53 protein-coding genes and 2 pseudogenes (2 of these 55 running past the window's edge) are annotated in these 54957 nt (G+C 74.5%); 34 read left to right on the top strand and 21 right to left on the bottom strand.

Translation table 11 applies throughout. From position 1 onward, the window contains the following. On the top strand, window positions 1-474 hold the 3' portion of the coding sequence (locus tag ACFWIS_RS02730; protein WP_380461203.1) for a transcriptional regulator. The gene continues 183 nt to the left of window position 1, outside the view; the window shows 474 of its 657 coding nt (coding positions 184-657); its start codon lies off the left edge, out of view; it ends in the stop codon at window positions 472-474. An 8-nt stretch (window positions 475-482) separates the two neighbouring features. After that, window positions 483-1613, top strand: coding sequence for an aminotransferase class I/II-fold pyridoxal phosphate-dependent enzyme (locus ACFWIS_RS02725; RefSeq protein ID WP_380461202.1), 1131 nt, complete (start codon window positions 483-485; stop codon window positions 1611-1613). A 60-nt stretch (window positions 1614-1673) separates the two neighbouring features. On the opposite strand, the gene nagB is transcribed toward ACFWIS_RS02725, so the two are convergent. Further along, a complete protein-coding gene (nagB, locus tag ACFWIS_RS02720; protein ID WP_380461201.1) occupies window positions 1674-2456 on the bottom strand; it encodes a glucosamine-6-phosphate deaminase in 783 nt (260 codons plus the stop codon). 302 nt (window positions 2457-2758) lie between these two features. Beyond that, the gene (locus ACFWIS_RS02715) at window positions 2759-3166 is read right to left on the bottom strand and encodes a hypothetical protein (protein WP_380461200.1); all 408 of its coding nucleotides are present in this window, start codon (window positions 3164-3166) and stop codon (window positions 2759-2761) included. 329 nt (window positions 3167-3495) lie between these two features. Here ACFWIS_RS02715 and ACFWIS_RS02710 point away from each other — a divergent pair, with 329 nt between their 5' ends. From ACFWIS_RS02710 to ACFWIS_RS02700, 3 genes are all read left to right on the top strand, one after another. Beyond that, window positions 3496-4281, top strand: a complete 786-nt coding sequence (locus ACFWIS_RS02710; RefSeq protein WP_380461199.1) for a serine/threonine protein kinase — start codon at window positions 3496-3498, stop codon at window positions 4279-4281. Beyond that, window positions 4278-5813, top strand: coding sequence for a protein kinase (locus ACFWIS_RS02705; protein ID WP_380461198.1), 1536 nt, complete (start codon window positions 4278-4280; stop codon window positions 5811-5813). The genes ACFWIS_RS02710 and ACFWIS_RS02705 overlap by 4 nt, the downstream gene beginning before the upstream one ends. 91 nt (window positions 5814-5904) lie before the next feature. Next, complete coding sequence (locus ACFWIS_RS02700) at window positions 5905-7014, top strand: calcium:proton antiporter (protein WP_380461197.1); 1110 nt, start codon at window positions 5905-5907, stop codon at window positions 7012-7014. 280 nt (window positions 7015-7294) lie between these two features. On the opposite strand, the gene ACFWIS_RS02695 is transcribed toward ACFWIS_RS02700, so the two are convergent. After that, complete coding sequence (locus tag ACFWIS_RS02695) at window positions 7295-8320, bottom strand: LPXTG cell wall anchor domain-containing protein (protein WP_380461544.1); 1026 nt, start codon at window positions 8318-8320, stop codon at window positions 7295-7297. Between the two features lie 471 nt (window positions 8321-8791). Between ACFWIS_RS02695 and ACFWIS_RS02690 the strand changes: the two genes are divergently transcribed. The 3 genes from ACFWIS_RS02690 (at window position 8792) to ACFWIS_RS02680 (ending at window position 11789) form a co-directional block, all read left to right on the top strand. Continuing rightward, the gene (locus tag ACFWIS_RS02690; RefSeq protein ID WP_380461545.1) at window positions 8792-10105 is read left to right on the top strand and encodes a geranylgeranyl reductase family protein; all 1314 of its coding nucleotides are present in this window, start codon (window positions 8792-8794) and stop codon (window positions 10103-10105) included. A gap of 292 nt (window positions 10106-10397) precedes the next feature. Beyond that, window positions 10398-11057, top strand: a complete 660-nt coding sequence (locus ACFWIS_RS02685; RefSeq protein WP_380461546.1) for a TNT domain-containing protein — start codon at window positions 10398-10400, stop codon at window positions 11055-11057. 99 nt (window positions 11058-11156) lie between these two features. Beyond that, entirely contained in the window at window positions 11157-11789 is a 633-nt protein-coding gene (locus ACFWIS_RS02680; protein WP_380461547.1) for a GNAT family N-acetyltransferase, read from the top strand. Between the two features lie 19 nt (window positions 11790-11808). On the opposite strand, the gene ACFWIS_RS02675 is transcribed toward ACFWIS_RS02680, so the two are convergent. Both ACFWIS_RS02675 and ACFWIS_RS02670 read right to left on the bottom strand, forming a co-directional pair. Beyond that, complete coding sequence (locus tag ACFWIS_RS02675) at window positions 11809-12198, bottom strand: VOC family protein (protein ID WP_380461548.1); 390 nt, start codon at window positions 12196-12198, stop codon at window positions 11809-11811. Continuing rightward, window positions 12195-13196, bottom strand: a complete 1002-nt coding sequence (locus tag ACFWIS_RS02670) for a hypothetical protein (RefSeq protein WP_380461549.1) — start codon at window positions 13194-13196, stop codon at window positions 12195-12197. The genes ACFWIS_RS02675 and ACFWIS_RS02670 overlap by 4 nt, the downstream gene beginning before the upstream one ends. 260 nt (window positions 13197-13456) lie before the next feature. Between ACFWIS_RS02670 and ACFWIS_RS02665 the strand changes: the two genes are divergently transcribed. From ACFWIS_RS02665 to ACFWIS_RS02655, 3 genes are all read left to right on the top strand, one after another. Continuing rightward, window positions 13457-13900 carry an HAD family hydrolase gene (locus ACFWIS_RS02665; RefSeq protein ID WP_380461550.1) on the top strand — a complete coding sequence of 148 codons (444 nt, stop codon included), beginning with the start codon at window positions 13457-13459 and terminating at the stop codon, window positions 13898-13900. 65 nt (window positions 13901-13965) lie between these two features. Continuing rightward, window positions 13966-14454, top strand: coding sequence for a DUF3040 domain-containing protein (locus tag ACFWIS_RS02660; RefSeq protein WP_380461551.1), 489 nt, complete (start codon window positions 13966-13968; stop codon window positions 14452-14454). A gap of 33 nt (window positions 14455-14487) precedes the next feature. Then, on the top strand, window positions 14488-14784 hold the full coding sequence (locus ACFWIS_RS02655; protein WP_380461552.1) for a PRC-barrel domain containing protein: 297 nt from the start codon (window positions 14488-14490) through the stop codon (window positions 14782-14784). Window positions 14785-15031: 247 nt separating this feature from the next. Here ACFWIS_RS02655 and ACFWIS_RS02650 read toward each other — a convergent pair whose 3' ends face one another. The 4 genes and pseudogenes from ACFWIS_RS02650 to ACFWIS_RS02635 form a co-directional block, all read right to left on the bottom strand. Further along, window positions 15032-15886 carry a DNA ligase gene (locus ACFWIS_RS02650; protein ID WP_380461571.1) on the bottom strand — a complete coding sequence of 285 codons (855 nt, stop codon included), beginning with the start codon at window positions 15884-15886 and terminating at the stop codon, window positions 15032-15034. Window positions 15887-15982: 96 nt separating this feature from the next. Beyond that, window positions 15983-16852, bottom strand: a pseudogene (gene ligD, locus ACFWIS_RS02645) (non-homologous end-joining DNA ligase); the annotation flags it as partial. Window positions 16853-16972: 120 nt separating this feature from the next. Then, window positions 16973-17392 (bottom strand): VOC family protein, encoded by a 420-nt coding sequence (locus ACFWIS_RS02640; RefSeq protein ID WP_380461553.1) that lies wholly within the window; start codon window positions 17390-17392, stop codon window positions 16973-16975. Between the two features lie 25 nt (window positions 17393-17417). Further along, window positions 17418-18302 (bottom strand): helix-turn-helix domain-containing protein, encoded by an 885-nt coding sequence (locus ACFWIS_RS02635; protein WP_380461554.1) that lies wholly within the window; start codon window positions 18300-18302, stop codon window positions 17418-17420. 134 nt (window positions 18303-18436) lie between these two features. On the opposite strand from ACFWIS_RS02635, the gene ACFWIS_RS02630 reads away from it, so the two are divergent. After that, window positions 18437-18871, top strand: coding sequence for a CBS domain-containing protein (locus ACFWIS_RS02630; protein ID WP_380461555.1), 435 nt, complete (start codon window positions 18437-18439; stop codon window positions 18869-18871). A 236-nt stretch (window positions 18872-19107) separates the two neighbouring features. Here ACFWIS_RS02630 and ACFWIS_RS02625 read toward each other — a convergent pair whose 3' ends face one another. Continuing rightward, window positions 19108-19995, bottom strand: coding sequence for a helix-turn-helix domain-containing protein (locus tag ACFWIS_RS02625; RefSeq protein WP_380461556.1), 888 nt, complete (start codon window positions 19993-19995; stop codon window positions 19108-19110). 143 nt (window positions 19996-20138) lie between these two features. On the opposite strand from ACFWIS_RS02625, the gene ACFWIS_RS02620 reads away from it, so the two are divergent. Then, on the top strand, window positions 20139-20768 hold the full coding sequence (locus ACFWIS_RS02620; protein WP_380461557.1) for a pyridoxamine 5'-phosphate oxidase family protein: 630 nt from the start codon (window positions 20139-20141) through the stop codon (window positions 20766-20768). 199 nt (window positions 20769-20967) lie between these two features. Here the strand turns inward: ACFWIS_RS02620 and ACFWIS_RS02615 are convergent. Then, window positions 20968-21354 (bottom strand): annotated as a pseudogene (locus tag ACFWIS_RS02615) (transglycosylase family protein); the annotation flags it as partial. A 477-nt stretch (window positions 21355-21831) separates the two neighbouring features. Here ACFWIS_RS02615 and ACFWIS_RS02610 point away from each other — a divergent pair. From ACFWIS_RS02610 to ACFWIS_RS02585, 6 genes are all read left to right on the top strand, one after another. Further along, window positions 21832-22377, top strand: coding sequence for a universal stress protein (locus ACFWIS_RS02610; protein WP_380461558.1), 546 nt, complete (start codon window positions 21832-21834; stop codon window positions 22375-22377). Window positions 22378-22508: 131 nt separating this feature from the next. After that, entirely contained in the window at window positions 22509-23963 is a 1455-nt protein-coding gene (locus tag ACFWIS_RS02605) for a PLP-dependent aminotransferase family protein (protein ID WP_380461559.1), read from the top strand. Between the two features lie 195 nt (window positions 23964-24158). Next, on the top strand, window positions 24159-24668 hold the full coding sequence (locus tag ACFWIS_RS02600) for a hypothetical protein (RefSeq protein ID WP_380461560.1): 510 nt from the start codon (window positions 24159-24161) through the stop codon (window positions 24666-24668). A 514-nt stretch (window positions 24669-25182) separates the two neighbouring features. Continuing rightward, window positions 25183-26589, top strand: coding sequence for a family 2B encapsulin nanocompartment shell protein (locus ACFWIS_RS02595; RefSeq protein WP_380461561.1), 1407 nt, complete (start codon window positions 25183-25185; stop codon window positions 26587-26589). 856 nt (window positions 26590-27445) lie between these two features. Beyond that, window positions 27446-27733: a hypothetical protein gene (locus tag ACFWIS_RS02590; RefSeq protein WP_380461562.1), complete on the top strand. Its 288-nt coding sequence runs from the start codon at window positions 27446-27448 to the stop codon at window positions 27731-27733. 156 nt (window positions 27734-27889) lie between these two features. Then, window positions 27890-28660: a hypothetical protein gene (locus ACFWIS_RS02585; RefSeq protein ID WP_380461563.1), complete on the top strand. Its 771-nt coding sequence runs from the start codon at window positions 27890-27892 to the stop codon at window positions 28658-28660. 64 nt (window positions 28661-28724) lie between these two features. Here the strand turns inward: ACFWIS_RS02585 and ACFWIS_RS02580 are convergent, their stop codons facing one another. Next, window positions 28725-31082, bottom strand: a complete 2358-nt coding sequence (locus ACFWIS_RS02580) for a glycosyl hydrolase family 18 protein (RefSeq protein ID WP_380461564.1) — start codon at window positions 31080-31082, stop codon at window positions 28725-28727. 299 nt (window positions 31083-31381) lie between these two features. Between ACFWIS_RS02580 and ACFWIS_RS02575 the strand changes: the two genes are divergently transcribed. The 3 genes from ACFWIS_RS02575 (at window position 31382) to ACFWIS_RS02565 (ending at window position 33601) form a co-directional block, all read left to right on the top strand. Next, window positions 31382-32017, top strand: a complete 636-nt coding sequence (locus tag ACFWIS_RS02575; RefSeq protein ID WP_380461565.1) for a class I SAM-dependent methyltransferase — start codon at window positions 31382-31384, stop codon at window positions 32015-32017. Next, window positions 32014-32670, top strand: a complete 657-nt coding sequence (locus tag ACFWIS_RS02570; protein ID WP_380461566.1) for a hypothetical protein — start codon at window positions 32014-32016, stop codon at window positions 32668-32670. The genes ACFWIS_RS02575 and ACFWIS_RS02570 overlap by 4 nt, the downstream gene beginning before the upstream one ends. Window positions 32671-33013: 343 nt before the next feature. After that, the gene (locus ACFWIS_RS02565) at window positions 33014-33601 is read left to right on the top strand and encodes a TerD family protein (RefSeq protein WP_380461567.1); all 588 of its coding nucleotides are present in this window, start codon (window positions 33014-33016) and stop codon (window positions 33599-33601) included. A gap of 59 nt (window positions 33602-33660) precedes the next feature. Here ACFWIS_RS02565 and ACFWIS_RS02560 read toward each other — a convergent pair whose 3' ends face one another. Together ACFWIS_RS02560 and ACFWIS_RS02555 are read right to left on the bottom strand one after the other, a co-directional pair. After that, window positions 33661-35331: an ABC transporter permease gene (locus ACFWIS_RS02560; RefSeq protein WP_380461568.1), complete on the bottom strand. Its 1671-nt coding sequence runs from the start codon at window positions 35329-35331 to the stop codon at window positions 33661-33663. Further along, the gene (locus ACFWIS_RS02555; RefSeq protein ID WP_380461569.1) at window positions 35328-36254 is read right to left on the bottom strand and encodes an ABC transporter ATP-binding protein; all 927 of its coding nucleotides are present in this window, start codon (window positions 36252-36254) and stop codon (window positions 35328-35330) included. Before ACFWIS_RS02555 ends, ACFWIS_RS02560 begins: the two co-directional genes overlap by 4 nt. Before the next feature lie 94 nt (window positions 36255-36348). Here ACFWIS_RS02555 and ACFWIS_RS02550 point away from each other — a divergent pair, with 94 nt between their 5' ends. Beyond that, a complete protein-coding gene (locus ACFWIS_RS02550; protein WP_380461570.1) occupies window positions 36349-36876 on the top strand; it encodes a GbsR/MarR family transcriptional regulator in 528 nt (175 codons plus the stop codon). A 146-nt stretch (window positions 36877-37022) separates the two neighbouring features. Here the strand turns inward: ACFWIS_RS02550 and ACFWIS_RS02545 are convergent, their stop codons facing one another. Continuing rightward, a complete protein-coding gene (locus tag ACFWIS_RS02545; protein ID WP_380452191.1) occupies window positions 37023-38459 on the bottom strand; it encodes a lytic murein transglycosylase in 1437 nt (478 codons plus the stop codon). Window positions 38460-39010: 551 nt separating this feature from the next. Between ACFWIS_RS02545 and ACFWIS_RS02540 the strand changes: the two genes are divergently transcribed. Beyond that, the gene (locus tag ACFWIS_RS02540; RefSeq protein ID WP_380452193.1) at window positions 39011-39397 is read left to right on the top strand and encodes a hypothetical protein; all 387 of its coding nucleotides are present in this window, start codon (window positions 39011-39013) and stop codon (window positions 39395-39397) included. Window positions 39398-39415: 18 nt separating this feature from the next. Continuing rightward, window positions 39416-39751: a hypothetical protein gene (locus tag ACFWIS_RS02535; RefSeq protein WP_380452196.1), complete on the top strand. Its 336-nt coding sequence runs from the start codon at window positions 39416-39418 to the stop codon at window positions 39749-39751. Between the two features lie 12 nt (window positions 39752-39763). On the opposite strand, the gene ACFWIS_RS02530 is transcribed toward ACFWIS_RS02535, so the two are convergent. From ACFWIS_RS02530 to ACFWIS_RS02520, 3 genes are all read right to left on the bottom strand, one after another. After that, complete coding sequence (locus ACFWIS_RS02530; RefSeq protein WP_380452198.1) at window positions 39764-41302, bottom strand: alpha/beta hydrolase; 1539 nt, start codon at window positions 41300-41302, stop codon at window positions 39764-39766. Between the two features lie 118 nt (window positions 41303-41420). Next, complete coding sequence (locus ACFWIS_RS02525; protein WP_380452200.1) at window positions 41421-42059, bottom strand: NAD(P)-dependent oxidoreductase; 639 nt, start codon at window positions 42057-42059, stop codon at window positions 41421-41423. Between the two features lie 100 nt (window positions 42060-42159). Beyond that, window positions 42160-43134 (bottom strand): EamA family transporter, encoded by a 975-nt coding sequence (locus ACFWIS_RS02520; protein ID WP_380452202.1) that lies wholly within the window; start codon window positions 43132-43134, stop codon window positions 42160-42162. Window positions 43135-43244: 110 nt separating this feature from the next. Here ACFWIS_RS02520 and ACFWIS_RS02515 point away from each other — a divergent pair, with 110 nt between their 5' ends. Further along, the gene (locus tag ACFWIS_RS02515; RefSeq protein WP_380452204.1) at window positions 43245-43745 is read left to right on the top strand and encodes a MarR family winged helix-turn-helix transcriptional regulator; all 501 of its coding nucleotides are present in this window, start codon (window positions 43245-43247) and stop codon (window positions 43743-43745) included. A gap of 55 nt (window positions 43746-43800) precedes the next feature. Beyond that, window positions 43801-44040: a hypothetical protein gene (locus ACFWIS_RS02510; RefSeq protein ID WP_380452206.1), complete on the top strand. Its 240-nt coding sequence runs from the start codon at window positions 43801-43803 to the stop codon at window positions 44038-44040. Between the two features lie 84 nt (window positions 44041-44124). Here ACFWIS_RS02510 and ACFWIS_RS02505 read toward each other — a convergent pair whose 3' ends face one another. Continuing rightward, entirely contained in the window at window positions 44125-44958 is an 834-nt protein-coding gene (locus ACFWIS_RS02505; protein ID WP_380452207.1) for a methyltransferase domain-containing protein, read from the bottom strand. A 205-nt stretch (window positions 44959-45163) separates the two neighbouring features. Between ACFWIS_RS02505 and ACFWIS_RS02500 the strand changes: the two genes are divergently transcribed. Next, window positions 45164-46651: a PLP-dependent aminotransferase family protein gene (locus tag ACFWIS_RS02500; RefSeq protein ID WP_380452441.1), complete on the top strand. Its 1488-nt coding sequence runs from the start codon at window positions 45164-45166 to the stop codon at window positions 46649-46651. Window positions 46652-46759: 108 nt separating this feature from the next. Here the strand turns inward: ACFWIS_RS02500 and ACFWIS_RS02495 are convergent, their stop codons facing one another. Continuing rightward, entirely contained in the window at window positions 46760-47152 is a 393-nt protein-coding gene (locus ACFWIS_RS02495; RefSeq protein ID WP_380452208.1) for a hypothetical protein, read from the bottom strand. A gap of 114 nt (window positions 47153-47266) precedes the next feature. On the opposite strand from ACFWIS_RS02495, the gene ACFWIS_RS02490 reads away from it, so the two are divergent. From ACFWIS_RS02490 to ACFWIS_RS02475, 4 genes are all read left to right on the top strand, one after another. Beyond that, window positions 47267-48457, top strand: coding sequence for a glycoside hydrolase family 3 N-terminal domain-containing protein (locus tag ACFWIS_RS02490; protein ID WP_380452211.1), 1191 nt, complete (start codon window positions 47267-47269; stop codon window positions 48455-48457). 289 nt (window positions 48458-48746) lie between these two features. After that, the gene (locus tag ACFWIS_RS02485; RefSeq protein ID WP_380452212.1) at window positions 48747-49202 is read left to right on the top strand and encodes a hypothetical protein; all 456 of its coding nucleotides are present in this window, start codon (window positions 48747-48749) and stop codon (window positions 49200-49202) included. Between the two features lie 213 nt (window positions 49203-49415). Further along, entirely contained in the window at window positions 49416-49760 is a 345-nt protein-coding gene (locus ACFWIS_RS02480; protein WP_380452215.1) for an ArsR/SmtB family transcription factor, read from the top strand. A 43-nt stretch (window positions 49761-49803) separates the two neighbouring features. Then, entirely contained in the window at window positions 49804-50013 is a 210-nt protein-coding gene (locus ACFWIS_RS02475) for a DUF6126 family protein (RefSeq protein WP_380452218.1), read from the top strand. Window positions 50014-50038: 25 nt separating this feature from the next. Here the strand turns inward: ACFWIS_RS02475 and ACFWIS_RS02470 are convergent, their stop codons facing one another. Then, window positions 50039-52627 (bottom strand): cytochrome P450, encoded by a 2589-nt coding sequence (locus ACFWIS_RS02470; protein ID WP_380452221.1) that lies wholly within the window; start codon window positions 52625-52627, stop codon window positions 50039-50041. A gap of 547 nt (window positions 52628-53174) precedes the next feature. Between ACFWIS_RS02470 and ACFWIS_RS02465 the strand changes: the two genes are divergently transcribed. Beyond that, a complete protein-coding gene (locus ACFWIS_RS02465) occupies window positions 53175-53945 on the top strand; it encodes a hypothetical protein (RefSeq protein ID WP_380523455.1) in 771 nt (256 codons plus the stop codon). A 273-nt stretch (window positions 53946-54218) separates the two neighbouring features. Then, on the top strand, window positions 54219-54957 hold the 5' portion of the coding sequence (locus ACFWIS_RS02460; RefSeq protein WP_380452226.1) for an RICIN domain-containing protein. The gene runs 1454 nt beyond the window's last position; the window shows 739 of its 2193 coding nt (coding positions 1-739); its start codon is at window positions 54219-54221; the stop codon falls past the right edge of the window.

The raw sequence follows: 54957 nt of genomic DNA, 5'->3' as shown, positions 1-54957 counted from the left end.
GACGGCCTGGACCCGTCCGCGCCGGACGTCTACGGTCCGTACGAGAAGCTGCTGCCGGACGGGCGGCGGCTCTCCTCGGTCAGTGCGGTGCTGCGTGACGCCACCGGCCGGCCGTCGGCGGTGCTCTGCGTCAACCTGGACCGCGGCCCGCTGGACCAGGCCGCCGCCCTGCTGGCGAACTTCGCAGCGCCCACCGCGCCCCGCCCCGAGCCGCTGTTCGAGCGGGACTGGACGGAGCGGATCAACGACGTGGTCGGCGGCCACGTCCGTGCCCGGGGCCGTCCGCTGGAACGCTTCACCCGGGAGGACCGGCTCACCGTGCTGCGCGAGCTGGACGCCGCCGGGGTGTTCGCCGTCCGCCGCGCCGTGCCCGCCGTCGCCGTCGCGCTGCGGATCTCCCGCTCCACCGCCTACGCCCTGCTCGCCGAGCTCAAGCACCCGGCCGGCCCGGGCGTCGACCCCAGGAAGGACTGAGGAAACAGATGACCCAGCTGCCCGACTTCCGGCTGGAGGCCTACTTCACCCGCTGGGAGTTCAGCGCCCGCCACCACCTGACCGCCTCCGACGCCCAGACCATGACGATGGCCGAACTGCTCGCCCTGGCCGGCCCGGAGGACCGCGAGGCCTGGGACACCCTGTCGCTCGGCTACACCGAGACCTTCGGCGACCCGGGCCTGCGGCAGGCGATCGCCGGGATGTACGAGCGGGTCGGGGCGGACGACGTGATCTGCTTCGGCGGCGCCCAGGAGGGAATCAACCTCGCCATGCAGGTGCTGCTCGGGCCGGGCGACCACGCGGTGGTGCTGACCCCCAACTACCAGTCCGCGGAGACCATTCCGCTCTCGCTCTGCGAGGTCACCGGCGTCGCGCTGGACGAGCGGCAGGACTGGGCGCTCGACCTGGACGCGGTGGAGGCGGCGCTTCGGCCGAACACCAGGGTCCTCTCGGTCAACTTCCCGAACAACCCGACCGGCACCCTGATCGACGCCGCCGACCTCGCCCGGCTGGCCGAGCTGTGCGAGGAGCGCGGCATCCGGCTGTTCTCCGACGAGGTCTACCGCGGCCTGGAGCGCGAGCCGGAGCGCATCCTGCCGCAGGCCGCCGACCTCTCGCCCACCGCGCTCTCGCTCAACGTGACCTCCAAGTCGCTGGGCCTGCCCGGGCTGCGGATCGGCTGGATCGCCTGCCGGGACCGCGAGCTGCGCGGCCGGCTGGAGCGGGCCAAGCACTACACCACGATCTGCAACTCGGCGCCCAGCGAGGTGCTGGCCCGGATCGCGATCACCGCCCGGGAGCGGATCCTGGCCCGGAACCGGGGCATCATCGCCGAGAACCTGCCGCTCTTCGACGCCTTCTTCGCCGAGTTCCCCGAACTCTTCGAGTGGCGGGCCCCGGACGGCGGCTGCGTCTCCTACCCGCGCTACCTCGGGGCGGACGGCGTCGAGGACTTCTGCACCGCGCTGGTCGAGCAGGCGGGCGTGCTGCTGATGCCGGCGAGCATGTTCCGCTCCGAGCTCACCGCGACCCCGGCCGACCGCTTCCGGATCGGCGTCGGCCGCCGCGATCCGGGCCCGGCGCTGGAGGCCTTCGCCGAGTGGCTGCGCAAGCGCTGAAACGCGTCCGGGGCCGGGGCACCCGCGCCGGGTGTCCCGGCCCCGGGCTGCGGGCAGACCCTAGAGCTTCTGCCAGGCCGGCTTGGCCGCGTAGGTGTCGCGGAAGTAGTCGGCGAGCTTGAGGCGGGAGGCGGCGGCCTCGTCCACCACCACGGTGGCGTGCGGGTGCAGCTGCAGCGCCGAGGCGGGGACGGCGGCGGCCAGCGGGCCCTCGACGGCCAGGGCGACGGCCTCGGCCTTGGCCTCGCCGGTGGCCAGCAGGACCAGGTGGCGGGCCTCCAGGATGGTGCCGATGCCCTGGGTGATGACGTGGTGCGGGACCTCGTCGATGCTGTCGAAGAAGCGGGCGTTGTCCACCCGGGTCTGCCGGGTCAGGGTCTTGATCCTGGTCCGGGAGGCGAGCGAGGAGCAGGGCTCGTTGAAGCCGATGTGGCCGTCCGTGCCGATGCCCAGCAGCTGGAGGTCCACCCCGCCGGCCTCGGCCAGCGCGCGGTCGTAGGCGGTGGCGGCCGCGGCGATGTCGGCGGCGTTGCCGTCCGGGCCCAGGAAGGACTCCTCGGTCAGGCCGAGCGGCTCGACGACCTCGCGCAGCACCACCGAGCGGTACGACTCCGGGTGGCCGGCCGGCAGGCCGACGTACTCGTCCAGCTGGCAGATCCGCGCCCGGGAGGCGTCCAGTCGGCCGTCCCGGACCCGGGCGGCGAGGGCCTGGTAGATCGGCAGCGGGGTCGAGCCGGTCGCGACGCCGAGCAGGGCCTCGGGCTTGTCGGTCAGCAGATCGGTGATCGCCGCGGCGATGAGTTCGCCGGCCGCTGGAGCGTCAGGGACGATCACGATTTCCATACTGGGTCCACCGTTCTGGGGCGAGGCTGAGGTCTAGACCTGCGCGGTCTAGACCAGTTTGCCGTGAACGTGGCCCCCAGGTCCACCCGGGGCCGGTGCCGGAGCCCGGGAGTTCTGCCTGGTCCGGGCTCCCGGTGCCGGACGGACGGGGAGCCGGGGCCCGAAAAGAGGCCCCGGCTCCCTGCGCCCTGTCGTACGGGCTGCCTGTCCTACTGCCTGTCCTGCTGCCCTGTCCTACGGATGGCGTTCCACCGGTGGACGGTCGGGATGTTCCGAGCTCCCCGACCGAACAGGGGGCCGGATCAGAACGGGTTGGTGCAGGTGGTCACCTGCTTGCTGACGTCCAGTGCCGGGCCGGCGGTGGCGCAGATGATGCGGGGGGCGGTCGCGGTGACCTTCGGGGTGACGGCCTGGGCGGAGCCGAGTCGGACGGTCGTCGCGCTGGCGACCGTCTCCCACGGGCTGCCCCAGGCCTGCTGGGTGCGCACCTCTACCTGAACCATCGTCAACTGGGTGGGGTCCGCGTTGACCTGGGCGATGCCGACGATGCCCTCATCGTCGGCCTGGTGCGTGATGCAGGGGCGGTTGAGCACCGTGGCGCAGGCGACGGTGCCGGCCTCGGACGTCGCCGTGGCGGCCATGGCGGGCGCAGCCGACAGCCCTGCTATCCCTGCCACCGTCATCATCACGGCTGCAATCCGAGTGCGCATGATACGAACCTCCTTGGAAATTAAGGGAATCTCACTCCTTGAGATGAGTGTTGCACACATCCTGGAATCGGCGGGTGTGCGTTGCGTCACACTCATGGTGACGGTTCAACTACTGGCTGCAATCGTTCGTCGGATGTTCAGCGCACGGACAAGTCCCGGCCTGACGGGCGATCAGTTCGTGGGCGGTGCGAAGCCCTCCTCCCCGCGGCGGAGCCAACTCCCCGCCGACCGCCCGGCATTGGACCTGGCCCGTCACTCGTCCGGGTGGCGCATTGCCACCGGGGCGAATCGGACGGATACCATCGAGCCGATCCCACGGAGGTGGCTGCGTGGACACGGTCATCGTGCAACTGCCCGGCCCGGGGCCGGACCTGGCGCCCGGCGCGGCAACCGGTACGCCCTCCGGCGCCGCGCCCGGACTGCTGCGGATGGGCCCCGGCGAGACCGCGGTGTTCGGACGCGGCGAGCCCGCCCGCCCGGTCGCCATCCCGCTGCCCGACCAGGGCGTCTCCCGCCGCGCGGGCGAGGTGGTCGCCGCCGAGGACTACTGGCGGCTGTCCAACTTCAGCGCCACCGCCACCTATGTGGTGGAGAACCTCGAAGGTGCCGGGGAACACATCAAGGTCGCCCCCGGACGCCTCGGCGCACCCGTCCCCTTCGAGCTCTCCCGCGTCCTGCTGCCCGCCCTCGGCGAACCCGCCGCCTTCAAGGTCTTCGCCCCGCAACACGCCTACCTGGACGGCCAATCCGGCGGCGCCGACGGCGAACGCACCGTCAGCCCCTTCGCCCTGGACCCGACCGCCAAGTACTTCCTGGTGCTGCTCGCGCTCTGCGAGCCCCGGCTGCGCTCGCCCTCCACCGCCGCCGTCCCCGGGGTGACCGAGGTACTGGCCCGGCTGCGCGCCCTGCCCTCCTGTCGCGGACTGACCCGCTCGGCGGTGAACTACCACATCGACTACCTGGTCGGCGCCAAACTGCGGCTGCGCGAGCCGTACGAGGAGGGCCCGGCCGGCGGCAAGCGCGAGGAACTGGTGGCCCTGGCCCTGCGGTTCGACCTCGTCCGGGAGGAACACCTCCCGCTGCTCCCGCCCCGGCGCCCGGTCACCCGGCCGTGAGCCCCGCCGACCAGCGGGGCACCGAACAGCCGGGCGCCGACCGACCGGACGCCTCTCCATCCGGCGCCATGCGGCCGCCCTTCGAGGTCCCCGACGGCTACCCGCTGGCCGGCTACCGCACCGGTGCCTTCCTCGGCGCCGGCGCCTGGGGCAGCGTCTACGCCGCCGAGGGGCCGGACGGCACCCCGGTCGCGGTCAAGATCCTCGGCCCGACCCGCTCCAGCCCCGGCCAACGCCGCACCATGGGTCAGATGGCCGCCGGCGAGCTCCGCTTCAGCCGCCGCGCCGACCACCCCCACCTGATCCGCACCCTCGCCGTGGTCACCGTCGAGGACCCCGGCCATCCCGAACTGGACGGCGCCGTCGCCCTGGTGATGGAGCGCGCCGCCCGCAGCCTCCAGGACCTCCTCGCCGCCGCCCGCCCCGGCACCCCGCTGCCCGGCGCCGAGCGGATCCTCACCGAGGTCTGCGCCGGGCTGACCCACATGCACCGGGCCGGCTGGGTGCACGGGGACCTCAAACCGGCCAACATCCTGCTGATGCCCGACGGCACCGCCAAGATCGCCGACTTCGGACTGACCGCCGAACTCGAGGGCACCCACGCCTACGCCCCGCCGCTCGGCTCGCCCGACCACGTCCCGCCCGAGTGGTGGTCCCAGCGCACCGGCGCGCGCGGAGTCGCCGTACGCCCCAGCGCCGACGTCTGGGCCTTCGGGGTGATCGCCCACCAGCTGCTCACCGGCGGGCTGCACCCCTTCCTCGGCGCCACCGCCCGGGCCCGCTCGCTGGCCGCCCAGGCGTACGCGCGCGGCGCCGCCCCGCTGCGGCTGGACCAGACGCTGACGACCCGCTGGCGGCCGGTGGTCGTGGCCTGCCTGGCGCCCGGCCGGGAGGAGCGCGCCCGCACCGACCTCGCCGCGCTGGTCGCCCGCGCCACCGCCCGCCCGGCGGGCCGCCGCCCGATGCTGCGGGCCGGCGTCGGCCTGCTGGCCTGCACGGCCGTGCTGCTCGCGGTGACCGGCGGCCCCGAGCCCGTCCGGCCGGGTGCCCACCGGGCCGCACCGCCGCTGCCCGGGGCGATCCCGGCCGGCTCCGACGTCCCGACCGCCTACCGGAGCATGATCGAGGACGCCGCCCGGCGCTGCCCGGAGCCTGAGGTCACCCCGGTCCTGCTGGCCGCGATGCTCAAGGCGGAGAGCGGGTTCGACCCGAACGCGGCCCGCCCGGAGACCGGAGAGTACGGCATCGCGATGTGGACGCCCGCCGTCTTCGAGGCCTGGGCCAAGGCCGCCAACCACGCGGGCCCCAAGTCGTACCTGGACCCGGGCGACGCGATCGCGGCGATGGGCAACTACGTCTGCTGGCTCGACCAGCAGCTCAAGCGGCACGGCTTCACCCGGGACCTGCCCGCCCTGGTCACCGCCGCCTACCGGACCAGCGACAAGACCGTGGCGGCCGCGGGCGGCGTCCCGGAACGGGTCCGGCCGCACGTCGACAAGGTGCTCCGCTATCTGGCCGACTACGGCGGGTGACGGTGCGAATCGGGATGGGTCGTGCCACATCCCCCCGTATCCCGGCGCGGGCACCCGGAGGACCGGCCTCCGGTCTGGGATCCTCGGGCGCATGATCACGAAGCTCCGCGCGGCCACCGCGCAATGGACCGTCGTCGTCCCGGTGGCGGCGTTCGTCGTCCTCGCCCTGACCTGGCACGAGGACCTGCCCGGCTGGGTGGTGGGCGTGGTCGCCGTGTTCCTGATCGGGGCCGTGCTGGCGGCCGTGCACCACGCCGAGGTGATCGCGCACTGGACCGGGGAGCCGTTCGGATCGCTGGTGCTCGCGGTGGCGGTCACGGTGATCGAGGTCGCGCTGATCGTCACGCTGATGGCCGACGGCGGGGACAAGTCCGCCACCCTCGCCCGGGACACCGTGTTCGCCGCCGTGATGATCACCTGCAACGGGATCATGGGCCTGTCGATCATCGTGGCCGCGGTCAAGTACCGCACCGCCGTCTTCAACGCCGAGGGCACCGGCACGGCGCTCGCCTGCATCGCCACCCTCGCCACCCTCAGCATGGTGCTGCCGACCTTCACCACCAGCACCCCCGGCCCGCAGTTCTCCACCACCCAGCTGACCTACGCGGCCATCGCCTCGCTGGTGGTGTACGGGCTGTTCGTGACCACCCAGACCCTGCGGCACCGGGACTACTTCCTGCCCGTCACCCCGGAGGGCGAGGTCCGGCGGGTGGAGGACGAGGAGGACCACGCGGCGCCCCCCACCGTCCGGGCCGCCGGGGTGAGCCTGCTGCTGCTCGCCGTCGCGCTGGTCGCGGTGGTCGGTCTGGCCAAGGGCGTCTCGCCGACCATCGAGTCCGCGGTGGACAGCGCCGGGCTGCCGCACGCCGTGGTCGGCGTGGTGATCGCGATGATGGTGCTGCTGCCGGAGACCATCGCGGCGCTGCGCTCGGCCGTCCGCAACCGGGTGCAGACCAGCCTCAACCTGGCCCTCGGCTCGGCGCTCGCCAGCATCGGCCTGACCATCCCGGCGGTCGCGATCGCCTCGGTCTGGCTCTCCGGCCCGCTCGTGCTCGGCCTCGAACCCTCGCACCTGGTGCTGCTGACCCTGACGGTCGTGCTCGGCACCCTGACCGTCATCCCGCGCCGGGCGACCCTGCTGCAGGGCGCGCTGCACCTGGGGGTGCTGGCGGAGTTCGTGGTGCTGGCGGTCAATCCGTGACGACGGTGAACCGCTGAGGCCCTCCGGGCCGTCGTACTGGACGGAAGCCCCTGGCACGTCCCCCCGTGCGGTCAGGGGCTTCCGTCGTCTTCGGCCGTGACCTGCTTGGGAGCGGGCGGGTCACGGCCCGGAGACCCCGGCCCGCCGGTGGTACGGCGGGCCGGGACTCCGTGACGGCCGCGGCTCAGACGCGGCCATGGCGGCCTCCGGGGGGCTCAGACCCCCGGAGACGGCGTCGGGGTACCTCGGGAGGCGGGGTGCCTCGGGAGGTGGGGCTGCCTCAGGCGGAGGTGCGGCGACGGCGGGTGTAGGCCACCGCGCCGGCGCCGGCCACCAGCAGGGCGGTGCCCGCGCCCGCGTACAGCAGGGTGCCGTCGCTACCGGTGGTGGCCAGCTTCTTGCCGTCCGAGGCGGCGCCCGGGATCGGGGTCGGGACGCTGACCTTGGCCGGGATGACCAGCGGCTGGTCCGGGGTGACCTTGGTGCCGGTCCCGGGGTGCACCGGGACGGTGGCGGTGGGCGGGGTGGTCGGGCCGGCGCTCGGCACGGTGCTGGGGGCGTCGGTCGGGACCTCGGTGGCCGGGGTGGTGGGCGCCGGGGTCTTGGCCGGCTCGGTGGCCGGGGCGGTCGCGGGGGTGGTCGGCGGGGTGGTCGGCGGGGTGGTCGGGGGCACCACCGGCGGCGTGCTCGGCGTGGCCGAGTGGGAGGGCGCGGGGGTGTGCGACGGCGACGGGGTGTGGCTCGGCGACGGGGTGTGCGAGGGGGTGGTGCTCGGCACGGCGGTCGGGCTCGCCGACGGGGCCTTGGTCGGGCTCGCGGAGGGCTTGCCGGTCGGAGCCGGGGTCTGGCCGCCGCAGTCGACCTTGAAGACCTTGTGCTTGGGGTTGCTGACGTCCGGGTGCTCCGGCAGCTCGCCGTCGACCAGCGGGACGGCCTTCCAGAACAGCTTGTAGTGGCCGTCCGCCAGGTTGATGTCCTCGGTGCGGATGTGACCGTGGTCGTCGACCGGGAGGTCACCGAACACGACCGGCTCGGTCATGTCGCTGTTCATGTCGAAGATCGCCCAGAGCACGTCCTGGTTCGGGTCGAAGCCGAAGGAGTCCAGGTAGAAGGTGCAGACCTTGGGCTCGTTGCGCACGTCCTCCTGGCCGGTGGCGGCGTCGTGGATCTTCACGGTGCCGTTGTTGCCCGGGGCGCCCTTGCCGTTGCCGCCCGCGACGGCGTGCGCGGCGGGGGCGAGCAGGAGCAGGGCGGCGGCGGTCGGGACGGCCACCAGGGAGCGTGCGGCGGTGGAGCGGATGTGCATGTGTGTTCCATCGGGTGGGGCAGGCCGGGACGAGCCTGTGGGGTGGGAGGGAGTCTCCGGTCGGCCGCTGGACCGGGGGCGGGCCGCGTACGACGTGAGGGGCACAAAAGTTCCCCTAGTGGGAAACGTGACGCAAGGGAGGTTTGGCCGGAATGCCTCGCCGAGGGCGATTGGTCCGGCTAGTCCCTCGCAACGATCCGATCACCCGGTTGTGGGGAAAACGTGCGTCCCGCAGGTATCCGTGGCTGTCACGGGCGGCCGGCCCCGCCCGGCGGCCGGAACGACGGCCCCGCGGGTGGCCGGTATTGGCCGGTCCGGGGCACAGGTCCGCGTGTCGGGGCGGCGGGCGGAAGCCGGGGTTCTCTATCGTCCGTCTGGAACCGCCCAGCCCGCCGATTCCGTGGTGCGCGCGGCCGATCGCGCGAGCAGCCGGTCGAGCCGGCCGCCCATCCGACCCAGGGGGAGTGCTCGATGCCCGGCCCAGAGCAGCAGGTGCGACCGGAGCGGCAGCGGCCCGCCCGGACCGAGGACAGCGCCGACGTCATCGTGGTCGGCGCCGGACCGGCCGGCGCCACCGCCGCCTACCACCTCGCCCGCACCGGCCTGGACGTCCTCCTGCTGGAGAAGTCGGCCTTCCCGCGTGAGAAGGTCTGCGGCGACGGCCTCACCCCGCGCACCGTCAAACAGCTGGTGGACATGGGCATCGACGTCTCCGAGGAGGCCGGCTGGCTGCACAACAAGGGCCTGCGGCTGATCTCCGGGCACCGCTCGCTGGAGTTCGACTGGCCCGAGCTGTCCGCCTACCCCGGTCACGGACTCGTGCGCCGCCGCGCCGACTTCGACGAACTGCTCGCCCGCAAGGCCGCGGCGGCCGGCGCCAGGCTCGTCGAACGGGCCAACGTGGCAGGGCCGTTGACGGACGAGCGGTCCGGCCGGATCACCGGTGTCAGCGCCAAGCTGGGAGAGGCCCGCGAGCCCGTCGAGTACCGCGCCCCGATCGTGGTGGCCGCGGACGGCAACTCCACCCGGCTGTCCGTCGCGATGAAGCGCTACCGGCGCACCGACCGAGCGATGGGCGTGGCCTACCGCACCTACTTCACCACCCCGCGCCACCAGGACCGCTACCTGGAGGCCTGGCTCGACCTGCGCGACCCCACCGACCCCGCCCACCGCCTGCTGCCCGGCTACGCCTGGGTGTTCGGCATGGGCGACGGCACCGCCAACGTCGGCCTCGGCGTCCTCGACACGGCCGGGACCGACCTCGACTGGCGGGATCTGCTGCGCCGCTGGTGCGCCGACCTCCCGCCCGGCTACGCGTACCACCCCGACGCCGTCACCGAGCCGATCCGCGGCTCCGCGCTCCCGATGGGCCTCAACCGCCAGCCCCACTACGCCGATGGCCTGTTGCTGATCGGCGACGCGGGCGGCACGGTCAGCCCCGGCACCGGCGAGGGCATCGCCTACGCGATGGAGTCCGGCCGCTACGCCGCCGAGACCATCGTCCAGGCGCACGCCCGCCGCACCGACCGCGGTCGCGAACTCGCCCTGCGCGCCTACCCGCAGCGGCTGCGCTCCGCCTACGCGGGCTACTTCGCGCTCGGTCGGCTGGCCGCCGACCTGCTCGGCCGCCCCCGGCTGCTGGGCGCCGCCGGGGCCGCCGGGCTGGGCCACCCGGCACTGCTGAAGGTGGCGTTCCGGCTGATGGTCAACCTGACCGAGCCCAACTCCAAGGACGCCCTGGACCGACTGCTCCACCTGGTGGGGAGGGTCGCCCCGGGGCGGTGAGCCCGGACATCCTGCCGGGCGGGGGAGGCCGGTGTCCCGGGTTCGGCCGGAATCGGGGAGCATGACAAGCCGTCAGCTGAATCTATTGACGGATGATCAGCCGATCGGATTGCCTGGTGGCGAACCGGCCACGGAGGGTGAGCGAACGCCCCTCCGCGGCCGGTTCCCTGACAGCCCCGACGGTCCGGGCGGTCCGGCAGTCCGGGCAGTCCGGGCGGTCGGGGCGGTCCGGACAGTCCCGACCACCCCGACCACCCCGACCACCCCGACCGCCCCGATCGACGGAGACACCGTGCGCCTTCGCCTTCGCCTGCTCGTCGCGCCCCTCGCGGCCACCGCCGCCCTGACCGCCGTGACCGTCCCCGCCGCGGCCGCCACCCAGGGCACCGCCACCCCGGCCGACCAGTGCTCGGCCGCCTACCGGCACGACGACGCGCGCCTGGGCCCCCAGGACCTCCCGAGCAGCGGCCCGGTCGGCCGCCAACTCCTCGGCTACCAGCGCACCGGCGGCGCCGCCGAGCAGGACTTCCTGGCCGACTACTACGACCCGGGCGCGAACGGCGGCAAGGGCGGTTGGAAGTACCCGCCGTCCGACGGCTACGTCACCCTCCCCGACGGCAGCCCGGTCGAGTTCGACCTCACCCTCTACCCCAACCAGAACATCGACCGCTACGGCAGCGAGTACGGCGCCTTCCTCGCCCCCGAGGGTCTGCCCTACGCCAACCGCGCGATACCCCCGCAGAGCCTCGACGGCACCCCGGCGGCCGGCTGCAACTACCACGACTACAAGGTGGTCAAGCCGTTCAAGGTGCATGCCGGGCCCATCGCCCCCTGGTTCAACCAGCCCGGCTGGGGCCTGCAGTACCAGCTCGACGCCACCCTCCTCCCCGGCGGCCCCGCCAGGCTCAACGTGCTCTGGCTGGTGGAGAACGGCTACCTCGCCCGGATCTGACCGGGCGGCCGTCCGGTGGCCGCCGCGCCACCGGACGGGCCAGCCGCCCACCCGGATATTCGCTGGCGGCGGCGGAGCGGCCGACGGTAGGAAGACGGGGTGACCACCAGCGACCCGGCGACCGACCGGCGCCTCTTCCAGCCCGCCGTCCTCGACCTCGGCGACGCCCTGCTCCGCCCCTGGGGCCGCGCCCTCGACCTGCCCGGCGGCACCCTCGCCGCGGTCTCGGCGGCCGCCGCGGACCAGGAGATCGCGCGCTGGAACCCGCTGCGCCATGCCATCGACCCGGCCGGCGCCGCCGCCTACCTCGACCGCGCCGACGAGCAGTGGTCCGACGGCGGCACCGCCTGCTTCGCCGTCACCGACGCCGCCGACGGCAGGCTGTGCGGCAACGTCGCCCTGAGCTGGACCGACCGGGCGGAGGGCATCGCCATGGTCGGCTACTGGCTGCTCGCCGCCGCCCGCGGCCGCGGCCTCGCCACCCGGGCCACCACCGCCGTCACCCGCTGGGGCGTCCACACCGCCGGCGTCCGCCGCATCGAGCTCTACCACGCCGTCGGTAACACGTCGTCCTGCCAGGTCGCGCTCCGGGCCGGCTTCCCGTACGAGGGCACCCTGCGCGAGTCCTACCGCCACGCCGACGGCCCCTACCACGACGAACACCTGCACGCCCGCCTGGCCACCGACCCCGAGCCGGCCACCGGCGGCCCGACGGCGCCCGACGGAACGTGAGGAGCGGTCGTGCCGTCGACTACCGGTGGGACTGGGCGAGTTGGACGAGGTTGCCGCAGGTGTCGTCCAGCACCGCGACGGTGACCGGGCCCAGCGCCGTCGGCTCCTGGGTGAACCGCACCCCGAGCCGGTGCAGGCGGTCGTACTCGGCGTGCACGTTGTCCACCGCGAACTGGGCGGCCGGGATGCCGTCCTCGACCAGGGCGGTCTTGAACGGGCCGACGGCGCGGTGGTTGTCGGGCTCCAGCAGCAGCTCGGTGCCGTCCGGCTGTTCGGGGGAGACCACGGTGAGCCAGCGGTACTCGCCGAGCGGGACCTCCTCCTTCTTCACGAAGCCCAGCACCTCGGTGTAGAAGCGCAGTGCCTTGTCCTGGTCGTCGACGAACACGGTGGTCAGGTTGATCCTCATGGGGAGCCCTCCGAAGTGCCCGGGTGGTGGCGGCGGTTGCCGAGCCGATCGTAGATCGCCCGTAGCCAGGGCTGCCGGACGGCGGGCAGCCGGGCGAGGCGGTGGCACAGCAGGTACCGGTCGGGCTCGAACAGCCGGTGCGGGCGCAGCGGCAGCGGGTCGTCGCGCTCCTCGCCGACGGGCAGCCTGGTGGTGAGCCGGGCGGGCGGGAAGGCCAGGTACCTCCACACCCCGGCGTCCAGCGGGACGGGCAGCGCGCCGAAGCCGGCGGGCGGCTGCCAGGCGGCGCCCGTCCACGGGTGGCGGGGGACGAGGGCGATGGCCGGGGCCGGGGTGGGGGCGAGGCCCGGCCCGGCCAGGCCCAGGGTGCGGGCCGGGGGGCCCGCCGGGAGCAGCCGCTGGAGGGTGCGGCCGAAGGTCTCGGTGAGCAGGCCCGGGGGCACGGCCACCGGCTCTCCGCCGGAGGCCGCCAGCACCTCGGCCAGGGCCGTCCCGACGGCGGCGGTCCAGCGTCCGTTCCACCAGCCGGCCGGCTCGACCGGCGGCAGCGGGGGCACCGTCCAGCCGTCCCCGGCCGGGTGGGGCGGGCCCTCGACCGGCAGCCGGCGCACGGCCCGCGGGTGGAGCCACACCGCCTGCCAGCGGTAGCAGTCGTCGATCCGGGCGCCGACCGTGCGTCCGCACCCCGCGCAGGCCAGGTTCGAGTCCCCGGCCGCCGCGCAGCAGCCCTCGCACTCCTCGGGGATCAGCACGGTGGCGCGGGTGTCGCCCGGGGCCAGCAGCACCGCGCCGCCGGGCCCGCACCGCAGGCCGTGGACCGGCGCGTACACCCCCCGTGCGGCGGCCTCCGACGCCGTGACCTCGGCCCAGGGCCGCCAGGGCGGTTCGGACGGCTCCGGGTCGACGGCGAAGGTGCCCGGCTCCAGCAGCGGCGGCAGGTACCGGTCGCCGCCCTCCTGGTGGGCGTGCGGCGGCAGTGCCACCTCCGTGACCGGCACGGACAGCTCCGTGCCGCACCCCGCGCACGCGAACACCGCCACGCGCTCTCCCCCCGTTCGCCCGTGAACACCGGGTATCCCGTGAACACTGGCAGTCCCGTGAACACCGGGAGTATCGCGGCCCGGGCACCGCGCGCCAAGCGGTTTTCGCCCGGCGCGGGACCGGTTCCCGGCAGGCTGCGCGCGGGGCCGGGGAGCGTCCTAACCTGGAAGGGCGCGCACGGTGCGTGGCCTGCGACGGAGGCACGGGAGAGGTGGCCATGACGGTGATCTCGGCGGCCCTCATCGGTACCGACTGGCGGCCCCGGCTGCCCGGCGGCGCCGAGCTGCTGCGCGAGTGCGCCGCGCGGGGCTGGACGGTGGTGCTGACCGGCCCCGGGCCGGCCGGTGCGCCCGCCCTGACCGTGACCGCCCCCGGCGGCGATCCGGTGCGGGCCGCGCTGGCGCTGGTGGACGGCGCGCCCTCGCACGCCGTGGCGGTGGCCGGGAGCGTGCGCGAGGTGCGGGCGGCGCGGCGGGCCGGGGTGCCCTGCGTCGCCCTGGAGGCCGGCGGGGACGCCGGCCCCGAGCTGCGGGCGGCCGGCGCGGCCGAGGTGCACCGGGACGCCGCCGCCCTGCTGCGTGTCCTGGACGACAGCCTGCTCGCCCGTCCCCGGGCCTTCGGGCGCGTGGCCGCCGCAACAGGCGGTCCCCGGAACGGTTAACGCCGGCCCGTACCGGGCAACCGCCGGGTGCGAGCACGTCACCGGAAGTGTCGGAGGTGACCGAGATGGACGGACCCGCGTTGAGCGGATGGGAACGGCGGCTCCTCGAGGAGATCGAGTCCGATCTGCGCCAGGACGCGCGCCTCGACCGGAAGTTGAGCACGATGGGGGCGAAGCGGCCGAACCGGGTGCAGGCCGCGCTGCGCGGCGTCGGGCGCCGGATCTCGGCCGGGGTGCTGCTGACGGCGCTGGTGATGACGGCGATCTGCGCCGGCATCGCCGTGCGCACCCCGACGACGGCGGTGCTGGTCGCCCTCGGGGTGGTCTGGGTGGCCTCGGTGGCGGCGGCGGTGGCCGCCACGGCACTGCTGCGGCGGCGCCGGGGAGCGGGCCGGGCCGACAGCGCCGACCCCTTCCGTTCGGACCGCTCGGACCGCTCGGACCGTTCGGACCGCTCGGACCGTACGGACCGGAGGGAACGGCGCGAGCGCCGTGAGCGCGGTGACGGCGGGGAAGGACATGAACGCCGGCCCTGGGACCGCCCGGAGGCGTGACGTGACGAGGGACCGAACCACCGAGAGGTGCGCATGAGTACCGACCTGTGGGAGTACCGCCCGGGCTCCCACCCCGCCGCCGACCCCACCCTGGTCGGGTACGAGGTCCAGGCCACCGACGGCCCGCTCGGCCGAGTCGAACAGGACGCCGGAGACCACCTGACGGTCGACGCCGGCCCCTGGGTGCCGGGCACCCGGGTGCTCGTCCCGGTCGGCCTGGTCGCCCGGATCGACCACCTGGACCGCGCCGTCCACCTCGACTGCCCGCGGGCCCGGCTCGCCGCCGTCCCGCCGCCGGCCGAGAACCTCACCGCCCGCCGCCGACACTGAGCCACGGGCTGGCCGTCCACCACCCTGACCGGCCGGGCGATCGCCTTCCTGGTCGCCCCCCGACGGCGCCGAACAGCAGGAACTGGCCTCGCCCTGGCAGGCAGTGGTCGAATCCGGCGGCCTCCTCCGGCTGCTCTCCACCCGCGCGGCGGCCGCGCGGCGCAAGTGAGCCGTCCGCTGCCGTTGAGGCCCGGTGCGGAGTCGGCAGCCGGGCGGGCCGCCGCCGGAGCCGGAGGCCCCGCGCGGGTCAGTCCCCGCGCAGCCGGACGAAGGTGGCGGTGGGCGGGCGGCCGGTGAGGGTGAGTTCGGCGCGCAGCGGGGCGGTGAGCGGGTGCACCTCCCCGTGGTCGGGGTCGGTGGCGGGCGGGCCGAGCAGCGGGCCGGCCGCCCGGGCGACCTCGCGGGCCTGGACGGGGGTCAGCCGGGGGCTGGTCAGCACCACCCGGCCGTCGTCCAGTCGCAGCACCAGCGCGTGCGGCCGGGCCGCCGGGCCGGTGAGGGCGCTGACGGTGGCGTCCAGGGTGTCGGAGCGCCGGTACTTGACCCAGGCGTGGCCCGCGCCGCGCGCGCGGTACGGGGCGGCCGCGGCCTTGCAGACCAGGCCTTCCACGCCGGTGTCGGCCAGCTGCGCCATCCACTCCAGGGCCTCCGCCCGGTCGGTGGTGGCCAGGACCGGCTGGATCGGCGGCGGGACGTCGGCCAGGGCGGCGAGCAGCAGCCGGCGCCGGTCGGTGAGCGGGAGGCGTCGGACGTCGCGGCCGGGCAGGGCGAGCAGGTCGAAGACGATCAGTCCGAGTGCGACGTCCGGGGCCGCGGCCCGGGCCCGGCGGGTGTGCAGCAGTTCCTCGAAGGCGAACCGGCCGCCCCGCCAGGCGACCAGCTCGGCGTCCAGCACCAGCCCCTCCGGCAGTCGGGCGACGGCGGCGGCGATCGGCGGGAACTCGGGGGCGAGGTCGCGGCCGCTGCGGGACTGCAGGAACGCCGGGCGGTCGCCGCGGGCGAAGGCGACGCAGCGGAAGCCGTCCAGTTTCAGCTCGTACTGGACGCCGCCGCCGCCCAGCCCGTCGGCGGGCGGTACTGCGCCGACGGCGACGGGGCGCATCACCTCGACGGGCGGGTGCAGCACCTGCCGGGGCTGGGCGGCGGCGGGGGGTGCGGTGGGTGCGGGCGGCGAGGTCGCGCCGGTCGAGGGGGCGGCCGGCAGCGGCCGGGCCTGCTCCGGGTCCAGCAGCGGCGCGAACAGGTCGCCGTGCGCGGCCAGCCGTCCCGGCAGCTCGGCCAGGGTGAACACCAGCTCCGCCGCCCCGCGGGCCCGCTCCAGCTCGGCCCAGCTGAGCGGGGTGGAGACGGTCGGCAGTGGCCGGGCGCGCAGGGTGTACGGGGCGGCGGTGGTCTTCTTGGCGTTGTTCTGCGACCAGTCGACCAGCACCCGGCCGCGGCGCCGGGCCTTGGCCATGGTGTGCACCGCCAGCTCCGGGTGCTCCGCCTCCAGCGCGGCGGCCAGCGCCTTCGCGTACCCGGAGACCTCGCTGCTGGGGGTGGGCTCGATCGGCACCAACAGGTGCAGGCCCTTGGAGCCGGAGGTCTTCACCCAGGCGGAGAGGCCGTCCGCGGCCAGCCGTTCGCGCAGCAGCAGCGCGACCGCCCGGCAGGTGAGCACGTCGGCGCCCTCGCCCGGGTCGAGGTCCAGGACCAGCCGGTCGGCCAGGCCGGGCGCGGCGGCGTGCCACTGCGGGACGTGCAGCTCCAGGCAGCCCAGGTTGGCCACCGCCAGCAGGGCCGCGCCGTTCTCCAGCACCACCTGGCGCAGCCGCTCGCCGCTGGTCGGCACGTCCACCGTGCGCACCCAGTCCGGGGTGCCGGGCGGCGGGTTCTTGGCGACGAACACCTCCGCCTCGACGCCGTCCGGGCAGCGCAGGAAGGACACCGGGCGGTCGCGCAGGTGGGGGAGCAGGGCGGTGTGCACGGCGGCGTAGTAGCGCAGCACGTCACCCTTGGGGGTGCCGATGCTCGGGTAGTACACCTTGTCGAGGTGGGACAGTGCGAGGGTGTGCCCGTCCACCGTCATCTGCGGCACGGTCGGTCTCCGAAGGCTCCTGCGGGTGGCCCCCGCAGCCAGTCTGCCCCGGCGCGGCCGATGCCGCCCGGGGCAGGCGGTCACCGCCCGGGGCCGACCAGGGCGTGGGCGTCACGAGGACGGGACGGGCCGGGGAGCGCCCGGGTAGGTGCCGAAGAACCAGTGGTTGCCCTCCGGGTCGGCGGCGGCGAAGTCGCGCGAGCCGTAGTCCGTCTCGGTCAGCCCGGTGGTGATCCTGGCCCCGGCGGCGACGGCCCGGGCGTGCACGCCGTCCGGGTCGGCGGTGACCACGTAGGCGCTGAAGGTGCCCGGCTCGCCCTTCCAGTCGCCCGGGGCCGTCTCGCGCGCCGAGCCGAGCATCACGCCGCCGCCCTCCGGCCAGGACAGCTCGGCGTGGGAGACGAAGTCGCCCTCCCCGTAACTGACCACCTCCAGGAAGCCGAAGGCGTCCGACAGGAAGCGGATCAGGGCCCGGGCGTCGTTCGCGCGCAGGGTGGGCCAGACCTGCGGGGCGGGGTTCTCGGTGTCCATGGTGGTCACTCCTCGGGTGGGGTGGTTACGCCTCCCACTCTGCGACCGCCCCGCCCGCCCCGCCTTGGACGTTTCGGAACTTCCCCGCCTCCGGCCCCTCCGCCGCCAGCCAGGCGCTCGGCGCGGCCCCGGCCAGCGCGCGGAACTCCCGGGCCAGGTGCGCCTGGTCGAAGTAGCCGCAGCGGACGGCCAGTTCCGCCAGCCGGGGCGGCGGCGAGCCGGCCGCGAGCAGGTGCCGGGCCCGGTCGAAGCGGATCACCCGGGCGGCGGACTTCGGGGTCAGTCCGGTCTCCCGGCGGAACCGGTCCTGGAGGTACCGGGCGCTCCAGCCGGTCTCCCGGGCCAGTTCGGCCACCGGCAGCGCGCCGCCGCTGCGCCGCAGGGCCCGCCACGCCCAGCTCACCTCCGGCGGCACCAGCCCGGACGGCCGGGCGGCCCGCAGCAGCGCCCCGTCCAGTACCGCGAACCGCTCCGCCCAGCCGTCGGCCGCCCGCAGCCGCTCCCGCAACTGCGCGCCGAGCCGCCCCAGCACCTCCTCCGCCGGGAGGTCGATCCCGGCCAACTCCCCGGCGGGCAGCCCGAACAGCGCCCTGGCGGCGAGCGGGTGCACGGCGATCTGCACCCCGGACTGGGCGCCCTCGTGGGTGATCAGCGCGGGGGAGGTGTGCAGGCCGCCGAGCAGCGTCGGGTAGCGGCCGGGCGGTTGCGCCGGATCCGGGTGGCCGGCGATCACCAGGGGCTCGTCCAGGGTGAGGATGAAGGTCAGGTACGGGGAGGGCAGACCGCGGTGCACGGCCGGGGCCAGGCCGCGCTGGCGGTAGCCGGAGTACCAGGCCACGTACGGTCGCAGGGCCGTCGCGGGCCGGGCGCGGACGGCCTCGTCGACCGCCCCGGTGGCTTGCGTCGTCACGGGCCCAGTATCGGCGTCCGCGGTCGCGGGCGGGAGCGGGGTTGCCTATGGTGAGGTCACGGTCACTCCGCGAGGCGCGCGGTGCGCCGCGCGGGGGAGGACCGTCGGGGGGTAACAGCGACGAAGGAGTCCCCGTGACCACTGCCCGAGACATCATGCACACCGGCGCCCAGTGCATCGGCGCCCACCAGACCCTGGACGAAGCCGCGCGGATGATGCGCGAGAAGAACGTGGGCGCGTTGCCGATCTGCGGCGACGACCAGAAGCTGCACGGCATCATCACCGACCGTGACATCGTGGTGCGCTGTCTCGCCGAGGGCAAGGACCCGGCCACCATGACGGCCATCGAACTGGCCGGTCACCTGCACTGCGTGCGGGCCGACGACAGCATGGACGCGGTGCTGAAGAAGATGGAGCAGCACCAGATCCGGCGCATCCCGGTGATCGACGGCGAGCGGCTGGTCGGCATGATCAGCGAGGCCGACCTGGCGATGGGCCACCGCGACGGCCACCGGCTGACGGACCAGCAGATCATCGAGTTCATGGACGGCGTCTACATGAAGCGGTGACCGCCGCGCGGGGCCGCACTGCGGCCCCGCTTCGGCGGCGGCCCCGCCCGTGCGCCCCGTGACCGGCCGGTCCCCCCGTACCGGCCGGGCCTTCCGAGGGTGGCGGACGGGGTTGGCGCGCGTCTTGTAAAAATGCGCACTTCCAGCACTTCCAGCACTTCCAGCGGTGCCAGCAGTTGCAGCGGGCGCGCGGCGCCGACCGCGGCGGCCTGGTCGGCCTGGCCGGGCCGGCTCGGTCAACCGGCGTCGAGCACGGCGCTGGTGACCCGCCCGACGACCCGGTCGGCCGGCTCCGGCGCGGCGGTGGAGCGGCGGGAGGCCAGGAACTCGCGCGGCGAACAGCCCACCGCGGCGCGGAAGGTGCGGTCCAGGTGGGACTGGTCGTAGTAGCCGCAGAGCGTGGCCAGGTCGGCGCGGGCGAAGCGGCCGTCCGGGGCGGTCAGTAGCCGGAGCGTGCGCTGCAGCCGCAGGATGCCGGCGGCCTGCTTGGGGGCCAGCCCCAGCTGTTCGCGGAACCGCAGCTCCAGTCGGCGGCGGCTCCAGCCCGTGCCGTCGACCAGCGTCCGCACCGGCACCCGCCCGTGCGAGCGCCGCAGTTGCTGCCAGGCCCAGGTGACGTCCGGCTCCCAGGCCGGGCCGTCGGCGAGCAGTGCGGTGAAGTAGCCGTCCAGCAGGGCGAACCGGGCGCGCCAGCTCGGGGCGTCGGCCAGCCGGGCGGCCAGTCGGCCCAGTCGGGGGCCCAGCACCTCGCCGGCCTCGGTCCACTGGCCGCCGAGCTCCCCGGCCACCGGGCCGAACGCCCGGAACGCGCCCTGTGGGGTGAGCGAGACGGCCAACCCGTGCAGGGCGCCGGTGTGTTCGGCGATCGTCGCGGTGCGGCGCAGCCCGGCCGCGATCGAGCAGAGGGAGACGGCGGGGGCGGGCGACACGGCGTCGGTGAGGCGCATCCGGCCCTCGAAGGCCAGCGCCACCGTGACCACGTCGGTGGGTACCTCCAGGCGCCGGCGCGGGCGGCCCAGGAGCATCCGGTAGCCGTGGTAGTCGAGGACGTACCGGCGTAGCGGTGCGGCGGGCCGGCCGAGCACGGTCGCCGGCCCGGCGGTCGGGAGGGTGTCCTGGACCATCGCAACTCCCCTTCTCACAGCGGTCAACGGCGGTGTACGGATCTTCCCGGCCGGATCGTTCCAGGCCGGCCGGGCCGACGCCTCGCGTCTCATACTCCGGAATTATGGTTCTCACTTGTCGAGATGGGGGCAGACTGACGGACATGGGAAAGCAGTACGCAAGCATCGACGGCCGGCTGCGGCAGTTCATCGAACGCCAGCCCGTCTACTTCGTCGCGACGGCGCCGCTGGCCGCCGACGGACACGTCAACCTCTCACCCAAGGGTCGCTCCGGCACCCTCACGATCATCGACGAACTCACCCTCGCCTACCTGGACTTCGGCGGCTCACAGGCCGAAACCATCGCCCATCTGCGGGAGAACGGCCGGATCACCCTGATGTGGTGCGCCTTCGACGGCCCGCCCACCGTCGTGCGGGTGCACGGCCACGGCGAACCGGTCTTCCGCGACGACCCGCGCTTCGCCGGACTGCTCGGCTGCTTCGGACCCGGCGCGGACGGCTCCGGGCTGAGGGCGATCGTGCTGGTCCGGGCCGAGCGGGTCTCCGACTCCTGCGGGTACGCGGTGCCGTTCATGGACTACCGGGCCGACCGGGACCTGCACGCCCAGTTCTTCGACCGCAATGGCGAGGAGGAGTTCGGCGACTACTGCGCGCGCAAGCCGCACGTCGGCACCAGCATCGACGGTCTGCCCGCCCTGCCGCTGCCGCTGCCGGCCCGGCCGGTCCGAAAGGGCCCGGGCGGCCGCTCCCTCGGTCGGGCTCGCGGCCGCTGAGGAGCATCGGCCGCTCCCGGGCCGGGTGCGGCACGAACCCCGCCTTCGGGTACACCTCGTGGGCGTCCAGGGCGGAGAGCGGCAGCCGCTTCAGCGCGTACGGCCGGCGAAGTCGGCGCACGACGAAGCCGCCGCATCCCAGGGGAGGGGTGCGGCGGCTTCGTCGTACGGGTGGGGCTCGCCTGCGGGCTTACTTGCCCAGGCCGGCCTTGACGGAGCAGATCGGCCAGGCGCCGGGGCCCTGGGCGGCGAGGACCTTCTCGCCGATCGCGATCTGCTGGTCCTTGGTGGCCTGGTGAGCCTGGGGGGCGTAGGCGGTGCCGCCGAAGGCCGCCCAGGTGCTGGAGGTGAACTGGAGGCCGCCGTAGAAGCCGTTGCCGGAGTTGACGGCCCAGTTGCCGGTGGCCTCGCACTGGGCGACCTTGTCCCAGACGGTCGCCGGGGCGGCGGAGGCGCTGTTGGCCGTGACGAGTCCGGCCACCGGCAGGGCGGTGAGCGCCCCGGCCATCAGAGCCATCCGGACGCGGTTGCGGCGCTTCGGGGTGGCGGTGGTGGTGGCAGCGGCAGTCTCGTTACGGAAGGTCATGCGGTTCCTTTCGGAGGGGGTCTGCGAGCGTGCGGAACCAGGCCTTCGGGAGGCCGTCGGTTCGGGGTCGCGTCACTCGCGTGGTCCGGCACCGTTCCTGCTCGGGGGCGGTGAGGCCCGGCCGGAGCGGAATCGCTCGGTGCAACGAGTTCGAAGGTACGGGGCCGGTTGTGGCGGTTTCAAGGATTCGCAGGTTCGGGCACGTCAGAGGCCTGTTACCGCAGGTAGCGATCACGAAAATCAGATGATTTCGCCTGATTTTCACCTATTTCCAAGATCAAATCGCCATCGGAAGTGGCCCCCGTCACCCCGGAGGCGCTGTGAGGCCGCGCACACCGTCGACAGCCCGTGACGGTCCACCCCGCCCCCCGTGCCGGAACCGCTGCCCCGCCGGCCCGCCCGGGTGGCCCGCGCCACAGCCCTCACCCGGAGTGCCCCCGCCATCCACTCCCGGTGGCGGGGCATAGCCTTCCGCCCATGAGCAATGACAGCGATGCGGCGGACGCAGGGGCCGTCGACGACGCGGGCCGCCCGGCCGGCGACGGGTACGGGGAGCACGAGGCGGCCGCCGCCCCCAGCGGCTTCGAGCTGGGCACCGACGGACCCAAGGTGATCCTCGCGGGCCTGGACGGCTCCGACTCCTCCTGGCGGGCCACCGCCTACGCCGCGGGACTGGCCCGCCGGCAGGGCGCCGCCCTGGCCGTCGCCTACATCCAGCCGATACTCGGCGCCGCGACCGCCCTGGCCGGGGCCGCGGTGGAGGAGACCACCCAGGAGATCGCCGACGAACTCCTCGCCGCGCTGCGGGAGGCCGAGCAGCGGATGCGCGCGGTCTGGCGGGTCGACTGGCGTTTCCTCACCATGCGTGGCGACCCGTACACCGGACTGGCCAAGCTCGCCGACGAACTGCGCGCCGACGCCGTGGTGGTCGGGGTGTCCGAACAGGCGGGGCACAAGGTGATCGGCTCGGTCGCGGTCCGGCTGGTCAAGGCGGGCCGCTGGCCGGTCACCGTCGTCCCCTGATCGCAGCCCATGGCTGGCGTCCGTCCGGCGGATGACAGAGGTCCTGGCCACGACCCGGCCCCGAGGCCGGACGAGCGCCGGGGCCGACCGCCCGCCGGGCGGCTCCGGCGCGGCCGGTAGGGTGCGTTTCCATGACGGAACCGCCGGGCGCGCACCCCACCGAGCCGGCCCACCTGACCGGCAACGACCTCCACCTGGACCTCCCCGCCACCGGCGGCCGCCGCTCCGCGCTGATGGCCGCCCTGCGCGAGGCGATCCGTAGCGGCCGGCTGGCCCCCGGCACCCGGCTGCCGCCCTACCGGGCCCTCGCCACCGACCTCGGCCTGGCCCGCAACACCGCCGCCGAGGCCTACACCGAACTGGTCGCCGAGGGCTGGCTCATCGCCCGCCAGGGCTCCGGCACCACCGTCGCCGAACGCGCCGCGCCCGTACCCTCCCGCCATGCCCGCCGCCCCGTGCGCCGGCCCGGGCCCGTGCACGACCTGCGCCAGGGCCAGCCCGACGCCGCCTCCTTCCCCCGCACCGCCTGGCTGGCCGCCGGCCGCCGGGCCCTCACCGCCGCACCCAACGAGGCCTTCGGGCCCGGCGACCCGCACGGCCGCCGCGAACTGCGCACCGTCCTCGCCGACTACCTCGCCCGCGCCCGCGGGGTGCGCACCGACCCCGACCGGATCGTGGTCTGCGCCGGCTTCGCCCACGCGCTGCGGCTGCTCTTCGACGGCGCCGCGCCCGTCCTGCCGTCCGACGAACAGGGGCCGCTGGCCGTGGAGGCCTACGGACTGGGCTTCCACCGCGGACTGCTGGGCGCCGCCGGGGTCACCACCGTGCCGCTGCCGATCGACGAGCAGGGCGCCCGGGTCGGGAAGTTGGCCACCCGACCGGAGATCCGCACCGCCCTGCTCACCCCCGCCCACCAGTTCCCGACCGGCGGCCCGCTGCACGCCGGGCGCCGCGCCGCCGTCATCGACTGGGCGCGCGGGCACGGCGGGCTCGTCCTGGAGGACGACTACGACGGGGAGTTCCGCTACGACCGCCAGCCGGTCGGCGCCCTCCAGGGGCTCGACCCCGACCGGGTCCTGTACCTGGGCAGCACCAGCAAGAGCCTCAGCCCCGCGCTGCGCCTCGGCTGGATGGTCCTGCCGGACCACCTGGTGGACCGGGCGCTCGCCGCGAAGGGCGAACGCGAGGCCTGGGTCAGCGCGTTGGACCAGCTGACCCTCGCCGAGTTCATCGACTCCGGCGGCTACGACCGGCACCTGCGCCGGATGCGGCGCCGCTACCGGGACCGCCGGGACCAGCTGGTGGCCGCACTGGCCGCGCACGCCCCGCACATCGAGGTGTCCGGCATCGCGGCCGGCCTGCACGCCGTCCTGCGGCTGGCCCCCGGCACCGAGCGGTCCGTCCTCAAGGCCGCCGCCTACCGGGGCCTGGCCGTCGAGGGGCTCGCCGACTACCGCCACCCGGGGGCCGGCCTGGAGGCGGTGCCCGCCGTCGACGGCCTGGTGGTGGGCTACGCCACGCCGCCCGACCACGCCTACGCGGCGGCGCTCCAGGCACTGTGCGACATCCTGCCGCCACCGCCCTGACCGGTCCGGAAGCGGGGGTGCCGGGGCCGGGGGCAGGCCCTGGCGGGGTGGCCGGCGAAGGATAGGCCACCGGGGGATCCGCCGGGCCGGAACGCGTTCGGTCGGTCCGGGGCGTCCGCCCGCCGCTCGTGCGTCGGTACGGCTTCGGGCCGAGGGAGGTGGCCTCGGCGGCGTCGCCCCCTACGCTCCATGGACATGCGCAGAACACATCTGAGCCGTGCCGCGCTCGCCGTGGGCCCGGCCGTCGCCGCCGGTCTGCTGTTGTCCGCGGCACCCGCCCAGGCGGACAGTCCGCTGCCGCTCACGGCCGTCTCCGACCGCCAGACGACCGCCCGGGGAGGTGAGTTCACGCTGACCCTGACGCTCACCAACCCGTACGACACCCCGATCCAGTTCGTCTACCAGAGCGTCCAGCAGACCTACGACACCAGTCTGCAGAAGGGGCTCAGGTTCACCGCCACGGCCTGCGGCTCCCAGACCAACGGCTGCAGCGACAACGTGCACGGCGGCATCGCCCGCTACGACGTCCCGCTCGCGCCCGGCGCCAGCAGCACCTTCACGGTCACCTACGCCGTGGCCCCCGACTCGGTGTGCGGAGACGGCGTCCGGATCGACTTCTACTCGTACCTCTACTACGAGTACCAGGGCGGCCTGGCCAACAACTCCGGCATCCTCGGCATCCCCGGCACCCAGGTCACCTGCTGATCCGACCCCTCCTCTCCCCTCCTCTCCCTGGCGCGGGCCGTGCGGCCGCACCCCCTTGCACCCGTCAGGTGCCGGCCACCCCCGTACCGGCACCTGACGGGCCTTTCGCGTTCTCCGGCAGCTTCTCCGGCAGCTTCTCCGGCCGCAGAGTCGGAGCGGGCCGGGACGGTGTGCCGGGTTGACGGCCGGGGACGGCGCGGCGGAGGTGGGAGCGAGGCCAGGGGGAGCCGGGGGCCGGGCGCGAACGGGTGTTCCGGTGACGGCTGGGGCGCGGGGGCGGATCGCGCGAGATTCACCCTATCGGGGGGTAGTCGGCCGCCGTACGGGCTCGGTCGGGTTCTGGTGATCTAGGGTTCCGGATGGGCCGCCGGGCGATGGCGGCCCCGCTCCCGAAACTCGCCAACTTCCCCACCAGTCAGCGGATCTGATGATCCGTTGCGGACGCGTGCGCCCAGGTCGGCGCGGTACGGCCCTGGTCGCGTGGTCCGACCCACACGAATGGAGACCCCTGCCGATGCCCGTGGACACGAGCCCGGAGACACAGCAGGACCGGCAGCAGAGCCTTGCGACGGCAGCTGCCCGCAACCTTGCCACCACCACCAAGTCCGCCCCGCAGATGCAGGAGATCACCTCCCGCTGGCTGCTCAAGGTGCTCCCGTGGGTCGAGGCCCACGGTGGCGCGTACCGGGTGAACCGACGGCTCACCTACACCGTCGGCAACGGCGTGGTGGAGTTCATCAAGACCGGCTCCCAGGTCCGCGTGATCCCGCAGGAGCTGGGCGAACTCGCCCTGCTGCGCGGCTACGAGGACGAGGAGGTGCTCACCGCCCTCGCCGACCGCTGCCAGCAGCGCGACTTCGGCCCCGGTGAAGTGCTCACCACCGTGGGCGAGGCCGCCGACCGGATCTTCCTGATCGCCCATGGCAAGATCAACAAGATCGGCACCGGCAAGTACGGCGACGAGACCGTGGTGGGCGTGGCCGGTGACGGCGACCGCTTCGGCGACGACTCGTTGCTGAACCCGGACGCCGTCTGGGACTACACCGCGAAGACCGCCACCTCCGGCGTCGCCCTCACCCTGAGCCGGGAGGACTTCGCTCGCATCCGGGACAACGCGCCCTCCCTCCAGGAGCACCTGGAGTCGTTCCTGTCCCTGCCGCTGCAGGCCCAGAACGAGCGCGGCGAGGCCGAGATCGCGATGTCGGCCGGCCACCACGGCGAGTACGAACTCCCCGGCGCCTTCGTGGACTACGAGCTCAAGCCGCGCGAGTACGAGCTGAGCGTCGCGCAGACCATCCTCAAGGTCCACACCCGGGTCGCGGACCTGTACAACCAGCCGATGAACCAGATCGAGCACCAGCTCCGGCTGACCATCGAGGCCCTGCGCGAGCGCCAGGAGCACGAGATGATCAACAACCCGGAGTTCGGCCTGCTCAACAACGCCGACTTCGACCAGCGCATCCAGACCCACTCCGGCCCGCCCACCCCGGACGACCTGGACGAGCTGCTCAACCGCCGCCGCGACCCCGACTACCTGCTGGCCCACCCCAAGGCCATCGCCGCGATCGGTCGGGAGTTCAACGCCCGGGGCATCTACCCGCACCACGTCGACCTCGGCGGGCAGCAGGTGCCGGCCTGGCGCGGGGTGCCGATCCTGCCGTGCAGCAAGATCCCGATCACCAAGGAGAACACCAGCTCGATCCTGGTGATCCGTACCGGTGAGGACAACCAGGGCGTCATCGGCCTGCACCAGACCGGCCTGCCGGACGAGTACCAGCCCTCGCTGTCGGTCCGCTTCATGGGGATCGACGAGAAGGCGATCATCTCGTACCTGGTCAGCGCCTACTACTCCTGCGCGATCCTGGTGCCGGACGCGGTCGGTGTGCTGGAGAACGTCGAGATCGCGCACCGCCGCCACTGAGCACCCGGAACCCGGAACAGCGAGCGCGGGCCGTAACCGGTCGGCGCGAAGATCGTTTCACCTGATGGCGGACGGCCCGCTCCGTAGGCGGGCCGTCCGCCTGATCGCGTCTGAATGCACTTGGTCGTGCCCGATCGGTTCTGACCGGTCCAGCCCGTTGCCGCCCGTTGCCGCCCGTTCCCGTCGGCTGATCAGACCGAGTCCTTCCGTCCTCCCCAGACGACCCGAGAGGTGTGTGGAGCCCATGGCGCAGCGCCGACAGTTCCGACGGATACCGCGGCACGGCGGCGGGGCCGCGGGCCCCGGGCGACGGATGCGGCTGATCGGTGCGGCGGTCGGCGCGGTGGCGGTGTGCGCGCTGGTCGGCGGGGCCAGCGCCTCGGGGGCCGAACATTCCGCCGGGCACCCGGACGGTCCGGCCGTTGACACCCGGGTGTGCACCGAAACGGACCTGTCGACGTCGGTCGGTCCGGGCGGCAGCGTGGACGTCGGGGTGGACGTGGACGTCCAGGTCGATGTCAGCGTCGCCCCGGACGTCGGCCGGCACCACGGGCCGCGCCCGCCGCACGACCACGATCACGGCGGGGGCGGCGATCACGGCGGGGGCGGCGACCACGACGGGGGCCGGTGGCACCACCGTCACCACCATCCGCACCCGTGCCCGAGCCCCACCCCGACGCCTACGCCGACTCCCACCCCCAGTCCGACGCACACGCCGACACCGACGCCTACGCACGCCCCCAGCCCGACACCGACGCCGACCCGCGCGCCGACACCGACGCCGTCCCCGACCGTGGCGCCCCCCGCCCCGACCCCGGTGCCCACCCCGCCGCCGTCGCCCCTGGCGGTGCTCGCCGTGCCTGCGGCCCCGGCCCCCGCCGCACCCGCCCCGCAGGCGCCGCCGCCCGCCGTGGTGCCCAGCCCCGTGCTGCCGAGTCCGGACCGACCCGGTCCGCTGTGGCCGACCCCGTCGGCGCACCCGGCGTTCAAGGTGTGGCCCTCCAGGCCGGTGCCCGTCGCGCAGCACCACCACGGTGCCTCGACGACCACCACGATGCTGCTGATCACCGTCCCCGCGGTCCTGGCGGCGGCGGCGCTGCGCCCGGGTGGCCGTGGCCGGGGCGGCGGTCGCTCCGGGTCCTGACGGCCCCGGCGTCCCTCATGATCCCGGAGCCCGACGGCTTCCGGTCCGCCCGGAAGAGCTCCGGGCCCCGCCGGGCGGTTTCCCGGGCTCGGCCGGCCGGTCGGGCCCCGGACTTTCCCGTTCACGTCACAAGCCAAGCCAGAGAAGGGAGTTCCCATGTCCGAGTGGGTGGCGCTGATCATCGCCTTGGCAGCGGCCTGTGCCGTTGTCTTGGCGGTGGTGGTGCTGAGGCGCCGTCAGCAGGGTGTCATCGAGAACGCCGACGAGACGCCCGACGTCATCGAGTACATCACGATGATGATCGGCGTGGTCTACGCGATCGTCCTCGGTCTCGCCATCGCGGGAGTCTGGGAGGCGCGCGGCGCCGCCCAGGACGACGTGTTCCGCGAGGCGCAGTCGCTGCGGGAGGTGAGCGACCGGGCCGTGGTCTACCCGGTCGAGTTCCGTGACCAGGTCCGGGCCGATGTCGACGCCTACGTCACGTACGTGGTGACCGTCGAGTGGGACTACATGGGCAAGAACGGCGAGATCACCGACAAGGGCACCCAGTTGCTGGACAAGCTCCAGAGCGAGGTGGTCAGTCGGCCGCCGGCCTCCGACCTGGAGTCCCAGGCCTACCAGCCGATGACGGACCGGATCAGCCAGGCCTTGGACGCCCGCAACCAGCGCGGCCAGAACGCCGGGCCGACCATGCCGGGCGTGGTCTGGTTCGGGCTGATCGGCGGGGCGGTGGTGACCGTCGGGATGCTGTTCGCGCTCCAGATCAGGCGCACACCGAGGGAGTTGATCCTGGCGGCGTGCTTCAGCGTGCTGATCGCCTTCCTGCTGTTCATGATCTGGGACTTCGACGATCCGTTCGCCCGGAGCGTCTCGGTCACCACCCAGCCGTTCACGGACCTGTTCCCCTCGCTCAACCTCACGAGCTGAGCGGCCCGGGAGCGTGCGCCGGTGGTCCCTGGCGGGGCCGCCGGCGCACACATCTGAGGTGACGTCAGCGCAGGCTGTCGTCCATCGAGTTGAGCATGGTGCCGGAGGCGTCGTCGTTCTCCAGGGAGAAGGCGAACAGGCCGCCCAGGCCCTTGGCCTTGGCGTAGGCCCCGCGCGCCTGGACGGCCTGGGGGGTGTCGCCGGTCCAGAAGTCGGTGCCGTCGTAGACCCAGCTGCTCTCCGTCACCGGATCCCAATGGGTCTGCGCGGCAGTCGGGTCGAGCTCCTTCCAGGCAGCCAGTCCGGCCTCCTGGCTGAGCGGCTTGGCGGCCGTCGGCCCGGTCGCGCTCTGGTACAGGCCGTAGTCGGAGCCGGCCGGGACGCCCGTCCAGCCGCGCCAGTAGAACGGGATGCCGAGCACGATCTTGTTCGCCGGGAAGCCGCCGGGGATGCCGTACTCGGCCAGGCCGGTGGTGTACGCGGCGAGCGTGGTGTCCACGTTGTACTTGCGGGTGCCGGGGGTGATCGGCGTGGTCGGGTCGGCCGGGCTGTCGTGCAGCGGGTCCTGGTGGTTGGTCGGGCCCTTGGCGTCCCAGGAGCCGTGCATGTCGTAGGACATCACGTCGGCGTAGTCCAGGTAGGCGCCGATCTTGTCGGTCTCCAGCTGGGCGATCTTGTCCTGGCCGCTGGGGAGCGCGGCGCTCAGCAGGTACCGCTTGCCCTGGGCGGCGCCGAGGGCGTCCAGCTGGGTGCGGAACTCCTTGAGCAGCAGGGTGTAGTTCTGCTTGTCGGCGGGGGAGTAGTGGTTGCCGGTGTGGCCGCCGGCCGAGCCCGGGTACTCCCAGTCGATGTCGACGCCGTCGAAGATGCCGGCCGCCGAGGCCTGCCCGCCGGAGGCGTCACCGGCGACGCCGGTCGGGAGGTTCCCCTTGAGGAACATGTCGAGGCAGGAGGAGACGAAGGTCTTCCGGGAGGCGTCGGTGGCGGCCGCGTCGGAGAAGTACTTGGAGTACGTCCAGCCGCCGATCGAGATGGTGAAGCGCAGGTTCGGGTGCTTGGCCTTGAGCTGGCGCAGCTGGTTGAAGTTGCCCTTGAGCGGCTGCTCCCAGGTGTCGCTGCCGCCGTCCACGCTGGTGCCGGAGTTGTAGTCGGACTGGTAGTCGGCGTAGGCGTCGCCCGCGCCGTCACCGGCGTTGGGGTCGGAGTCGTTGGCCGAGTCGGAGGCCTTCACCGCCTGGAAACAGGTGAACTTGCTGGGGTCGATGTTGGCGAAGGCGTAGTGGATGACGTCCAGCTTGTTCGCGGCGCCGCTGGTGTCGACGTTCTTCGGGTAGTACGCGTTCTCGTAGATGCCCCACTGGTCGAAGTAGGCCGAGCGGACGGGCGGTTGGGCGGGCGCGGCGGCGGTCGTGGTGCTCACCGGGGCGGACTGGGCGGAGGCGTGGCCGCCCGAGTAGCCCTGGACGCTGAAGGTGTAGCCCCGGCCGGGCAGCAGGGAGCTGACGGCCACCGAGGTGCCCATCGAGGTGGCGACCAACTGGCCGTTGGACCAGACCTTGTAGGAGACCGGGCCGTCGCCGGTGCTCAGGGTCGAGGGCTGCCAGGTGAGCACGACGGCGCCGGAGGTGACCTTGCTGATCGTGACGCCGGTCGGGGTGGTGACCTTGCCGTCCCCGGCCGGGCCGCTCGCGGTGGCGGTCGCGGTGGGGGAGCCGGTGGGACTTCCGGTCGGGCTGCCGGTGGCGGTCGGGCTGCCGCTGGGCGAGCCGGTGGGGGAGCCGGTGGGGGAGCCGGTGGCCGTCGGGCTGGCGGAGGCCGTGGGGCTGGCGCTCGCGGTCGGGCTGGTCGAGGAGCTCGGCCCGCCCGGGCCGGCCAGGGTGAGGTCGTCCGCGTAGTAGCCGCCGGTGCCGTACCAGCCGTGGGTGAAGACGGTGACGGAGGTGGTGGTGGCGCCGGTGGTGAAGGTGCTGCTCAGTTGGTTCCAGCCGGTGCCGCCGGGCGTCCAGCTGGAGGCGTTGACGCCGGCCCCGGTGGCGCCGAGGTAGACGTAGCTGCCCTGCACCCAGCCGGCCAGGGTGTACGAGGTGTTGGGCTGGACGGCGACGGTCTGCTGGCACTGCGCGGTGTCGGAGCCGGAGGCGGCCCCGCTGAGCGCGTGACTCCCGCCGTGCACCGGGGTGGTGACGACCGAGCCGTTGGAGCAGCTCCAGCCGGCCAGGGTGCCGGTCTCGAAGTCTCCGTTGGCCAGCAGGTTGACCGGGGTGGCGGCGGCGGAGCCGAAGGTGAGGGCGAGGGCGGCGCCGCTGGTGGTGAGCGTGGCGGCCAGGGCCAGGGCGGTGGCCCGTCTGCGCCGGGCGGCCCGGCGGGCGGTACGCCCCCGGGCGGGCGGCTCGGGCCGTGCGGGCAGGACGCGGTCGTACATGGGCGGTGTCCTCCGGATGTGTGGGGGTTCCGGCGGTGCGTGGCCCGGACGGGCCGTGGGGAGCCGACCCGGGCGCGGTGGGGGCGCACGGGCGGGTGGCGCGGGCTGGGCGGGTGCTCAAGGCGTGCGGTGCGTGGCCATGGCGGATCCCGTGGTCCGGACGCGTCACGACAGAACAGATTGGACTGGACCAATATTCGCCGTCAAGGGTGTCCACCCGCTGGACGGCCCCGGGTCGGGAAGGGCGGTGCAACGGTAGGTTGACCGGGACGGAGCAGACCCGCAGAACGGAGGAGCGCATGGACAGTCAGGGCTGGGACGACCGCTACGCCGCGAGTGAACTGGTGTGGGGTACCGCGCCCAACCGGTGGGTGGTCCGCGAACTGAGCGGCCACGCCCCCGGCCACGCCCTCGACCTGGCCACCGGGGAGGGCCGCAACGCGATCTGGCTGGCCGCCCAGGGCTGGGAGGTCACCGGCCTGGACTTCTCCGCCGTCGCCCTCGAACGCGCCGAACGGCTCACCTCCGAACTCCCCGACGAGGTCGCCGACCGCCTCACCTGGCGGCACGGCGACGCCCTCGGCTACGAAGCTCCCGGGGCCGGCTACGACCTCGTCCTGGTCGCCTACCTCCAACTGCCCGCCGACGACCGCCGGGCCGCGCTGCACCGTGCCGCCGAGGCGCTCGCCCCCGGCGGCACCCTGCTGGTGATCGGGCACGACCTGAGCAACCTCACCGAGGGCGTCGGCGGCCCGCAGGACCCGGCGGTGCTGTTCACCCCCGAGGACGTCCTCGCCGACCTCGCCGGGCACGGCCTGCGCACCGTACGGGCCGAGCGCGTCCACCGCGAGGTCGGCGCCGATCCCGGACACCGGGGCGCCGGCCCGGGCACCGCGATCGATGCGCTGGTGCGGCTCCAGCGGGGTGCCGAATGACCGCGAGCCCCACCCGGCGCCTGCTGCTCACCGGCCTCGTGGCCGCCGCCCCGCTGGCGCTGGCGGGCTGCTCCGCCGGGAAGAAGGACAAGGCCGGCAAGACCGGCCCGGTGGCGAAGGCCAGTGACCCGGGCGGCGCCGCCTTCGTGATGATCATCCGGCACGGCGAGAAGCCCGACGGCAGCCGGCCCGGCCTGGACGAGAACGGCAAGCAGGACGGCAAGTCCCTCACCCAGCGCGGCTGGGACCGCGCCAAGGCCCTGCCCACCCTGTTCGCCCCGCCCGCGACCGGGCTGCGCACCCCGGCCCGGATCTACGCCGCGACTGACCAGGGCCCGATGGCCGGCGCCCACCGGATGCGGCAGACCGTCACGCCGCTCGGCGCCAAGCTCGGGCTGAGCGTGGACACCACCTACGCCGAGTCCCAGGAGTCCGAACTGGCCGGCGCCGCCCTCACCGGGGCCCAGCCGGTGCTGATCTGCTGGGAGCACTCCAGGATCCCGCGGATCGTCGAGGCGCTCGGCGCCGCCGACAGCGGGGCGCCCGCCGCCTGGCCGGACCGGTTCGACCTGGTCTGGGTCTTCTCCCGCCCGGCCGGCGGGCCCTGGACCTTCCAGGAGGTGCGCCAGCACCTGCTGGACGGCGACGCCTGACCGGGCAGGATTCAGCCGGCTTGAGGGTGGCGAGGCAACTCTGCACGTCGGCGGGCTCGTTGAAGGTGCCGTCGGCGATCCGGGCGTAGCGCGCCCGGTCGGGCCAGGCCGTCGGAGCGGCTCCGCGGCGACCCTGGACGGTGCGCCGCCCACTCGTTCGGCCCCCGGCCACGGCTACGGCGGACGTCCGACCGGCGAATCCCTCAGTATGCGGAGCACCGCCGGAAGTGAGGCTCGGGGGACTGCTGGGTAAGGGTCTCCCGAGCCGCCGTCCGATGATCATAGATTTCTTCGCGTGCGATAGGTTCGCGGCACGGACGGCGGTAGGAACGAGGAGAACACGATGACCGTTTCGCTGGCCAAGGGGCAGAAGATCAGCCTGGAGAAGCCGGGCGGTGGGCAGTTGACCGTGGTCCGGATGGGCCTGGGCTGGCGGGCCGTGCAGCGCAAGGGCTTCCTGGCCAAGCTGCTGTCCGCCGGGCAGGAGATCGACCTGGACGCCTCGGCGGTGCTGTTCGCCGGCGGCAAGGCGGTGGACGTGGTCTTCTTCCAGCACCTCACCAGCAACGACGGCTCGGTGCGGCACAGCGGGGACAACCTGGTCGGCGGCGCGGGCGACGCGACCGACGACGAGTCGATCACCGTCGACCTGACCAAGGTGGCCGCCGAGGTCGACCAGATCCTGTTCACGGTCAACTCCTTCACCGGACAGACCTTCCAGGAGGTCGAGGCCGCCTTCTGCCGGCTGGTGGACGAGACCACCGGCACCGAGCTGGCCCGCTACACCCTGACCGGCGGCGGAGCGTACACCGCCCAGATCATGGCCAAGGTGCAGCGCACGCCGGGCGGTTGGCAGATGGCCGCGATCGGCCAGCCGGCCGGCGGGCGCACCTTCCAGGACTTGATGCCGGAGCTGGTCAAGCACCTCTGACCGGTTCTCGGTTCGGCCCTCCTCGCCCCGGGCCGCCCCCGGTTCCGGCGCTGTGGACGCTACTCGACGTCCCGGCGCCGGAACCCGGCCAGCGCCAGCGCGATCAGCGCGGCCGCGACCAGGGCGAGCAAGGCCAGCGGCGTCCAGTCCATCGGCGCCGCCGGGAGCCGGGGCACCCGGCCGAACGGGGAGAGCCGGTCCAGGCCCGCCGGGAGCTTCAGCAGCGGGCCCAGGTAGCCGATCACGAACGCGTAGCCGGGCACGGCCCAGGCCAGCGGCAGTGCCCGGGGCAGCCAGCCGTAGACCGCGGCGGCGAAGCCCACCGTCACCCAGAGGGCGGGGGCGAAGGCCAGCGCCGCGCCGGTCAGCCGCAGGAACACGACCCCGTCGCCGGTGGACAGCGCCCCGGCCAGACCGAAGCCCACGCCCGCCGCCAGCATCACGGCGGTCGAGCCCAGCAGCGCTGCCGCCAGGTGCGCGCCCAGCCAGCGGGACCGCGACACCCCGGTGGCCAGCACCGGCACCGCCCGCCCGGCGCTCTCCTCGCCGCGTGGGCGCAGCGTCGCCAGCACCGCGTAGACGCCGCCGACCACCGCGACCACCAGCATGGTCAGCGCTGCGAAGGAGTCGGCGAGGGTGTGACCGCCGAGCCGGGCCAGCGCCTCCTTGATCTGGTCGACGTCCTTGAGCATCGAGTCGGCCTCGCCGAGCAGCGAGCCGTACATCGCACCGAGCAGCAGCAGGGCGACCGCGAAGCCGCCGATCAGACCGCGGTGCAGCCGCAGCGCCAGACCGAGCGGGGTGCCCAGGGCGGGGCTGCCGTTGGCCGGGCCGGGACGGGTGGCGCGCAGCCCGGCGCCGAAGTCCCGGCGGGTGCTCAGCGCGAACCCGGCCGTGGCGGTGCCGGCGGTCAGGGCCAGCGCGGGCAGCAGCGGCCACCAGCGGTCGTCGACGAAGGGGTAGCCGCGCTGCAGCCAGCCGATCGGGGAGGCCCAGGAGAGCGCCGACCCGCCGGCGTCCCCGGCGGCGCGCAGTGCGTAGCCGGCGCCGAGCACGGCGAGGGCCAGCCCGGAGGCCGTCCGGGTGTGCGCGGTGATCTGCACGGCGACGGCGGCCACCGCGCCGAACAGCAGCCCGCCGACGGAGGTGGCGGCGCCGAACAGCAGCGCGCCGGCGCCGGTCAGCCCGGGGACGCCGAGGCCGGGCAGGCCGGCGGCCAGCAGCAGGCCGAGGGCGAGGTCGGCGACGGCGGCGGTGGCCAGCGCGGCGGCCAGCTGGGCGTGCCGGCCGACGGCGGCCGAGCGGACCAGTTCGGCGCGGCCGCTCTCCTCCTCGCCCCGGGTGTGCCGGGTGACGGTCAGCACGCTCAGCAGGCCGGCCAGGACGACCAGCAGGCCGAGCAGCCGGTGGCCGAGCATCGCGCCCCAGGTGTAGTCGGCCAGGTAGTGCGCCGGACCGGTCATGGCGAGCACGGCAGGACTGCCCGAGCCGTGGGCGATCGCGGCGCGGTCGGCGGCGGTCGGGTAGACGGTGTGGACGCTGTCGGCGGTGGCCAGGGTGAGCAGGGCGAGGCCGAGCACCCAGGTGGACAGCCGGATCCGGTCGCGGCGCAGGGCGAAGCGCAGCAGGGTGACGGTGCCGGTGAGGGCGCCGGGCCCGCCGGTGAGGGCGCCGGGCCCGCCGGTGCGGGCCGGGCCGGTGCGCCGGGTGGCGGGTGCGGCGGCGGTCATCGGACGGCCTCCGGGTCAAGTGTGTGCCCGTTGGCGGCCAGCTCGTCGCCGTAGTGGCGCAGCATCAGCTCCTCCAGCGTGGGCGGGTGGCTGACCAGGGTGCGCAGCCCGGCCTCGCTCAGCTTCCGTACCGCGGCGTCGAGTTGGTCGCCGTCGACGGCGAAGTGGACCCGCCGGCCGTCGGTGCGCAGGGTGTGCACGCCCGTCAGCGTGTCCAGCCCGGTGACCGGGCGGTCGGTCTCCGCCTCGACGGTGGTGCGGGTGAGGTGGCGCAGTTCGGCCAGGGTGCCGCTCTGCACCACCCGGCCCTGCCGGATGATGCTGACCCGGTCGCCCAGCTTCTCGACCTCGTCCAGGATGTGGCTGGAGAGCAGGACGGTGCGGCCCTGTGTCTTGGCCTGCCGGACGACGTCCTGGAAGACCACCTCCATCAGCGGGTCCAGGCCGGAGGTCGGCTCGTCCAGCAGCAGGAGCTCGGCGTCGGAGGCGAGGGCGGCGACGATGGCGACCTTCTGCCGGTTGCCCTTGGAGTAGCTGCGGCCCTTCTTGGTCGGGTCGAGGTCGAAGCGCTCGACCAGTTCGTCCCGGCGGCGCCGGTCGAGCCGGCCGCGCAGCCGGGAGAGCAGGTCGATGGCCTCGCCGCCGGTGAGGTTGGGCCACAGTTCGACGTCGCCGGGGACGTAGGCGAGGCGGCGGTGCAGCTCGACGGCGTCCTTCCACGGGTCCTTGCCGAGCAGCCGGGCGCTGCCGCCGTCCGCGCGCAGCAGACCGAGCAGGACACGGAGGGTGGTGGACTTCCCGGCTCCGTTGGGGCCGAGGAAGCCGTGGACCTCGCCGGTCTCGACGGTGAGGTCCAGGCCGTCCAGCGCGGTGGTCCGGCCGAAGGTCTTGCGCAAGCCGGACAGGATGATGGCCTTGGTCATGCTTCTGAAGGTATCGTAGTTTCAGAAAAACGTGAAGATTGGGAAGCGTTAAAGTTCGATCAGGGGATGGATGATCCCCGGAGAGGGGCGAGGGGTGGAGCAGACGCCGGAGAGGGCGCCGGAGCAGACGGAGAAGGCGCCGTGGCACGGGCGTGAGCGGGCCGTGTCGGACTTCGTCGAGCGGTTCGCGGCCGAGTTGGTGGTCGCGGGCATGGGTCGGATGCCGTCCCGGATCTTCTCCTGCCTGATGGCCGAGGAGAGCGGTGTGCTGACCTCCGCCGAGCTCTCCGAACGGCTGCAGATCAGCCCGGCCGCGGTCTCCGGCGGGATGCGCTACCTGATCCAGGTCGGCCTGGTCGCCAAGGAGCGTGAGCCCGGCTCGCGGCGCGACCGCTACCGGGTGCTCAACGACGTCTGGTTCGAGTCGCTGACCCGGCGCGACGAACTGCTGCTGCGCTGGGTCCGGGTGCTCAAGGACGGCGAACTGGCCGTCGGTGTGGGCACGGTGGCGGCGGAGCGGCTGGCGGAGAGCGCGGCCTTCTTCGAGTTCATGATCGACGAGCTGCACGGGATGCTCGGCCGCTGGCGCGAGCACCGGGCGGCGATGAGGGCGGGGGAGTAGGCCCCCGCCGGGGCTCTCCGCCGGGGCTCTCGGCCGGGGCCCGCTCCCGGTGAACGCGCCGACGGCGGCAGAGCCGGTCCCTTCGGGCCGGTCTGCCGCCGTCGGCGGTGCTGTTCGCGGAGCTGTCCGTGGCTAGTTCTGCAGGGTCACTTCTTCACGGTCGCCGAGGGTGAGGGCGACAGTGCGGCGCTGGGCGTGCCGGTCGGCGCGGTGGTGCCGGAGGTGGCAGCGGCGCTCGGGCTGCCGCTCGGGCTGCCGCTCGGCGTGGGCGTCGGGCAGCCGGTCGGGGTGCCGCTGGGCGTGGCCGTCGCGGACGGGCTGCCGGACGGCGTGGCCGTCGGGGAGGGCGAGCCGGTGGGCGTCGCGGTGCCGGTGGGCGTCGCCGTCGGGCTCGGGCAGGACGTCGGCGTGCCCGTGGGGGTGCCGGACGGCGTGCCGGTCGGGGTCGCCGTCGCGGACGGGCTGCCGGACGGCGAGCCGGTCGGGGTGGTGGTGGGCGTGGTGGTCGGGGTGGCCGTCGGGCTCGCGGAGGGCGAGGGCGAACCGCTGGGGGTCGGCGTGGTGGTCGGCTCCGCGGACGGCGTCGGGCTCGGCGTGCCCGTCGGGGTCGCCGTCGGGGACGGGCTGCCGGACGGTGTACCGGTCGGGGTGTCGCCCGAGGTTCCCGTGCCGCCGGACGGCCGGAGGAACGGCGAGGGCGAGGAGCCGGGCAGGGTCGGGGCGCCGGGGCGGTCCGCGACGGTGGTGACCGTGCCGCTGCCGAAGTGGGCCATCCAGTTGCGGACGGTGCGCAGGTACTCGGTGGAGTCGTTGTAGCTGAGGACCGCCCGGTCCAGTTGGGCCGGGTCGGAGAGGTCCCGGCCGCCCGCGCACAGGTAGCGGCCCGCCGTCTCGGCGGCGTCGAAGATGTTGTTCGGGTCGGCGTTGCCCTTGCCGGTGGCGTCCACCCCCCAGGAGGCCCAGGTGGACGGGATGAACTGCATCGGGCCGACCGCGCGGTCCCAGCGGGAGTCGCCGTCGTAGCGGCCGCCGTCGGTGTCGGGTATCGCGGCGAAGCCGTTGCCGTCCAGCGCCGGGCCGAGGATCGGGGTGAGCGTCTTTCCGGCGGCGTCCACCTGGCCGCCGTTGGCTTGGCCGGACTCGACCTGGCCGATCGCGGCGAGCAGCTGCCAGGGCAGGTGGCAGCCCGGCGAGCGCTGGGCCAGCGAGGTCTCGGCCTGGCGGTAGGCGGCGAAGACGGTGGCGGGCAGCGAGGCGCCGGTGGCGCTGAAGGGGCCGGCCGAGGGCAGGCCGGGCTGGGTGCCGGGCGGCTGCGGGAGCTGGACGGCGCTGCCGCCGTCGGCCGCGGTGCCGGGGACGCCGACGGCGGGGCCGCCGAACGGGGCGGAGGGGCTGCCCTGGGTCTGGCCGGCGCCGTCCTGGGCCGGTCCGGCGTCGGCGGCGGCGACTTGGGCGAGTCCGAGGCCCGAGACCTGAGAGCCGGTCAGCGCGGCCAGCGCGGCGAGTGCCGCCGCCGTCCCCGTGACCCGCTTGCCGAGCCGCACCTTCCGCCCGTCGTTGGCACTGCCGAACCTCGCCGCCATCTGATGCCCCTCCCCGTCGCCGTCCGGACCCTCCCGGAACGGTTGAGCCGTCGTCATCGTGCCCGCCCGTCGATCGGCGGCACCTGCCACCAGTGACGATTAGTATCACGACGATCTGACAGGGACAGGATGGACGGGAGGCGTCCCGGGGCCCATCGAGGCGTCGACGCCGCACCTCAGCCGGGGTGCGGCCGGCCCGGAGCCCCGCCTCGGAGTCGTCGTCGGTGCCATCTCCGTTACGACGGAACGGAGTTGGGCGATGGATCAACTCCGGGCAGCCGGGCGCTCCGGCGGTCGGACGGGCGGTTCGAAGCGCGGGGGTGGTGCGTGGGCGTGCTTTCGGGCTCCCCGGCGGCGCCCGCGGCACTCCCCTCTGACCTGCCGGGATGTCCACCGGAGAGTCGGGCTTGCACTAGCAGGGCGGGCGGCCCGGCGCCAGGGGGCGTCCCCAACTCGGCCCTGGACGGATGACGTTCAGGTGAAAGTGGGCATGCCAGGAATCCCGGTCCGGCATGCTGTGCCGCGTGACCATGCGGATGGAGGCCGAAACCGTGAGCGCGAACCTGCCGGAGAGCGTCGCCGAGGGGGCGGTGGTCCTGCCGGCACCCCCCAGAGTGGTGGACGACCTGGCCCGTGACCTGACCCAGGCCGCCGCCGCCGTCCGGGCGGTGTCGCGCAGCGGCCGCACCACCGGCGGGGACGTCTCCGTCGCCGCCTACACCGCCGTGGTGTGCACCGGGCGTTCAGCCGCCCGCGCTCTGGAGGAGGCCGCGGCCTGGTGCCGGCAGGCCTCCGACGCCGAGGTGCACTCGCTCGCCTGGGCACGGGTGCCGGGGCACCGGCTCGACGTCTTCGAGTACCGCGTCACCATGGCCGTCAGCTTCCCCGACGACGAGACCGGCGAGTACCTCGGGGACACTCATCATTCATGCCGCTGACATCGTATGATCGCCTCCATGGGTGATCGGGGTACGAACGAGACGTCCGGCGCAGTAGCCGACGTCAGCGTCAACGAGGCTTCGGCAGAAGCCGTTTCGGCTCCGGAGGGTGAGGACGGCAGCGGCGGCCCGCGCGAGCTGTCGCGGGCCGCGGCCGTCGGTGCCACGGTGGTGTGCATCGTCAGCGGCTGCGCGGCGATGCTGGCCGTGCTCCACTGGCTGGGCTGGACCGTCCCGGGCATCGGCTGGATCGTCGCCAAGGCCGGGATCAAGCTGTCCGTGGGCGGCTTCGCGGTACTGGCCGTCGCCGCTGACTACCTGCGCGGCAAGTTCCGCCCCAAGAACGGCAGTTGACCGGTCCGGAGCTCAACCGGCCTGTGCGGCCGGGCAGGTGAGGTCGTGCTCGGGCGCCTGGTCGTCCAGCAGATAGCGCTCGACGGTGTCCGTGACGCAGGCGTCTGACCCCGGGTACTGGCCGTGGTTGCCGTTGCTGGTGACGGTCACCAGCTTCGAGCCGCGCAGCGCGCGGTGCGCCCCGAGCGCCGCCTCGTAGTACGTCGCCGGGTCGTGCAGCGAGTTGAGCATCAGCACCGGCGGCAGGTGGGCGCCGGTGACCTTCACCTTGGGGGCCGGGTCCGTCGGCCAGGCCGCGCAGACCGCGCTGAAGGCCAGCGTGCGGGCGCCGATCAGCGGGTAGCGGGCGGTGTTCTCCGCGCCGCGCTCGATCCAGGTGTCCATGGACTTGGTCCACGGGGTGTCGCCGCACGTCACCGAGAAGTACTCGGCGAGGAACTCCGGGCTGAGGTACTGGCCGAACAGCCGGCTGGCCGTCTGCTTGGCCGTCGGATCGGCGCCCGGCCAGTCGTCCAGGGCGGTCAGCGCGCTCGCCAGCAGGGGGAAGGCCTTCTCGCTGTAGATCGCGTTGATGGTGCCGTTGTCCAGTTGGTTCGGGCCGAGCGTCAACGAGCCGTCGGTGATGGGCCGGTCGTGCAGGTCGGCGCGCCGCTGCTCCCAGTGCGCCTTGACCTCCTCCGGGGTCGAGCCCCAGTGGTAGGTGGTGTCCCGGGCGGCCATCCAGGGCAGGAAGTCCTCCTCGAACCGGCGCTGGAAGCTCATCGGCTGGCCCAGCTCGTACTGCTCCCAGGTGCCCTCGAAGCCGATGTTGCTGTCCAGCACCATCCGCTCGACCCGGTGCGGGAAGAGCGTCCCGTAGTAGGCGCCGATCATGGTGGCGTAGGAGGCGCCGTAGTAGCTGATCTTCTTCTCGCCGAGCAGTGAGCGGAAGAGGTCCATGTCGTGGACGGTCTGCTCGGTGGTCAGGTACGGCAGGAGGTCGCCGCTGTGCTCCTGGCAGTCGGCCACCAGCTTGCGGGAGTCGGCGATGACCCGGTCGACGGCCGCGGGGGACTGGTCCCGGTAGTCCCCGGCCAGGAACTCCTGGAAGTCCTCCTGGCTCTGGCACTGGACCTTGGTGCTGCGGCCGACGCCGCGCTGGTCGAACCCGGCGATGTCGTACGCGGCGGCCACCGCGGGGGCGCCCTGGACGAGGTCCACCGGTCGCAGCAGGCCCTGCCCGCCCGGGCCGCCCGCGGTCTCCATCAGCGTGCCCTTGCGGTGCGCCTGGTCGGTGGCGCGGTGCCGGGAGACGGCGATGGAGAGGTCGGCCCCGGAGCCGGGATGGTGCCAGTCGCGAGGGACGGCCATGGTGGCGCAGTCGAGCGTCGGCTGCCCCGCGCAGGGCTGCCAGTCGAGCGTCTGGTGGGTGTAGCGGGCCGGCGCGCGCTCGGCGTCGCCCGGGTCACGGCCCGCGTCGGCGTTCGCCGTGGCGGGCAGGGCGAGGCCGGCGAGGACCGCGGTGGCGAGGACGGCGGCAGCGCGGCGAGTGCGGGATGCGGTGGTGTTCACGGGAACGATCCTGTCCGGCCCGCACCTGACGCGCGATGGGGCAGGACACCGTCTTCGTGGTGGTGCTGGATGCACCCCGCAGCCGGGGGTATCCAGCACCCCGGGCGCCTCGACGCGCTCAGTAGGCGGCGGTGAAGCGGGCCCGCCGGTGCACCGGCCGCTCGGCCTCGTCGAGCAGCACCACGGCGAGGTCCTCCATCGAGATCGCCGAGTTGCCCCCGGCGTCGACCAGCAGCTCGTCCCGGCCGAGCCGGAAGACGCCGGTGCGCACCCCGGGCTCCAGCAGGGCGGCCGGGCTCAGGTACGTCCAGTCGACGTCCCGGTCCGCGCGGTAGAGGTCCAGCTGCTCGCCGCAGGCCAGCGCGATCGGCCGGATCTCCGCGGGGAAGCCGGGCGACTCCACCAGGATCGTGCCGTCGGTGCCCGGGACGGTCAGGCTGCCCGCACCGCCGACGGCGAGCAGCCGCACGCCGGTGCCGACCAGGCCGGCCAGCAGACCCCGGGTGACGGCGGCCAGTTCGTGCTCGCGGCCGGGCGCCGGCCGGGTGGCGGTGATCACCAGGTCCTGCCCGGTGGCGATCCGGGCGACGTCCCCGGGGGCGCCGGCGTCACCGACGGCGAGGGTGACGGCCGGCGGCAGGTCGTGCGGCTTGGCCGGGTCCCGTACGACGGCGGTGACCTCGTGGCCGCGGGTGAGCGCCTCGGTCACGACCCGTCGGCCGACGTTGCCGGTGGCGCCGAACACGGTGATGCGCATGAAGGTTTCTCCTCGGATTCGTTGAACGGGACTGCGGTGGTGCGGGACTCCGGTGGTGCGGGACTGCGGGGCTGCGGGACTGCGGGACTGCGGGGCGGGCTCAGGCGTTCCCGCACACCGTGCTCGGCCGGACGTCCGGTGCCGGGTCGGCGGGCTCCGGCGCTGTCGCTGGCGCGGTCACGTTCGCCTTCGCGGTCACGTTCGCCTTCGCGGCGGCGGGGCCGAGCCGTCGGGTCTGGGCGACGATCAGCGAGCCGAGCACCACCACCGCGCCGACCGCCTGCAGCGGACTGAGGTCCTGGCCGAGCGCCAGCCAGCCGACCAGGGTGGCGACCACCGGGCTGAGCAGGGAGAGGAAGGACAGTGAGGTGGGCGGCAGCGCGCGCAGCCCGCGGAACCAGATGGCGTAGGTGAGCGCCGCGCCGATCAGGCAGAGGTAGGCGTAGCCGAGCACGTTGTCGGCCGTGTAGTGGGTGGGCGGGGCGCCCTCGCTCAGCAGGGTCACCGGCACCAGCAGCAGCCCGCCGGCGGTGAGTTGCCAACCGGTGGTGGCGAGCAGCGGCGCGGGGGAGACCCAGCGCTTGGAGAGCACGACGCCGAAGGCCATCACCACCGCGCCGCCGAGCGCGGCGGCCACCCCGATCGCGTCCAGCCGGGCGTCGGCGCGCAGCACCAGCAGGCTGACGCCCGCCACGCCGGCGATGCCGGAGAGCACGGTGCGCAGGGTGAGCCGGTCGCCGAGCAGCCCGGCCGAGAGTCCGGCGGTGATCAGGGGCTGGACGGCGCCCACGGTGGCCGCGATGCCGCCGGGGAGACGGTAGGCGGCGGTGAACAGCAGGGCCTGGAAGGCGCCGATGTTGAGCGCGCCGAGGACGAGTGCGCGCCACCACCAGACGCCCTTGGGCAGGGTGCGGGTGAGGGCGATCAGCAGCAGCCCGGCGGGCAGGCAGCGGATGACGGCGGCGAAGAGCGGACGCTGGGGCGGGAGCAGCTCGGTGGTGACGAGGTAGGTCGTCCCCCAGATGGCGGGGGCGAGGGCCGTCATCAGCACGACGGTGAGTCGATTGCTTAGCACTAAGCCAATGTATCTCAGCGCTAAGGCATTCTTTGGAGAATGCCGCCGGTGATGTGGCTCACAGTTACCTCATCGCTAAGGAATTCTGCTGCGTCGCCTACCCTGGACCCGTGGCAGATCACCTCGACCGCGTCGTCGCGCAATGGGGCGCCGAGCGCCCCGACCTGGACGTCTCCCCGATGGAGGTGTTCGGCCGACTCAAGCGCCTCTACCGCCTGGTGGACGCCGAACTCAACCGCACCTTCGCCGAGCACGGCCTGGACGCCCCCTCCTTCGACGTCCTGGCCACCCTCAAGCGCAGCGGCCCGCCCTACCGCCTCACCCCCACCGGCCTGATGCAGTCCGCCATGGTCACCTCCGGCGCGATCACCCAGCGCCTCGACCGCCTGGAGGCCCGCGGCCTGGTCACCCGCACCCGCAGCGACCAGGACCGCCGCAGCCGCGACGTCGAACTCACCCCCGAGGGCCACGCCCTGATCGACCGAGCCCTGCCCGACCACATCGCCAACGAGCACCGGATGCTGGCCGGCCTCGACGAGGCCCGGACGGCCGCTCTGATCGACGGCATGCGCGCCCTGCTCGCCGACCTCGGCGACGACACCTCCGGCTGACCGGCCCGGACAAACCGCTTGCCGAGCCCGGCCGTCCTCGCCTTGGATGGCGGCCATGGACGATCCGATCTGGCACGCGCTCCCCGTCGACGTCCGGCGTGCGGTGGACGAGCACCTGGCCGTCGGGCGCCACGTCCACGCGATCAAGGCGATCCGCGACGCGTCGCCGGAACCGGCGCCCGGCATCCAGGCCTGCGTCGACGTGATCGCGGACCGGATCGCGGAGCTAGGCCTGCTGTCGAGCGGCCCGACCCCGCCGGCCGGCCGTTCCGCCCCGGCGGTGGCCGACGCCTGACGGGCGCCCCGGGACGGTCCCGGTCCGCGGCCCCGCCGAGCAGCGGGCCGCGATCGTGAATCGTAGGCGCCGGCGCCGCACGGGTCAGGGGTTGACGGCCACCGCCTTGAAGAAGGTGTAGTGGAACGTCCCGCCCGGCTCGGCCGCGCGGCGCAGCTCGGCGATGCCGCGGTCGAAGGCCTCCGGGGTGGTCAGCCCGGCGGCCAGGGCCTCCGGGCGGACGGCCTCGACCATGGCGACGAAGGTCCGCCGGGTGAAGCCGTCCACCAGGGCCGGCCGGCCGTCGTCGGCGTAGACCGTGCGGGGACGGACGGTCACCTCCGCGAAGCCGGCCGCCGTCAGCAGCGGGTGGAGCCGGCGGCCGAGCAGGGCGTCGCCGCCCGCCCCGGCCTGGAGGCGGACCAGGTGGTCGATGGTGCGCCGGGCCGCCGGGGTCTCCGGGTGGAAGAAGGCCGAGCCGTGGTCGCCCTCGATCACGGTGATCGTGCCGCCCGGCCGCAGCAGCCGGCGCAGGGCGGCCAGTCCGGCGGCCGGGTCGGGCAGGTGCTCCAGCACGAAGCACAGGAAGACGTGGTCGAACGCGCCGTCCGCGAACGGCAGTCGGTGCAGGTCACCGTGGTGCCAGGTGACCTGGGCGGTCGGCGCCAGCGCGGCGATCCGGGCCCGGGCCTCGGCCAGCGACTCGGCCGAGACGTCGGCCGCCGTCAGCAGTACGCCCGGACTGGCGGCCAGCAGGTGCGCGGTCTGCGCACCCACCCCGCAGCCCGCCTCCAGCACCCGGCTGCCCGCCGGGTAGGCGGTGTCGGTGTGCAGCAACTCGGCGAGGGTGTCGGCCTGGTCGCCGAGGCGCTGGGCCTCGGTGTCCGAGTAGCCGTGGACGTAGGGGGCGGTGGGGAACGGGCCGGTTTCGGTGGTCATGGCTCCACCCTCGCGCCAGTATGGACCGGTGGACAGGTCCAAAGACACCGGGAACGACAGGTCCAAAACGGTGGGCCGGGATGCGGAGAGCGGACGGGACGAGGAGGCCGGGCGGGCTGGGCGAGTCGGGCGGGCCGGGGAAGTCGGCGCCGACTTCCTCCAACTCGACGCCGCCGAGGCCCCGCCCGGCGGGCTCACCGACTGGCTGACCGGCCGGCTGCGCGAGGCAGTCGCCGACGGACGGCTGCCGACGGGCAGCCGGTTGCCCGCCAGCCGGGTGCTCGCCGCCGAACTCGGCGTCTCCCGGGGGGTGGTGACCGACGCCTACCGGCGGCTCACCGAGTCGGGCCAGCTCGCCGGGCGCGGTCGGGGTGGCACGGTCGTCGTCGCCCTGATGCCGGCCGTGCCACCAGTGCCACCAGTGCCACCAGTGCCACCAGTGCCACCCGTGCCGCCGGTACCGTCGGCGCCGCAGGCCGTGCCCGGATCGGAGGAACGGTCGTCCGCACTGTTCCGGGGCGACCCCGACGCCGAGGTGTTCGACCACCTGCGCGCCACCCCCGCCCGGATCGACCTCACCCCCGGCCTGCCCGACCTCGCCGCCTTCCCGCGCGCCGCCTGGCTCCGGGCCGAACGGGCCGTCCTGGACGGCCTCGCCGCCCCCGACCTCGGCTACGGCGACGTCCGCGGCACCCCCGCGCTGCGGCAGGCCGTCGCCCACTGGCTGGCCCGCAACCGGGGCATCCGCGCCGATCCCGAGGAGGTGCTGGTCGTCGCCGGGACGGCCCAGGCGCTGGCGCTGCTCGGCCGGGCCCTCGGGCGGGAGGGCATCACCGAGGTCGCCGTCGAGGACCCGGGCTCGCTCGGCGCCCGCCAGCACCTCGCCCACTGGCTCGCCGCCACCCCGCCCGTCCCGGTCGACGCCGAGGGCATCCGGGTGGACGCGCTGCGCGCCACCGGCGCCCCCGCCGTGCTGCTCACCCCCGCCCATCAGTACCCGACCGGCGTCGTCCTCGGCGGCGAGCGGCGCCGCGAACTCCTGCGCTGGGCGGGCGAAGGCGGGCTGGTGCTCGAGGACGACTACGACGCCGAACACCGCTACGACCGCCCGCCCGTCCCCGCGCTGCGGGCCGAACTGCCCGACCGGGTCTGCTACGCGGGCAGCATCTCCAAGCTGCTCGCGCCCGCCCTGCGCACCGGATGGCTGCTGGTGCCCCCGCGGCTGCGCGGCGCCGTCCTCGACGCCAAGCGGTTCGCCGACCTCGGCAACCCGGTCCTGCCCCAGCTGGTGCTGGCCCGGCTGATGGAGTCCGGCGAACTCGACCGCCACCTACGGCTGTTGCGCGGTCGACACCGCCGCCGGCGGGACGCCATGATCGCCGCCATCCGCACCCAACTGCCCACCGCCACGGTTCACGGCGCGGCCGCCGGGTTGCACCTGATGCTCACCCTCCCGGATGAACTCGGCTTTAGCGACACCGAGTTGGCCACCGCCGCACTGGACCGCGGGGTGAAGGTCCAGCCGCTGTCCTGGCACGCCCGGCTGCCGTACCCACCCGGGCTGGTGCTCGGCTACGCCGCGGGCTCGCCCGGCTTGATCGCCGAAGGGGTCGCCGTTCTGGGGGAGTTGGTGCGGCGGGCCGGTGTCGGTCGCCGCGTTCGGCGTGGCGCCGGTCCGGTCGGGGGGCGGTGACGCCGAGGCCCGGCACTCCCGGCGCGCGGCGGGTCCGACCTCCGGCCGCCTCCACGGGTCAGTGCTCCGGCCGCCTCCACGGGTCAGTGCTCCGACCGCCACCGCGGTTCAGTGCTCCGACCGCCACCGCGGGTCGGCCTCGGCCCGGTCGAGTTCGGCCTCGTACCGGGCCGCCTCGAAGGCGTACTCCAGCGGGCGGGTCGCTCCGACGGGCAGCTCCCAGTCCGTCCAGAGCACCACCTCGCCGATCCGCTGGACGACCGCGGAGAGGTAGCCGCAGCAGCCGCCGTCGCACGCGGGCTCGCCCAGATTCACCCGGCGCGGCTCGTCCGTCGCCCGCAACCCGCTCGCGCCCACGGCGGGGAACTGGGCCATGGGCGACCGGCCGCGGCCGTCGGGGCCGACCGAGCCCTCGATGACGTCCTCGCCGTTGACCAGGAACCGCACCTGGGGCCAGTGGTCCTCCGGTTCGGGCAGCAGGACGTCCAGGTGATCGAACATGTGGGCATCCTAAGTACTCGGAGCCGGTGCGGTCCTGGGGTTCACGGGCTGCCGGACGGCGGGTTCCTGGGTACGCTGGCGAACCGTACGCCGTTGCCGACCCTGGAGGCATCGATGGCCCCGTTACGGCGCGTAGCCCAGCTCACCGCGGTGCTGGTGGTGCTGGCGGCCGCACTCGGTCCGGCTTCGGCCGGTTCGGTGACGCGCGGTGCTGAACTCCCAGGCGAGAGGGGCGCGGCGATGCCCGGCGGGCGGATGACTGGCGAGTGGCCGGCCGGCAAGCGGACATCCGGCGCGCAGCAGAACTCCCGGCAGCTCGCGGGGCGCCGCATCGTGCTCTCCTATCCGGGCCCGACGCCGGCGCCCGAGGTGCTGCAGGCGATCCGGGAGGGCCGGGCCGCGGGGGTGATCCTGTTCGGCGAGAATGTCACCAGTCCGGAGCAACTCGCCGAAGCCGTATCTCAGTTGAAGCAGGCGGCCGCCGAGGCCACGCACCCGCGCCCGCTGCTGCTGATGACCGACCAGGAGGGCGGGAAGGTCCGCCGTCTGCCCGGTGCGCCCGAACTCTCCGCCCGCCGCACCGGAACGGCCCCGAACCCGCTGGCCGCCGCCGTGGACTCCGGCACCGGCGCCGCCGGCACCCTCGCCGACGCGGGGCTGAACCTCAACCTCGCCCCGGTGCTCGACGTCTACGACACCCCGGGGAACTTCATCGACCGTTCCGAGCGCTCCTACGGCCAGGACCCCGGCCGGGTGGGCGAGTTGGGCAGCGCCTTCCTCGCCGCGCAGCAGAGTCTGGGGGTGGCGGCGACCGCCAAGCACTTCCCCGGTCTCGGCGCCGCCGCCCGGGACGAGAACACCGACGCCCGCCCCGTCACCCTGCCCGTCCCGCTGGACCGGCTGCGCGCCCGCGACGAGGCCCCGTACCGGGCCGCCATCGCGGCGGGCGTGCGCCTGGTGATGGCCTCCTGGGCGGTCTACCCGGCCCTGGACCCGGACCATCCGGCGGGGATGTCACCCACCGTGATCCAGGGCGAACTCCGCGAGCGCCTCGGCTTCGACGGTGTCACCGTCACCGATGCCCTGGAAGCCGACGCCCTCGCCCCGTACGGCCCCACCGGCCGCCGCGCCGTCGCCGCCGCCGGGGCCGGCATGGACCTCATCCTCTGCTCCGCCCGCGACGCCCAGCAGGGCGAGGACGCCACCACCGCGCTGGCGGCCGCCCTCGACTCCGGCACCCTCGACCGCGCCGCCTTCACGGCCGCCGTCGACCGGGTCGACGCGCTCCGGGAGAGCCTGGGCTGACCCCGGCTCCCGGCTCCCGACTCCGGTCGCCGGGTGGTGGTTCGCCCCGGCTCCAGGTTCACCCCGGGTTCAACGGGGCGACGCCTGGCAAGGTGCGGGGGTTCGCCTGGCCGGATGGGAACACGCCATCGTAGGCGTGATTTCGGTCGGAGGCATTATTTCGAAGGGGAAATGGCACTTCGGGGCTGGAATCGCATGGCAGAGTTGTGGCCATGGCACCTATGAAATGTCATATGTGCCATAACGCATTGCTGTGGTCCGAATCCTCACACCCTCCGAAGGGGGAGTCATGAACCGCATCACCCGAATCGCCGCGGGCACGGTCGGTGCCGTCGCGCTGCTGGGCGCGCCGGTGCCGGCGCTCGCCGCCGGTCAGGCGACCGCCACCGTCACCACCTGCGGTTGGTCCGGCCTGCAGGCCGGGCTGTCCACCAGGGTCTGCGCGGACGTCACCGGTGACGGGGTCGTGCTGTACGGGCAGATCGGGCTGGCCGGTCCGCCCTCGCCGGGGACGCCGTGGCCGCCGGCGCCGCAGGACCTGATCACCCGGCTGTCGGCCGACGTGGTCGGGGTCGGCCCGCTCGCCGCGGTGTCCGGGCACACCGAGTTCCTGGTCAGTACGGTCCGGGTGAACGGGATCAGCACCGTGGCGCCGTGCGGGTCGGTGGTGCACGCCTCCTTCTCGGTGGAGGGGAGCTTGCGGGGACCGGCCCCGGTCACCGTGGATGTGCCCGTAGGCTGCTGATGGTTCGTCATTCAGGTTGCCGGGCCCGGGAGTTGTCAGCATCCCGGGCCCGGCCCTCCGTCGTCCCGGTCCCGGCGGCGATGTGGGCGTGGTCACCTTCCACTGTGACGACTTGAAGAAATCTTCATCTGTCGCGATGATGCGTACTGGCCGCGGTACGGACCCCCGCCCGGCCGTACGACCACCGAGCGAATCCGAGGGAGGCGACGGGCGATGCCGGTCCCGCTGTACCAGGCCAAGGCGGAGTTCTTCCGCACCCTCGGCCACCCGGTTCGGATCCGGGTCCTGGAGCTGCTCCAGGACGGCCCGCGGCCGGTGCGCGAGCTGCTGGCGGAGATCGAGGTCGAGCCGTCCAACCTCTCCCAGCAGCTCGCGGTGCTGCGCCGCACCCAGCTGGTCACGGCCACCCGCGAGGGCAACACGGTGATGTACGCGCTCAGTACCCCGGACGTCGCCGAACTGCTGCGCGCGGCGCGCCGGATCCTGACCGAGTTGATCACCGACCAGGGTGCGCTGCTCACCGAACTGCGCACCTCCGGCGGCCGGTCGCCCCGCTGAGCCCGCAGCCCGCGGCGCCCGACCCGAGGAGAGCACCACCAGCATGAGCGACCACACCGACAGCGCCGACGGCGGCAACAGCGCCGACGGCAGCAGCGCCGGCGGCACCGGCGGTCCGCTGAAGGGCGACAGCGCGAGCGACGAGAAGCGCCGTCGCAAGGCGATGCTGATCCGGGCGGGCATCTACATCTTCGCCACGCACCTGTTCGCGGGCTTCGTGCTGCTGCTGTTCGCGCTCGGCGACCGCAAGTAGCGGGCCCGGCCGTCCGCGGCGGGCGTCACCGGATCCGGCCGTCCGGCACCAGGTAGCGGTCGCTGGTGCTGGTCCACGCCTGGACGCCGGCGACCAGCTCCCGGGTGCCGTCCAGGTACCAGCGCCCCGCCGGGTGGCGGCGGACCAGCTCGCGGCGCAGCTCCTCGTTCTCCCGGCGCAGCCGGACGACCCGGGCGCGCACCGTGCGGACGGCGCGGCTGCGGGTGCAGCCGCGGACCCGTTGCAGGGTGAGGACGGTGTTGAAGGCGGCGGCGCTCTGCCGTTCCTCCCGCTCCAGCGAGTAGAGGTCGTTGATCAGCGTCGCGGCGTCGGCGGTGTTGGCGCGCAGGCGGTGCAGCGCGGGCTCCGCGTGCAGGGCGGCGGGGGCGTCGGCGCCGTGGACCCGTTCCAGTATGTTCATGAACGGGTAGAGGCAGCTGCCGTGGCGGCGCAGTCGCATGGTGTCCGCCAGGCCGAGGGTCAGGGCGGGGACGGTGCCGCGGGCCCGGTGCTCGGCCTCGGCGGGGAAGGTGGCCAGGCAGGCGCGCCACTCGCGGGCCGCCCGGGCGCGCCAGGCGGGGGAGGCCGAGTCGCGCTGCCGGTCCCACAGTTCCCGCCAGGCGGTGAGGAGTTGGCCTTCCGGCGGGCTCGGCCGGGCGTCGCCGTCGAGAGTGGAGATCAGCGGGTCGACCAGTGCGTGGGCCTCCGCGGGGCGGCGCCCGGGCGGGCCGTCGAAGCGGTCGTCCAGGACGGTGAACCAGCCCAGCAGGTCCACCAGTAGGTCCAGTTCGGTGCCCCGCGCGCGCGGGAAGGCGTGGCCGATCAACTCGTGCAGGGCGTAGGCCCGGTAGCCGGGCAGCTCGGTCGGGGCGAGCAGGCCGTGGCGGACCGCCCATTCGGCGTGCCGGTCGGCGGCGGCGCGCAGTTCGGTGGTCGGCCGCGCGGGCGGTGCGGCGGTCGGTCGTGCGCGCAGTTCGGTGGTCGGCCGTGCGGGTGGTGCGGCGGCGGGGGTGTCCGGGCCGGCCGCGGTGCCGGTGAACGGACAGCCCGCCGGGCGCGGCAGCTCCGGTGCGGCGGACGTGGCGTGCGTGGTGGACGTGGCGCCCCTTGCGGAGGCGATGGACATGGCGCCCGCGGCGCCCGCGGTGTCGGGTGCCGCCACGGCGTCCGGTGCCGCCGGGACGCCGTCCGTCCGGGGCGCGAGCCGGACCCGCAGCCCGTGGGCCTGGACGGTCGTCCACACCACCTCGCGGGCCCGGGCCCCCGGCACCGCCACCGGCCGCCAGCGGCGCAGGATCGCGGCCGCCGCGACGGTCAGTTCGGCCCAGGCGAAGGCCTCCCCGATGCACTTGTGCTTGCCCGCTCCGAACGGCAGGAAGGACGGCCGGCCGAGCCCGCCGCCGTCCTGCCAGCGCTCGGGCCGGAAGCTCAGCGGCTCGTCGTAGCGCCCCGGGTCGCGGTGCAGCGCGGTGAGGCTGTACAGCAGCTCGGTGCCGGCCGGGATCCGGTACGGGCCGAGGTCCACCGGCACCCGGGCGGTGCGCATCAGGAAGGCGTTGGGCGCGTGCAGCCGCACCACCTCCTGGGTGACGCTGCGGGTGTAGGTGAGCCGGGCCAGCGCCTCCGGGGTGGGGGTGGTGCCGGCCGGCAGGTGCTCGTCCAGTTCGGCGAGGACCTTGGCCTCCACCTCGGGGTGGCGCAGGAGTTCGTCCAGCAGCCAGGTGAGGGTGGTGGAGACGGTCTCGGTGCCGGCGCCGAACATGGTGATGGCCTCGGAGCGGACGTCGGCCTCGGTGAGCGGGCGGCCGGTCGCCGGGTCGGTGGCGGCGCGCAGCAGGGCGGGCAGGGTGCCCCCGCGCCGCTCCGCGCGGGCCGTGCCGGCCGGGCCGTTGACGGCCTGGTCGACCACCCGGTTGAGCACCCGGACGGCGGCGTCGAAGCGCCGGTTGACGGGCAGCGGCAGCCGGGCGAAGGCCGGGTGGGGGTAGAGGGACTGGACGATCTGGCCCTTCACCAGGTCCGGCAGGGCCCGGTGGAAGGCGAAGGTGGCGTCCTCGCTGAGCCGGGCGCCGAACAGCGAGCGGGTGACGATCTCCAGGGCCAGGTGGTTCATCTCCTTGGCCACGTCGAGGACTTGGCCGGGCCGCCAGCGTCCGGCGCGCTCCTCGGTGACCTGGTGCATCACGCTCAGGTAGCCGGCCATCCGGTCCGGGCCGAAGGCGGGCTGGACGATCCGGCGGCGGTCACGGTGGGCCTGGCCCTCGGACATCAGCAGGCCGTCGCCGAAGGCGGTCTTCAGGGTGTCCTGGACGGCGCCGCGCGGACAGTCGTGGGCGAGCGCGACGAGCAGGGTGTGGACGAGCCGGGCGTCGGTCACCACGCAGACGGTGCGCCGGCCGAGCCGGATCCGGACCACGCCGCCGTGCCGGGCCAGTGAGCCGAGGAAGCCGAGCGGGTCGCGCAGCAGAGCGGCGGCGTGGCCGATGCCGGGCAGTGCGCCGGGGGCGAGCAGGGGGACGGCCGCACGGGTGGTGGGTACGGGGGGTGGCGTGGTTCTCGGGGTGACGATCCGTTTCCGTGTCTCTGTCAGCAGGGTGTGGGTCGGCAGGGCCATGACACTTCCTCTCACCAGACGGGCCGGTGCGGCGGTACCGGGGGAAGGCACCGGCGGACGGCCGGGAGGCGGGGGCCGAGGAGCGCGGACCCCGCGTGCGCCAGGGGCAGAGGGCGCACGCCCTAGGAAACGCGCCGGTCCGGTGGGCGTTGCGCCGAACGCGCTCGGATCACTCCAACGGCCGATCACTCCGGGGCCCGTCCGAGGGGTCCGGGGCACCGGCCCCGCGAGCGGTCCGTACCTGCGGCCTGACCTGCGCCGATGCCCCGGGGACTGGCGGCCCTCGCCCGGCCCGTGCGGCAGGGTCTTTGGACCCTCGCCGCACAGCCGTGCGGGGGCCAGCATGGTGGGCGGAGAAGGAGGAACCTGATGACCCGTCTGCCTCCCGGCCCGCCCTCGACGTCCGGCTGGAGATCCGCGGCGAGCCGCCGCGCGAGGACGCCGAGTGCGTCCGGGCCCGGGCGCAGGACACCGCGCCGTCGCTGGGGCCCCGACGCCCAGGCGCTGCGGCTCACTCTCGCCCGCGACCGCGACCGCGACCGCGACCGTGACCGTGACCGCGACCGCGCCCTGGCCCGCGCCCGACTTCGACCTCGCCGAGGCGGCCCGCCGGCTCTGGCCCACCGGGCGCCCGTACGTCTGCCGGACCGGCCCCGAGGACGGCCGCCTCCAGGTGCTCTACCGCCGTTCCGACGGTCACTACGGCCTGATAGCGCCGGTAGTGAACGGCCGTTGCGGGGCAGGCTCCCCTCGGCACGGGAGTGATCCGCTCGCGACCGCGCCGAAGAACGCTCCACCCCCAGGCTCCACCACCTCCAGCTGCCACCACCTCCAGCTGCCACCAACTCCACGACAGGGGACCGGGACCATGGACTGCGACGACGAGGTCATGCTGACCGTCCGGATCACCGCCGCCGAGCGGGCGCTGCTCCGTGACCTCGCGCGCGGCCAGGGCGGAGATGTCTCCGGGGTCGCGGTCGACGGGCTGCTGGAGGTCATCCCGGCGCTGCACGACGACGGCTCGGTGCTGTCGCTGCTGCGTGTGCTGGCCCGGCCGGGGCCCTGCGCGGTGACCCTCTGGCTGCCCGCGCCGGTCGCGGACCTGCTGCCGTTGCTGGGTGAGCGGCTGGTGCGCACCGGCGGGCCGTCGGTCGGACCGGCCAGTGCCGCGCTCTCCGCCGCGCTGCGGCTGTGGCTCGCCGGGGATCGCGCGGTGCTCGCCGCCGGGCTGGCCCGGCTGCACGGCAGCCGTGGTGCGGGACGGCTCGCGGGCGAGGCGGCGGCGGGCGGGCCGGCCCGGATCGGGGCCGCGGCCTGAGGCTCCACCTGGCCGACCGTCCCGCCACCACTCCGCCGCCTCTCCGCACCCGTTCCGCCGCCTCCCCGGCATTGCCGCGCCCCGTCGCCCCCGTCGCCCCCGTCGGCCCCGTCGGCCCCGTCGGCCTGGCCTTTCCGCCTCCGCCTCGAACGCGCCCGGGAATTCCGCAAGAGGTTTCTGTTATTCCGGGCGGCCCCCGCCGCTCTCCCTCGTGTCGGAAGGTCCGCGCCCCGCACCACCGGGCACGGACCGTCGTACGAGGAAAGGAACGCGATGGGACACCGGAGCAGCGAACTCCGTCGCCGCAGGCGCCGAAGGCTCACCCGCAGGAGCGCACTGGTCGCGGTGGCGGTGGCGGCCGGACTGGTGGCGGGCACCCTGGGCCTGCGCACCGCCATGGACGCGGGGACGGGCCACAGCGCAGTGACGGTGGCGGACGCGCCGGTCGACGCGGTCGCGGACGACGGCGGACCGGGGGAGACCGGCACCGCCGAGGGAGCCACCAAGGCGCCCGCCCCCAAGCGGGACGAGAAGGCCGCCGCGCCCAAGTCCATACCCAAGGACCAGCCCGAACGCGGCCTGGTCTACGCGGGGTTGACCCTGCCGACCAGCGACCGCTGCGGCAACATGCTGGAGGTCGCCGGCAGCAGCCAGTGCAGCCACGGTCCGGACGCGCCGCCCAAGGAGGTGGACATCCACAAGGACGTCCCGCCGGTCGCCGCTCCGGCCGCCCAGGCACCCGTGCTCACCCCGCCCGCTGGTGCCCAACCGCCTTCCGCCGCCGACCTGTTGAAGGGCGGCGCACCCGTCCTCGACGCCGCCCAGAAGGCGCTGCTCGGCGATGCCGGCAGTGCCTCCGCCCCGCAGGACGCCGCCGCCCCGGCCGCCGGGTCGGGCCTGGTCTGCGAGGGCGACGGCAGCAGTGGCAACCGGGTCCAGGTGGTGTACGTGCACACCCCGGGCAACGACCGCTTCGCCCAGTACCTGCCCTCGTTCAAGAAGTGGGCCGCCG

Origin of the sequence: Kitasatospora sp. NPDC127060 (assembly GCF_042724935.1) — a bacterium.
Lineage (GTDB): Bacteria > Actinomycetota > Actinomycetes > Streptomycetales > Streptomycetaceae > Kitasatospora.
Note: the sequence above shows the minus strand (reverse complement) of the source record. Positions and strands in the feature narration are given on the sequence as shown.

Coding starts and splice junctions, on each gene's coding strand:
- ACFWIS_RS02725 (WP_380461202.1), top strand. CDS start 483: ATGACCCAGCTGCCCGACTTCCGGCTGGAGGCCTACTTCACCCGCTGG.
- nagB (WP_380461201.1), bottom strand. CDS start 2,456: ATGGAAATCGTGATCGTCCCTGACGCTCCAGCGGCCGGCGAACTCATC.
- ACFWIS_RS02715 (WP_380461200.1), bottom strand. CDS start 3,166: ATGCGCACTCGGATTGCAGCCGTGATGATGACGGTGGCAGGGATAGCA.
- ACFWIS_RS02700 (WP_380461197.1), top strand. CDS start 5,905: ATGATCACGAAGCTCCGCGCGGCCACCGCGCAATGGACCGTCGTCGTC.
- ACFWIS_RS02695 (WP_380461544.1), bottom strand. CDS start 8,320: ATGCACATCCGCTCCACCGCCGCACGCTCCCTGGTGGCCGTCCCGACC.
- ACFWIS_RS02690 (WP_380461545.1), top strand. CDS start 8,792: ATGCCCGGCCCAGAGCAGCAGGTGCGACCGGAGCGGCAGCGGCCCGCC.
- ACFWIS_RS02675 (WP_380461548.1), bottom strand. CDS start 12,198: ATGAGGATCAACCTGACCACCGTGTTCGTCGACGACCAGGACAAGGCA.
- ACFWIS_RS02665 (WP_380461550.1), top strand. CDS start 13,457: ATGACGGTGATCTCGGCGGCCCTCATCGGTACCGACTGGCGGCCCCGG.
- ACFWIS_RS02660 (WP_380461551.1), top strand. CDS start 13,966: ATGGACGGACCCGCGTTGAGCGGATGGGAACGGCGGCTCCTCGAGGAG.
- ACFWIS_RS02655 (WP_380461552.1), top strand. CDS start 14,488: ATGAGTACCGACCTGTGGGAGTACCGCCCGGGCTCCCACCCCGCCGCC.
- ACFWIS_RS02650 (WP_380461571.1), bottom strand. CDS start 15,886: ATGCGCCCCGTCGCCGTCGGCGCAGTACCGCCCGCCGACGGGCTGGGC.
- ACFWIS_RS02640 (WP_380461553.1), bottom strand. CDS start 17,392: ATGGACACCGAGAACCCCGCCCCGCAGGTCTGGCCCACCCTGCGCGCG.
- ACFWIS_RS02625 (WP_380461556.1), bottom strand. CDS start 19,995: ATGGTCCAGGACACCCTCCCGACCGCCGGGCCGGCGACCGTGCTCGGC.
- ACFWIS_RS02620 (WP_380461557.1), top strand. CDS start 20,139: ATGGGAAAGCAGTACGCAAGCATCGACGGCCGGCTGCGGCAGTTCATC.
- ACFWIS_RS02610 (WP_380461558.1), top strand. CDS start 21,832: ATGAGCAATGACAGCGATGCGGCGGACGCAGGGGCCGTCGACGACGCG.
- ACFWIS_RS02605 (WP_380461559.1), top strand. CDS start 22,509: ATGACGGAACCGCCGGGCGCGCACCCCACCGAGCCGGCCCACCTGACC.
- ACFWIS_RS02600 (WP_380461560.1), top strand. CDS start 24,159: ATGCGCAGAACACATCTGAGCCGTGCCGCGCTCGCCGTGGGCCCGGCC.
- ACFWIS_RS02595 (WP_380461561.1), top strand. CDS start 25,183: ATGCCCGTGGACACGAGCCCGGAGACACAGCAGGACCGGCAGCAGAGC.
- ACFWIS_RS02585 (WP_380461563.1), top strand. CDS start 27,890: ATGTCCGAGTGGGTGGCGCTGATCATCGCCTTGGCAGCGGCCTGTGCC.
- ACFWIS_RS02580 (WP_380461564.1), bottom strand. CDS start 31,082: ATGTACGACCGCGTCCTGCCCGCACGGCCCGAGCCGCCCGCCCGGGGG.
- ACFWIS_RS02575 (WP_380461565.1), top strand. CDS start 31,382: ATGGACAGTCAGGGCTGGGACGACCGCTACGCCGCGAGTGAACTGGTG.
- ACFWIS_RS02570 (WP_380461566.1), top strand. CDS start 32,014: ATGACCGCGAGCCCCACCCGGCGCCTGCTGCTCACCGGCCTCGTGGCC.
- ACFWIS_RS02565 (WP_380461567.1), top strand. CDS start 33,014: ATGACCGTTTCGCTGGCCAAGGGGCAGAAGATCAGCCTGGAGAAGCCG.
- ACFWIS_RS02560 (WP_380461568.1), bottom strand. CDS start 35,331: ATGACCGCCGCCGCACCCGCCACCCGGCGCACCGGCCCGGCCCGCACC.
- ACFWIS_RS02555 (WP_380461569.1), bottom strand. CDS start 36,254: ATGACCAAGGCCATCATCCTGTCCGGCTTGCGCAAGACCTTCGGCCGG.
- ACFWIS_RS02545 (WP_380452191.1), bottom strand. CDS start 38,459: ATGGCGGCGAGGTTCGGCAGTGCCAACGACGGGCGGAAGGTGCGGCTC.
- ACFWIS_RS02535 (WP_380452196.1), top strand. CDS start 39,416: ATGGGTGATCGGGGTACGAACGAGACGTCCGGCGCAGTAGCCGACGTC.
- ACFWIS_RS02525 (WP_380452200.1), bottom strand. CDS start 42,059: ATGCGCATCACCGTGTTCGGCGCCACCGGCAACGTCGGCCGACGGGTC.
- ACFWIS_RS02510 (WP_380452206.1), top strand. CDS start 43,801: ATGGACGATCCGATCTGGCACGCGCTCCCCGTCGACGTCCGGCGTGCG.
- ACFWIS_RS02505 (WP_380452207.1), bottom strand. CDS start 44,958: ATGACCACCGAAACCGGCCCGTTCCCCACCGCCCCCTACGTCCACGGC.
- ACFWIS_RS02495 (WP_380452208.1), bottom strand. CDS start 47,152: ATGTTCGATCACCTGGACGTCCTGCTGCCCGAACCGGAGGACCACTGG.
- ACFWIS_RS02490 (WP_380452211.1), top strand. CDS start 47,267: ATGGCCCCGTTACGGCGCGTAGCCCAGCTCACCGCGGTGCTGGTGGTG.
- ACFWIS_RS02485 (WP_380452212.1), top strand. CDS start 48,747: ATGAACCGCATCACCCGAATCGCCGCGGGCACGGTCGGTGCCGTCGCG.
- ACFWIS_RS02480 (WP_380452215.1), top strand. CDS start 49,416: ATGCCGGTCCCGCTGTACCAGGCCAAGGCGGAGTTCTTCCGCACCCTC.
- ACFWIS_RS02475 (WP_380452218.1), top strand. CDS start 49,804: ATGAGCGACCACACCGACAGCGCCGACGGCGGCAACAGCGCCGACGGC.
- ACFWIS_RS02470 (WP_380452221.1), bottom strand. CDS start 52,627: ATGGCCCTGCCGACCCACACCCTGCTGACAGAGACACGGAAACGGATC.